This window comes from Prolixibacter sp. SD074 (genome assembly GCF_009617895.1).
Taxonomy (GTDB): domain Bacteria; phylum Bacteroidota; class Bacteroidia; order Bacteroidales; family Prolixibacteraceae; genus Prolixibacter.
In genome coordinates this window covers 1-57671 of sequence record NZ_BLAW01000001.1, presented here as the reverse complement: position 1 = coordinate 57671, position 57671 = coordinate 1, and the positions used below count along the sequence as shown (strand labels likewise).

58 protein-coding genes and 5 pseudogenes (1 of these 63 running past the window's edge) are annotated in these 57671 nt (G+C 45.7%); 34 read left to right on the top strand and 29 right to left on the bottom strand.

Annotated elements, in window-relative coordinates:
* Window positions 1-618 carry the 3' portion of a type I glyceraldehyde-3-phosphate dehydrogenase gene (gene gap, locus GJU82_RS00270; protein WP_153630321.1) on the top strand. The gene continues 396 nt to the left of window position 1, outside the view, so only the last 618 of its 1014 coding nucleotides appear in the window; the start codon falls outside the window, past its left edge; its stop codon occupies window positions 616-618.
* A gap of 175 nt (window positions 619-793) precedes the next feature.
* Here the strand turns inward: gap and GJU82_RS00265 are convergent, their stop codons facing one another.
* The 5 genes from GJU82_RS00265 to GJU82_RS00245 form a co-directional block, all read right to left on the bottom strand.
* A complete protein-coding gene (locus GJU82_RS00265) occupies window positions 794-1567 on the bottom strand; it encodes a LytTR family DNA-binding domain-containing protein (protein WP_153630320.1) in 774 nt (257 codons plus the stop codon).
* Entirely contained in the window at window positions 1564-2601 is a 1038-nt protein-coding gene (locus GJU82_RS00260; protein ID WP_153630319.1) for a sensor histidine kinase, read from the bottom strand. The genes GJU82_RS00265 and GJU82_RS00260 overlap by 4 nt, the downstream gene beginning before the upstream one ends.
* Window positions 2602-2643: 42 nt before the next feature.
* Entirely contained in the window at window positions 2644-3279 is a 636-nt protein-coding gene (locus tag GJU82_RS00255) for a hypothetical protein (RefSeq protein ID WP_153630318.1), read from the bottom strand.
* An 18-nt stretch (window positions 3280-3297) separates the two neighbouring features.
* The gene (locus tag GJU82_RS00250; RefSeq protein ID WP_153630317.1) at window positions 3298-5427 is read right to left on the bottom strand and encodes a TonB-dependent receptor; all 2130 of its coding nucleotides are present in this window, start codon (window positions 5425-5427) and stop codon (window positions 3298-3300) included.
* Between the two features lie 138 nt (window positions 5428-5565).
* Entirely contained in the window at window positions 5566-6837 is a 1272-nt protein-coding gene (locus GJU82_RS00245; RefSeq protein WP_228488493.1) for an ABC transporter permease, read from the bottom strand.
* A 117-nt stretch (window positions 6838-6954) separates the two neighbouring features.
* Between GJU82_RS00245 and GJU82_RS00240 the strand changes: the two genes are divergently transcribed.
* The 5 genes from GJU82_RS00240 to GJU82_RS00220 all read left to right on the top strand — a co-directional run bounded on the left by GJU82_RS00240 (window position 6955) and on the right by GJU82_RS00220 (window position 11874).
* Window positions 6955-9216, top strand: a complete 2262-nt coding sequence (locus tag GJU82_RS00240) for an aconitate hydratase (protein WP_153630316.1) — start codon at window positions 6955-6957, stop codon at window positions 9214-9216.
* A gap of 143 nt (window positions 9217-9359) precedes the next feature.
* The gene (locus tag GJU82_RS00235) at window positions 9360-9737 is read left to right on the top strand and encodes a hypothetical protein (protein ID WP_153630315.1); all 378 of its coding nucleotides are present in this window, start codon (window positions 9360-9362) and stop codon (window positions 9735-9737) included.
* A 504-nt stretch (window positions 9738-10241) separates the two neighbouring features.
* Window positions 10242-10433 carry a hypothetical protein gene (locus GJU82_RS00230; RefSeq protein ID WP_153630314.1) on the top strand — a complete coding sequence of 64 codons (192 nt, stop codon included), beginning with the start codon at window positions 10242-10244 and terminating at the stop codon, window positions 10431-10433.
* A gap of 74 nt (window positions 10434-10507) precedes the next feature.
* Window positions 10508-11425: a tRNA (adenosine(37)-N6)-dimethylallyltransferase MiaA gene (gene miaA, locus GJU82_RS00225; RefSeq protein WP_153630313.1), complete on the top strand. Its 918-nt coding sequence runs from the start codon at window positions 10508-10510 to the stop codon at window positions 11423-11425.
* Window positions 11422-11874, top strand: a complete 453-nt coding sequence (locus GJU82_RS00220; RefSeq protein ID WP_153630312.1) for an NUDIX hydrolase — start codon at window positions 11422-11424, stop codon at window positions 11872-11874. Before miaA ends, GJU82_RS00220 begins: the two co-directional genes overlap by 4 nt.
* 110 nt (window positions 11875-11984) lie before the next feature.
* Here GJU82_RS00220 and GJU82_RS00215 read toward each other — a convergent pair whose 3' ends face one another.
* Window positions 11985-12350, bottom strand: a complete 366-nt coding sequence (locus tag GJU82_RS00215; RefSeq protein ID WP_153630311.1) for a hypothetical protein — start codon at window positions 12348-12350, stop codon at window positions 11985-11987.
* 330 nt (window positions 12351-12680) lie between these two features.
* On the opposite strand from GJU82_RS00215, the gene pheT reads away from it, so the two are divergent.
* From pheT to GJU82_RS00190, 5 genes are all read left to right on the top strand, one after another.
* Window positions 12681-15137 (top strand): phenylalanine--tRNA ligase subunit beta, encoded by a 2457-nt coding sequence (pheT, locus tag GJU82_RS00210; RefSeq protein ID WP_153630310.1) that lies wholly within the window; start codon window positions 12681-12683, stop codon window positions 15135-15137.
* 70 nt (window positions 15138-15207) lie between these two features.
* Entirely contained in the window at window positions 15208-16128 is a 921-nt protein-coding gene (locus GJU82_RS00205; protein ID WP_153630309.1) for a DMT family transporter, read from the top strand.
* Window positions 16129-16181: 53 nt separating this feature from the next.
* The gene (locus GJU82_RS00200; protein WP_153630308.1) at window positions 16182-17228 is read left to right on the top strand and encodes a phosphotriesterase; all 1047 of its coding nucleotides are present in this window, start codon (window positions 16182-16184) and stop codon (window positions 17226-17228) included.
* Window positions 17229-17294: 66 nt separating this feature from the next.
* Entirely contained in the window at window positions 17295-17798 is a 504-nt protein-coding gene (locus tag GJU82_RS00195) for an O-acetyl-ADP-ribose deacetylase (RefSeq protein WP_153630307.1), read from the top strand.
* Window positions 17734-18342, top strand: a complete 609-nt coding sequence (locus tag GJU82_RS00190) for a GNAT family N-acetyltransferase (protein ID WP_228488492.1) — start codon at window positions 17734-17736, stop codon at window positions 18340-18342. The genes GJU82_RS00195 and GJU82_RS00190 overlap by 65 nt, the downstream gene beginning before the upstream one ends.
* A 15-nt stretch (window positions 18343-18357) precedes the next feature.
* Here the strand turns inward: GJU82_RS00190 and GJU82_RS00185 are convergent, their stop codons facing one another.
* Window positions 18358-18732, bottom strand: a complete 375-nt coding sequence (locus GJU82_RS00185) for an SRPBCC domain-containing protein (RefSeq protein WP_153630305.1) — start codon at window positions 18730-18732, stop codon at window positions 18358-18360.
* Between the two features lie 129 nt (window positions 18733-18861).
* Between GJU82_RS00185 and GJU82_RS00180 the strand changes: the two genes are divergently transcribed.
* Entirely contained in the window at window positions 18862-19722 is an 861-nt protein-coding gene (locus tag GJU82_RS00180; protein ID WP_153630304.1) for a UbiA-like polyprenyltransferase, read from the top strand.
* 94 nt (window positions 19723-19816) lie between these two features.
* On the opposite strand, the gene GJU82_RS00175 is transcribed toward GJU82_RS00180, so the two are convergent.
* The 6 genes and pseudogenes from GJU82_RS00175 to GJU82_RS00150 form a co-directional block, all read right to left on the bottom strand.
* Window positions 19817-21787, bottom strand: coding sequence for a DUF3078 domain-containing protein (locus GJU82_RS00175; protein WP_153630303.1), 1971 nt, complete (start codon window positions 21785-21787; stop codon window positions 19817-19819).
* Between the two features lie 859 nt (window positions 21788-22646).
* Window positions 22647-22967, bottom strand: a pseudogene (locus tag GJU82_RS00170) (ABC transporter permease); the annotation flags it as partial.
* Window positions 22968-22994: 27 nt separating this feature from the next.
* Window positions 22995-23399, bottom strand: coding sequence for a hypothetical protein (locus GJU82_RS00165; protein WP_153630301.1), 405 nt, complete (start codon window positions 23397-23399; stop codon window positions 22995-22997).
* A complete protein-coding gene (locus GJU82_RS00160; protein WP_153630300.1) occupies window positions 23396-24313 on the bottom strand; it encodes a DMT family transporter in 918 nt (305 codons plus the stop codon). Before GJU82_RS00160 ends, GJU82_RS00165 begins: the two co-directional genes overlap by 4 nt.
* 123 nt (window positions 24314-24436) lie before the next feature.
* Window positions 24437-25303 carry a fructosamine kinase family protein gene (locus tag GJU82_RS00155; protein ID WP_153630299.1) on the bottom strand — a complete coding sequence of 289 codons (867 nt, stop codon included), beginning with the start codon at window positions 25301-25303 and terminating at the stop codon, window positions 24437-24439.
* Window positions 25293-25769 (bottom strand): low molecular weight protein-tyrosine-phosphatase, encoded by a 477-nt coding sequence (locus tag GJU82_RS00150; RefSeq protein ID WP_153630298.1) that lies wholly within the window; start codon window positions 25767-25769, stop codon window positions 25293-25295. The genes GJU82_RS00155 and GJU82_RS00150 overlap by 11 nt, the downstream gene beginning before the upstream one ends.
* A 121-nt stretch (window positions 25770-25890) precedes the next feature.
* On the opposite strand from GJU82_RS00150, the gene GJU82_RS00145 reads away from it, so the two are divergent.
* From GJU82_RS00145 to GJU82_RS00075, 15 genes and pseudogenes are all read left to right on the top strand, one after another.
* Window positions 25891-26379, top strand: a complete 489-nt coding sequence (locus GJU82_RS00145; RefSeq protein ID WP_153630297.1) for an outer membrane protein — start codon at window positions 25891-25893, stop codon at window positions 26377-26379.
* A gap of 510 nt (window positions 26380-26889) precedes the next feature.
* The gene (locus tag GJU82_RS00140) at window positions 26890-29169 is read left to right on the top strand and encodes a sodium-translocating pyrophosphatase (protein ID WP_153630296.1); all 2280 of its coding nucleotides are present in this window, start codon (window positions 26890-26892) and stop codon (window positions 29167-29169) included.
* 209 nt (window positions 29170-29378) lie between these two features.
* On the top strand, window positions 29379-30392 hold the full coding sequence (locus GJU82_RS00135) for a dihydroorotate dehydrogenase-like protein (RefSeq protein WP_153630295.1): 1014 nt from the start codon (window positions 29379-29381) through the stop codon (window positions 30390-30392).
* A gap of 203 nt (window positions 30393-30595) precedes the next feature.
* Window positions 30596-30940 carry a hypothetical protein gene (locus GJU82_RS00130; RefSeq protein ID WP_153630294.1) on the top strand — a complete coding sequence of 115 codons (345 nt, stop codon included), beginning with the start codon at window positions 30596-30598 and terminating at the stop codon, window positions 30938-30940.
* Window positions 30940-31344 carry an ATP-binding protein gene (locus GJU82_RS00125; protein WP_153630293.1) on the top strand — a complete coding sequence of 135 codons (405 nt, stop codon included), beginning with the start codon at window positions 30940-30942 and terminating at the stop codon, window positions 31342-31344. The genes GJU82_RS00130 and GJU82_RS00125 overlap by 1 nt, the downstream gene beginning before the upstream one ends.
* Before the next feature lie 142 nt (window positions 31345-31486).
* Window positions 31487-32755: a transposase gene (locus GJU82_RS00120; protein ID WP_194830920.1), complete on the top strand. Its 1269-nt coding sequence runs from the start codon at window positions 31487-31489 to the stop codon at window positions 32753-32755.
* Between the two features lie 19 nt (window positions 32756-32774).
* A pseudogene (locus GJU82_RS00115) lies at window positions 32775-33575 on the top strand (NADH-ubiquinone oxidoreductase-F iron-sulfur binding region domain-containing protein); the annotation flags it as partial.
* 27 nt (window positions 33576-33602) lie between these two features.
* Window positions 33603-35402 carry an NADH-dependent [FeFe] hydrogenase, group A6 gene (locus GJU82_RS00110; RefSeq protein WP_153630290.1) on the top strand — a complete coding sequence of 600 codons (1800 nt, stop codon included), beginning with the start codon at window positions 33603-33605 and terminating at the stop codon, window positions 35400-35402.
* Between the two features lie 6 nt (window positions 35403-35408).
* Window positions 35409-35939 carry an NADH-quinone oxidoreductase subunit NuoE gene (gene nuoE, locus GJU82_RS00105; protein WP_153630289.1) on the top strand — a complete coding sequence of 177 codons (531 nt, stop codon included), beginning with the start codon at window positions 35409-35411 and terminating at the stop codon, window positions 35937-35939.
* Window positions 35940-36211: 272 nt separating this feature from the next.
* A complete protein-coding gene (gene nuoE / locus GJU82_RS00100; protein ID WP_153630288.1) occupies window positions 36212-36676 on the top strand; it encodes an NADH-quinone oxidoreductase subunit NuoE in 465 nt (154 codons plus the stop codon).
* Window positions 36677-36710: 34 nt separating this feature from the next.
* Window positions 36711-37898, top strand: coding sequence for an NADH-ubiquinone oxidoreductase-F iron-sulfur binding region domain-containing protein (locus GJU82_RS00095; RefSeq protein ID WP_153630287.1), 1188 nt, complete (start codon window positions 36711-36713; stop codon window positions 37896-37898).
* Window positions 37899-37923: 25 nt separating this feature from the next.
* Window positions 37924-39714 (top strand): NADH-dependent [FeFe] hydrogenase, group A6, encoded by a 1791-nt coding sequence (locus GJU82_RS00090; protein WP_153630286.1) that lies wholly within the window; start codon window positions 37924-37926, stop codon window positions 39712-39714.
* A gap of 190 nt (window positions 39715-39904) precedes the next feature.
* Window positions 39905-41413, top strand: a complete 1509-nt coding sequence (gene hydG, locus GJU82_RS00085) for a [FeFe] hydrogenase H-cluster radical SAM maturase HydG (protein ID WP_153630285.1) — start codon at window positions 39905-39907, stop codon at window positions 41411-41413.
* A 244-nt stretch (window positions 41414-41657) separates the two neighbouring features.
* Entirely contained in the window at window positions 41658-41849 is a 192-nt protein-coding gene (locus GJU82_RS00080) for a cold-shock protein (RefSeq protein ID WP_106540221.1), read from the top strand.
* Window positions 41850-42029: 180 nt separating this feature from the next.
* Window positions 42030-43667 (top strand): amidase, encoded by a 1638-nt coding sequence (locus tag GJU82_RS00075; protein ID WP_153630284.1) that lies wholly within the window; start codon window positions 42030-42032, stop codon window positions 43665-43667.
* Between the two features lie 8 nt (window positions 43668-43675).
* On the opposite strand, the gene GJU82_RS17630 is transcribed toward GJU82_RS00075, so the two are convergent.
* The 3 genes and pseudogenes from GJU82_RS17630 to GJU82_RS17800 all read right to left on the bottom strand — a co-directional run bounded on the left by GJU82_RS17630 (window position 43676) and on the right by GJU82_RS17800 (window position 47742).
* Window positions 43676-45241: a glycoside hydrolase family 2 TIM barrel-domain containing protein gene (locus GJU82_RS17630; protein WP_153630283.1), complete on the bottom strand. Its 1566-nt coding sequence runs from the start codon at window positions 45239-45241 to the stop codon at window positions 43676-43678.
* The gene (locus tag GJU82_RS00065; protein ID WP_153630282.1) at window positions 45175-46785 is read right to left on the bottom strand and encodes a glycoside hydrolase family 2 TIM barrel-domain containing protein; all 1611 of its coding nucleotides are present in this window, start codon (window positions 46783-46785) and stop codon (window positions 45175-45177) included. The genes GJU82_RS17630 and GJU82_RS00065 overlap by 67 nt, the downstream gene beginning before the upstream one ends.
* Before the next feature lie 382 nt (window positions 46786-47167).
* Window positions 47168-47742, bottom strand: a pseudogene (locus GJU82_RS17800) (RluA family pseudouridine synthase).
* Window positions 47743-48643: 901 nt separating this feature from the next.
* Here GJU82_RS17800 and GJU82_RS17275 point away from each other — a divergent pair.
* Window positions 48644-48910, top strand: a complete 267-nt coding sequence (locus GJU82_RS17275) for a hypothetical protein (protein ID WP_255473903.1) — start codon at window positions 48644-48646, stop codon at window positions 48908-48910.
* Window positions 48911-48966: 56 nt separating this feature from the next.
* On the top strand, window positions 48967-49293 hold the full coding sequence (locus tag GJU82_RS17270) for a 3-oxoacyl-[acyl-carrier-protein] synthase III C-terminal domain-containing protein (protein WP_228488487.1): 327 nt from the start codon (window positions 48967-48969) through the stop codon (window positions 49291-49293).
* A gap of 188 nt (window positions 49294-49481) precedes the next feature.
* Here the strand turns inward: GJU82_RS17270 and GJU82_RS17625 are convergent, their stop codons facing one another.
* The 6 genes from GJU82_RS17625 to GJU82_RS17255 all read right to left on the bottom strand — a co-directional run bounded on the left by GJU82_RS17625 (window position 49482) and on the right by GJU82_RS17255 (window position 51759).
* A complete protein-coding gene (locus GJU82_RS17625; RefSeq protein WP_255473902.1) occupies window positions 49482-49610 on the bottom strand; it encodes a hypothetical protein in 129 nt (42 codons plus the stop codon).
* Window positions 49604-49834, bottom strand: coding sequence for a hypothetical protein (locus tag GJU82_RS00050; RefSeq protein ID WP_153630281.1), 231 nt, complete (start codon window positions 49832-49834; stop codon window positions 49604-49606). Before GJU82_RS00050 ends, GJU82_RS17625 begins: the two co-directional genes overlap by 7 nt.
* A gap of 31 nt (window positions 49835-49865) precedes the next feature.
* On the bottom strand, window positions 49866-50351 hold the full coding sequence (locus tag GJU82_RS00045) for a hypothetical protein (protein ID WP_153630280.1): 486 nt from the start codon (window positions 50349-50351) through the stop codon (window positions 49866-49868).
* Between the two features lie 221 nt (window positions 50352-50572).
* Complete coding sequence (locus GJU82_RS17265; RefSeq protein ID WP_228488486.1) at window positions 50573-51031, bottom strand: hypothetical protein; 459 nt, start codon at window positions 51029-51031, stop codon at window positions 50573-50575.
* A gap of 62 nt (window positions 51032-51093) precedes the next feature.
* On the bottom strand, window positions 51094-51375 hold the full coding sequence (locus GJU82_RS17260) for a hypothetical protein (RefSeq protein ID WP_228488485.1): 282 nt from the start codon (window positions 51373-51375) through the stop codon (window positions 51094-51096).
* Window positions 51376-51435: 60 nt separating this feature from the next.
* On the bottom strand, window positions 51436-51759 hold the full coding sequence (locus tag GJU82_RS17255; RefSeq protein WP_228488484.1) for a hypothetical protein: 324 nt from the start codon (window positions 51757-51759) through the stop codon (window positions 51436-51438).
* Between the two features lie 169 nt (window positions 51760-51928).
* Between GJU82_RS17255 and GJU82_RS17250 the strand changes: the two genes are divergently transcribed.
* From GJU82_RS17250 to GJU82_RS17230, 5 genes are all read left to right on the top strand, one after another.
* Complete coding sequence (locus GJU82_RS17250; RefSeq protein WP_153630279.1) at window positions 51929-52282, top strand: hypothetical protein; 354 nt, start codon at window positions 51929-51931, stop codon at window positions 52280-52282.
* Entirely contained in the window at window positions 52264-52599 is a 336-nt protein-coding gene (locus GJU82_RS17245) for a radical SAM protein (protein ID WP_153630278.1), read from the top strand. Before GJU82_RS17250 ends, GJU82_RS17245 begins: the two co-directional genes overlap by 19 nt.
* A complete protein-coding gene (locus tag GJU82_RS17240) occupies window positions 52596-52934 on the top strand; it encodes a hypothetical protein (RefSeq protein WP_153630277.1) in 339 nt (112 codons plus the stop codon). The genes GJU82_RS17245 and GJU82_RS17240 overlap by 4 nt, the downstream gene beginning before the upstream one ends.
* Window positions 52935-53013: 79 nt before the next feature.
* The gene (gene mnmA / locus GJU82_RS17235) at window positions 53014-53679 is read left to right on the top strand and encodes a tRNA 2-thiouridine(34) synthase MnmA (RefSeq protein WP_228488483.1); all 666 of its coding nucleotides are present in this window, start codon (window positions 53014-53016) and stop codon (window positions 53677-53679) included.
* Complete coding sequence (locus GJU82_RS17230) at window positions 53676-54191, top strand: tRNA methyl transferase PRC-barrel domain-containing protein (protein ID WP_255473901.1); 516 nt, start codon at window positions 53676-53678, stop codon at window positions 54189-54191. Before mnmA ends, GJU82_RS17230 begins: the two co-directional genes overlap by 4 nt.
* A 21-nt stretch (window positions 54192-54212) precedes the next feature.
* Here the strand turns inward: GJU82_RS17230 and GJU82_RS17620 are convergent, their stop codons facing one another.
* The 7 genes and pseudogenes from GJU82_RS17620 to GJU82_RS17225 form a co-directional block, all read right to left on the bottom strand.
* A complete protein-coding gene (locus GJU82_RS17620; protein ID WP_255473900.1) occupies window positions 54213-54338 on the bottom strand; it encodes a hypothetical protein in 126 nt (41 codons plus the stop codon).
* A 161-nt stretch (window positions 54339-54499) separates the two neighbouring features.
* Window positions 54500-54604: pseudogene (locus GJU82_RS17795) on the bottom strand (hypothetical protein); the annotation flags it as partial.
* A pseudogene (locus GJU82_RS17615) lies at window positions 54585-55035 on the bottom strand (hypothetical protein). The pseudogenes GJU82_RS17795 and GJU82_RS17615, both read right to left, overlap by 20 nt.
* A 76-nt stretch (window positions 55036-55111) precedes the next feature.
* On the bottom strand, window positions 55112-56131 hold the full coding sequence (locus tag GJU82_RS00010; protein ID WP_255473898.1) for a UbiD family decarboxylase: 1020 nt from the start codon (window positions 56129-56131) through the stop codon (window positions 55112-55114).
* A gap of 71 nt (window positions 56132-56202) precedes the next feature.
* Window positions 56203-56601: a citrate/2-methylcitrate synthase gene (locus tag GJU82_RS17610; protein WP_255473897.1), complete on the bottom strand. Its 399-nt coding sequence runs from the start codon at window positions 56599-56601 to the stop codon at window positions 56203-56205.
* Entirely contained in the window at window positions 56598-57230 is a 633-nt protein-coding gene (locus tag GJU82_RS17605; RefSeq protein ID WP_255473896.1) for a citrate/2-methylcitrate synthase, read from the bottom strand. Before GJU82_RS17605 ends, GJU82_RS17610 begins: the two co-directional genes overlap by 4 nt.
* Window positions 57208-57411, bottom strand: coding sequence for a hypothetical protein (locus GJU82_RS17225; RefSeq protein WP_228488482.1), 204 nt, complete (start codon window positions 57409-57411; stop codon window positions 57208-57210). Before GJU82_RS17225 ends, GJU82_RS17605 begins: the two co-directional genes overlap by 23 nt.
* Between the last annotated feature and the right edge of the window lie 260 nt (window positions 57412-57671).

Below are 57671 nucleotides of genomic sequence, written 5' to 3'. Positions count from 1 at the left end.
ATGGGTGTTAACCACAAAAAATACACCTCTGACATGACTTTCGTTTCTAACGCTTCTTGTACGACCAACTGTTTGGCTCCTGTAACCAAAGTATTGAACGACAAATTCGGCGTTGTCGAAGGTTTGATGACTACCGTTCACGCAACTACCGCTACCCAGAAAACGGTTGATGGCCCTTCCCTGAAAGACTGGCGTGGTGGCCGCGGCGCCGGTCAGAACATTATTCCGTCTTCAACCGGCGCGGCTAAAGCTGTAGGTAAAGTAATTCCCGAGCTGAACGGTAAACTGACGGGTATGTCCCTGCGTGTTCCTACTCCTGACGTATCGGTAGTTGACCTGACTTGCCGTTTGGAAAAAGCTGCTTCTTACGAAGCCATTTGCGCTGCCATGAAAGAAGCTTCTGAAGGCGAACTGAAAGGTGTCCTGGGTTACACGGAAGATTCAGTCGTTTCGACTGACTTTGTTGGCGAAACATGTACTTCCATATTCGACGCTGGCGCTGGTATCGGCCTCAATGACCACTTCGTAAAAGTTGTTAGCTGGTACGATAACGAAATGGGTTATTCAACCAAAGTTGTTGAACTCATCAAGCACATGTCTACGGTTGATCATAAGTAATCAAGCAACGGTCATCGACCAAATCACAATATTAAATCCCGGGTTTTCGCCCGGGTTTTTTATTGCCCTTTTCAGAGAAAATTATCTTTTGCTACCTGCTCTTCAATCATTTTCCTTCCCGGGGAAACCCGGAATAAAAATAGTTTTGGTCCGCTGATATCACCAGGAACGAGGTTTAAGAATTTCCTCCCTCCAGCCATTGTTTAAACGACGATACTTTCTCGCGGCTCACCAGCACCGGTTCATCGGGTTCTTTCACCAGTTTCAGTCTGAGGCGGTTTCCTGAATAAATCAGCACATCGCCAATCGCATCCAACCGGACCAGGGCGCTGCGGTTTACCCGGAAAAACTGTTTCGGATCCAGTTCCTGTTCCAACTGATCGAGAGTAAAATCCAAATCGTAGCTTTTCCCCTCACGTGTTAACACGAAGGTAGACCGCTGTTGCGAATAAAAATAAACCACATCGGCAATGTCCAGCGGACGAAGATGCTCCCCCACCCGAATCAAAAACCGACTACGGTAATTTCGCGTCATCATACGGTAAATCTGGTCGATTGCTTCGGTCGAAACGCTTCCCTGCTTGTCCTGCTGCTTAAATAGACGTCCGTACTTTCCTAATGCTGAAAAAAGCTCCTTCTTATCGACAGGTTTCAATAAATAATCAACACTGTTTACCTTAAAGGCCTTCAGCGCATATTCGTCAAAGGCGGTGGTAAAAATCACCGGGCAGGTTACTTCGGCCTGCTCAAAGATTTCAAAACTCAATCCGTCAGCCAACTGAATGTCGAAGAAGCCCAATTCCGGAGCACCATTCTTTTTCAGCCAGGCGGCCGTCTGCCGGATACTGTCGAACGGACCAGCCACATCCACTTCGGGAAGGTATTCCCGAATCATCGTTTCCAGTCTTTCGGCGGCAAGCGGCTCATCTTCCACAATCAGTATCTTCATGATAATTGCTTTTCTTCATTCCTGAATAAAGGGATACGAGCTACATAAAATTCTCCCTCCTGGCAAAACTCCGGGATTCGTTCCCCCATCAAACGATAACGCTCCTGTAAATTCTTCTGTCCCATCCGGGCCGACATCGGCAAAGTTGACTTCAATTGCAAATTATTCTTCACCACAACAAAATCACCTTCCCTTTTTACTTCGATATGCAATGGCTTTTCATTGGATATTTCGTTGTGTTTAATGGCATTTTCGAGCATCAGCTGAAGCCCCACCCGAAGAATCTTCTCCGATTCGCTTCCGCTGAGATGAAAATCCACCTTCAGCTTTTCACCAAACCGAAACTGCTCCAGCACGAGGTACGACTGACAGAAGGCAACTTCTTCCGCCAGGGTGACCACATCATCCTGCTCCAGTACATAGCGATACACTTTCGACAAATCGCCAATAAACCGGCTGGCTTTTCCGGCATCGACATACACCAACGAATTGAGTGTATTCAGGCAATTAAAAAGAAAATGTGGATTGACCTGGTTTTGTAGAGCAGCCAGTTTCGATTCGATATTGGCCTTTTCCATTTCGGCATGCTCCTGCAACAGATTTTTCCAGTTTTTGAAAAAAACGGAGGTGTAAATAATCCCCGCGATTCCAATGGAAATCAAGAACTCAATCAAAATGGTAAACTTGTAATATTTCATGAATTCGTAAACCGGAATGTGGTTCATGAAAACGGCCCACAGGAAATTAAACAGGAATACAAAGAAAAGAGAATATACAACAATCCCGGTCCACATCAATAAGTAGGTTCGCGAACGGTTGATTCTCCATGGATACCAATACTGCACGAGCACAGTAACCGCTTCATTTCCTTTCCACAGGCCCATTCCAATAATTGTATTGTAAAGCAATATGTTCCAGAATGAATGGATTACGGATTCCAAATCACTCATGGTAAGGGTTATCCCAAAACCGACACACAATACAATCACCAAGTCGCGCAAATGTATTTTCCAGCTTTTCTTTAAATTTTTCATTAGTCTAAAATTAGGAAAAACTGCGGATACATAATATTTACCCTACTTTTTACATTCCTGTAGAAAATGCTGGTTCATTTCTTCTCCCCATGAAGGTGTAAACGATGAAGATTTTGGTTGTTCAGCAAACAGTTTTTCCGCTTTCTCAAACAATGGCAGCGCATTCTCTTTGCCGCCTCCATAAAATGAGGGAGTGTAAAATATATTCATCGCCATCAGACTGGTCGCCCGGGGATTATTTGCATCCCATGCCATTGCCTGTTTTAACGCGCCGGCTGCTTTTGGAGAGAATTCCTGCCCACGGGAGCCGTCAACGCCAATGCGCGCCTGGTACAAATACCCTTGCAATGTCATGGCTTCGCTGTTTTCCGGCGAACGCTTCAAGCAAGTATCGATAAACTTCTGCGCCTGATCCAGCATCTGATCACGCTTTTCCTTTTCTTGCCCGGTATAACTCCCGTTGATGAGCGACAAGGCGGCGTAATAAGCCGGCTCCCATTTGGCTGTTTCAACCTGAGTAATGCGCTCAAAGATTTGTGACGCGGCCACAAAATCGGTTGTAGATTTGGCAGCGCCCATTTTTGCAAGAGCATTCTGCATGGCACCGGCATAATTCTGCGCCCAAAGACTGGCGGTTGACACAACCACAACGACGATGATTAAAGCTACTTTTTTCATGATGTACATTTTTAGGTATTATTTTATTTGAATGAAAACGCCAAGAATAATGCTGCGCAATGTTTCGGCCTGCACGGGAATACGTTCGTTGGTCCCGGCGCTGTTGGGGGTTTCCGAATAACGGTAAGTGTATGGTTTGTCGCGTCCCAAAACATTTCCAACAGAACAGTAGAAAATGGTGTAATTGCCAAACAGATAGGCCAGATGTGAAGCATTCAGGCTGAGATTGGAGTAGACCGGGGCTTTTTTATCCATGAATGCCGGTGTATTCGGATCGTCATAAGGTCTTCCGCTGGCAGCCGTAAAGCTGAACCCGAACTGTGTATTCCAGCCGGCAATCCAATACTTCCCAACCACCGACAACGTATTCTTCGCAACGAAACCAGGAGTTACCTTTGTCGGGAAATCACGATAATAGCGTTTGGTATCAAGGTACGAATAAGCAATCCAGTAATCCAGCAACGGAATGCTTTTCCGGTCACGGAAGAAAAGATCCACACCTTTGGAATATCCCGAACCCGATGAAGTATAATAAGCCGGAGTATACTCACTCTGGCCCATGTTGAATTTCACCAGGCTCTGGTAATCCTTGTAATAGGTCTCAATCCGGAAATCCCGTTTATTGCGGGAATACTGGTAATTCAGGATAAAATGCCCTGCACCTTCGGCATTTAGTTGGTGGTTGAAAGCCAGGTACTCATCAGGCGCATTTTGGTAAAAAGCTCCGTAGGCCAGCGAAAGCTGACTGTGTTCGCCCGTTTTCCGCGCCAGTGAAAGCCTCGGGGCCACTTCAATCTTTTGCAGGAGATCGAAATATTCAGGCCGTACGCCCAAACGAACGGCCCAGTTTTCGCCCAACTGAAATTCCACCTCCACATAAGTGGCCAGCGTTCGTTGTGTAAATCCGGCTTCCCGGTTAGCCACAGCTTCATTCGAACGTTCATTGTCCTGCCAGTTGGCATCCACGCCCATGTTGATTTTCACCTTTTCCGACGGCAGATATTTCAATCCTGCCCGCCCCTGAGAATAACGATCCATAATATGGTAGTTCCCCTCCTCCATTTTGATGCGATCGTCATAATAATCACCTGAAACACCGCCATAAATCATCCAGGTATCTGACAACATATTCCGGTAAGTCGTATTAACGTAGTGGTTCGTTGAATTGAGCGCCACATTTTCCCGGTCCGTTGCTGAAGTAGCATAAGGCGCAATTAGTTTATGATGATTAAACGAGTACAATGCTTTCCACATCCCCTGCTTCCCCGATTTAACCTGGGCATGAACCAAGCCGTTCATCTGGACCGGGTCTTCCGCGAACGCGTTACGGGGCGGGTTGATTCTATTGTTGAGCCCGAGATTGTAATACTCGCCGGATGCACTGACCGATGCCTTATCGAAACGCTTGGTGTACCCTCCCTGAACGCCCACATTCAGCAATCCAATGGAAGTAAATGATTCCTTCGGAAGATCGATGGTGTGCAGGATGAGCGCCGACGAGAGAGCTTGTCCGTACTCGGCCGAATAACCACCGGTACCGAACAGGGTACCTTTAAACAGTTCGGGTGAAAAGCGTCCGCGCGAAGGCAAATCAGGCGTGGAACTGCTGTACGGTTGCTGCATCTCCATCCCGTCGATGAAGGTTTTGGTTTCGTACGCCTCGCCTCCCCGGACGAAAAGCCTTCCGTCTTCGGCGACCTGCTGTGTCCCCGGCAAGGTTCGCAAAGCGCCGTAGATGTCGCCTTCCGAAGTGGGTGTTGTCAGAATATCGATAGCGTTGAGCGTGACCGTTTGTTCATCATCGTCCGTACCGAACGTACCCGCCGTAATGACCACTTCGTCAACTTTGTTGTGCTCGGGTTGCAGTGTAATCACCAGCGCTGTATCGGCTTTCGCCGGAATGGCTACGGTGTAAGGGACATATCCCAGGAAGGTAACTTTCAGCCGTTGTGCCCCTTCGAGCTGAGAAGTCAATTGAAAAATGCCGTCACTGTCGGAAGTGGCGCCTTCGTACGTATTTTCAAAATAAATATTGGCACCGGGCAATGGTTGATTTTGTGTATCGACCACTTTTCCATGAATTGAAATCTGACCGAAAACAGTGACAGAAAGAAAGGTTAACAGGAATATAAGCTGAATCTTTTTCATCGCATTTTCAGGTATCGTGTACCTCAAAATTGCGGTAAGTGAGGAAAAATAGAAAAAAGAACCGGATGAACTGCACGAGAACCCGGATGAACTGAAATTTGAGTGGATGAGTCGTGGAGGATTATCCTGAGCGGTCCGTTATTCGTATCGCAGCGCTTCGATGGGATCGAGCCTGGCTGCCTGCATGGCCGGCAGGAATCCGGAAGCCAGGCTGACAAGCAAGCAGAGCGCTACTCCGGAAAAAATCCAGAGCCACGGAACAATGAAAGAGCTTCCGATTAGCGCAGAAACACCATTTCCGGCCAATATGCCCAACACGATACCAACCAAACCTCCAAGTTGGCCAATGACGATGGATTCAATCAGGAATTGCTGACGAATGGTTCGGGAATTGGCCCCCATCGCTTTCCGGATACCAATTTCGCGGGTCCGTTCCGAAACGGTGACCAGCATGATATTCATTAATCCAACAGCCGCTCCAAGCAACGTGATGAATCCAATAATGGTGGCTGCCAAAGTGATGTATTTGATATTTTCCAACAAAATATTGACAAGGTTGTCGCTTTTCACAATGTTGAAATCCGATTCATCTTGAACATTCAGGCCCCGAATAACGCGAAACAAACCTTCTGCCTCTCCGGTCGCGATATCAAGCAATTGCGGTGACTTAGGCATTACCTGAATTTGAAAATTCATCTGCGGACGCGAAAAAACCTGCCGAACATTGGAATATGGCAACAAAACCAACCGGTCGCCGGATGAACCAAAGGCACTACCCTTCTCGGCCAGAATTCCAACAACGCGATAACGCGCCGTCCCGATAGAAATGGCCCGCCCAGTTGGGTTCACTATTCCCGGGAAGAGTTTCCGGGCCAACCCATTTCCCAACAAAGCCACATTCGTTCCGGAATAAATCTCCTGTGAAGCAAAATTTCGCCCCATACTGATGTCGTATCCGGCCGTTTGTAGATAATTGCCATCAACGCCTATTACCCTGACATTTGGATTACTTTTTTGCGACTTATAACGGACCGTTGCTGTACCCGTCGCATTAACCGTAATGGAAACCTCGGCCGGAAAATCGAATTCGTTCTTAAACTTCCGCGCTTCGAAATAGCTGATGTAACTGTAATTCTTACTTCGATAGCGGTTTCCGCCCACCTGCACCCGCATACCACGGCTCTGAACGGTAAACGTGTTAGCGCCAAGCCTGGTAAATTCTGCTGTAATGGAATTTTTGATAGAATCAATAGCTGTTAGAATGCCAACCAATGCCGTAATTCCAACAGCAATGATTAGGATGGTCAACACCGAACGGACCCAGTTTCCCCTGATTGACTGGATCGACATTAAAATGTTCTCGCGTGTGAGCGGATTGAACAACATAATTGATTTGGTTTGCTTCTCCAAGGTAGAAATATTTCAAAGATTTTGAAACAATTCAGCTCCTACAAACCTTTAGGATTTGTATTCATTTATGATTAATAAATGTTATTTTGCGACATATCTAAATAAATCGATTAAAAAATGGCATATGACGTTGAAATGATTCGTCAGGTATATGAACGCTACCCTGAAAGAATCAAGCAAGCCCGCAAACTTCTTGGGCGCCCCATTACCTTAAGTGAAAAAATTCTTTACGCTCACCTTTCCGGAGATCTTCCTGTCGAACCGTTTAAACGGGGTGAATCTTACGCCAATTTCGCACCTGATCGCGTTGCCATGCAGGATGCCACTGCACAGATGGCTGTTCTCCAGTTTATGCAGGCCGGAAAAGATCGGGTTTCCGTCCCTTCGACGGTTCACTGCGACCACTTAATCCTGGCCAGGGTAGGAGCAAAAGAAGACCTTACAACTGCTGAGAAAACCAACAAAGAAGTATACGATTTCCTGGCGTCAGCCTCAAAAAAATATGGAATCGGTTTTTGGAAACCGGGAGCAGGGATTATTCACCAGGTAGTACTTGAGAATTACGCCTTCCCGGGTGGAATGATGATTGGGACCGACTCGCATACTCCTAATGCAGGCGGTATGGGAATGGTTGCCATTGGTGTAGGTGGCGCCGATGCCGTAGACGTGATGGCCGGACTTCCATGGGAGCTTAAATTCCCGAAACTGATTGGTGTGAAACTAACCGGAAAACTCAGTGGATGGACTTCTCCCAAAGATGTTATCCTGAAAGTGGCCGGCATTCTTACTGTAAAAGGCGGAACCGGAAGCATTGTTGAGTATTTTGGCCCGGGAGCTGAATCCATCTCCGGAACAGGAAAAGGTACCATTTGTAACATGGGCGCCGAAATTGGAGCCACTACTTCAACCTTCCCGTTTGACGAATCGATGGCAAAATACCTGAAAGCTACCGGTCGTACTGATGTAGCTGAAATGGCTGCCAAAATCGGAGAACACCTTCGTCCCGATCCGGAAGTCGCAGAAAATCCGGAAGCCTATTATGACCAGATCATCGAAATTAACCTTTCGGACCTGGAACCACATATCAATGGCCCATTCACTCCTGATTTGGCAACACCTGTGTCACAATTTGGTAAAGTAGCCAAAGAAAACGGTTGGCCGCTGAAAATGGAAGTCGGTTTGATTGGTTCGTGTACCAACTCATCTTATGAAGATATTAGCCGGGCTGCATCGGTAGCTAAGCAGGCACTTGACAAAAAACTTAAAGTAAAAGCCGAATTTACCGTTACTCCGGGTTCGGAACAGGTTCGTTATACCGTCGACCGCGATGGTTACCTCGACACCTTCGAAAAAATTGGTGGAGTAGTGCTGGCCAATGCCTGTGGGCCGTGTATCGGCCAGTGGGCACGTCACAATGCCGAGAACCTGGATGAGAACTCCATTATGACGTCATTCAACAGGAACTTCTCCAAACGAAATGATGGCAACCCCAAAACGCATGGTTTTGTAGCTTCACCTGAAATTGTAACGGCCTTTTCGATCGCCGGTACGCTCGATTTCAACCCCGTAACTGACTATCTGGAAAACGAAAAAGGTGAGAAAGTAAAACTGGACGAGCCAAAAGGTGATGACTTGCCAACCAATGGTTTCGATGTGAAAGACAGGGGTTTTATTCCGCCGTCTTCGGAAAACAAAAATCTGGAAGTAGTTGTCAAGCCAGATTCTGAGCGTCTTCAGTTGCTCACTCCCTTTAAAGCATGGGATGGTAACAACCTGACGGGAATGAAATTGCTTATCAAAGCAAAAGGAAAATGTACAACCGACCATATTTCAATGGCTGGTCCCTGGCTTCGTTACCGCGGACACCTTGACAATATTTCCAACAACATGCTGATTGGTGGTGTTAATTACTTCAACGAACGCACAAATGCCGTGAAAAACCAATTGACCGGCGAACTGGGTGAAGTACCGGCAACAGCACGTGATTACAAAGCCAAAGGAATCGGTTCTGTTATTGTTGGAGACGAAAACTACGGCGAAGGCTCATCACGCGAGCACGCAGCTATGGAACCGCGTCATCTGGGCGTACGAGTTGTTCTCGTTCGTTCATTTGCCCGTATCCACGAAACAAACCTGAAAAAACAGGGTATGCTGGCACTGACCTTCGATAATCCGTCCGATTACGACAAAGTACAGGAAGACGATACCATCGATGTATTAAAACTGACCGAGTTTGCTCCCGGAAGTTCATTGGTGGTTGTTCTTCATCATGCCGATGGCTCAACCGATGAAATCATTGCCAATCACACCTACAATGAGGCACAAATTGAATGGTTCAAAGCCGGTTCATGCCTGAACTTCATTAAAGAGAATCAATAATTTCTTTCCATATGATAAAAAAAGCCGGTATCAACCGGCTTTTTTTATATAATTTAAACTTTCTGTCCTATTTTTCTAAAATTTGGATATTATACCTTCCATTTCTTATATTTACACCCACTAACAATCAGAAAAACAAAGATATGGAAACAGAAAACACCCAAACAGAGAATACTAACCAAACCGGGGCCCCAACCTCCTTTCAACACGAAATTCCTAACGCATCGGTCATCTTAATTCTTGGAATTATTGCCCTGATTATCGCGTTTTTTAATAGCCTGGTAGGTATCGTTGCCGGCGTGGCCGCCCTGGTTATAGCCCGCAACGCAGAACATCTATATCACCAAACACCAAGGCTTTACACACTGTCATCCTATTCAAATATCCGTAGTGGAAGAACCTGTGCCATCATTGGAATTGTAATTGCCATTTTGAAAATTATTTTGATCGGAACCATACTCGGTTTACTTGGAGCGTTTATTCCATGGGATCAAATAACACATGGAAATATTCAATTATAAAAATAGCTCGATTCTACATTTTTTAACATTTTTTAATACAATTTCTAACCGATTTTAGAATTTCATCTTTTACTTTGAATACTGTTTAGGAAAAATGTTATGGATCGAAAAGTAATTACAATGAAATATTCCTTTAATTTTCGTTTTCCGAAAAACAGCACTCATGTTTGACTTTCAGGCAAGTTAGCCACTCAGTCAAATTAATAAACAAAAAAAACCGGTTGCCTTGGCGGTGGCGACATCAGAATCAGAAAGCAATCTGATGATAGCATAAGATGGAATGAGCTTTTAAAATGAAACGAACATGAACTTTTTTAATCAAAAGTTCGCCAAAGGCAATGATTAAAAAAAGTTCATGTGAGAGCGAAGCGGTTCCATACGTTCTCAAATTTAGAATTAAATTATGAACCATAATTATAAATTTTAAACGTATGAAAACCAAATAATATTCTGTTTTAACATTTTTCGAATTGATTTTTATTTATTGAACTAAATACGGTTATCATGGAAAAGAACTTTAATGCACCGGAGGTTACCTTGAAGAAAAGGGTGACCCCGTCTCGGTTACTTGACGTCAAATCCAAAGAAAACGATTTACTTGTGGAAACGGAATGGGATAACTTGGACGAGTACTCTGATTTCGGTGAATTGGAGGATCTGAATCAAATTTACGGAGACATCGACGAAATCTTATAACAAAGGGGCTTTTGCCCCCTTTTTATTTCCAGCCACAGCTTGCTACCTTTGCACAAAACCCGTGCAACCCATTCATGAAAAATACCCTTATTGTTTTGCTTGGCCCTACTGGTGTAGGAAAGACAGATCTCAGCATTGATATAGCTAACCATCTCCATACCGAAATCATCTCGTGTGATTCCCGCCAACTTTTCAAAGAAATCAGCATCGGGACAGCCGTTCCGGACGAAAAATACTTACAGCAGGTTCCCCATCACATGATTCAAAACCTCTCGGTGGAAGATGACTACAATGCCGGTAAATTCGAATATGATGTATTGAATTTGCTGGAAGAGTTGTTTCAAAAGCACCATACCGTGCTTATGACAGGTGGTTCCATGTTATATATCGATGCTGTTTGCAAAGGAATCGATGATCTTCCAACGGTAGACAAGAAATTGAGGAAGCAATTACTCGACCGGTTTCATGAAAATGGACTGGAACCTTTACGCCTCGAATTAAAAAACGTTGATCCCGAGTATTATGAACAGGCCGATTTGAAAAATCCCAAACGAATCCTGCATGCCCTCGAGATCTATTACATGACCGGCAAAGCTTATTCTTCCTTACGGAGAGAAGGAACGAAAAAACGCCATTTCGACATTATTAAAATCGGATTGAATCGCGGCCGCACCGAGCTTTACGACCGGATCAACCGCCGGGTGGAACTGATGATGGAAGAAGGGTTGGCGGATGAAGCCCACAGTGTTTATGGAAAACGCCATTTAAATCCGCTGAATACGGTTGGCTACAAAGAACTTTTTGCGCATTTCGACGGCGAATTAACACTGGAGCAAGCCACCAAAAGGATTCAGGCCAATTCCAGAAAATACGCACGCAAACAACTCACCTGGTTTCGCCGCGATGAAAGTATCCGTTGGTTTCACCCCGACGAGAAGCAACAGGTGTTGCAATATATTGATGAACAACTAATGCAAAACCAGGAAGCATGAACGGGAATTTTACCATCAGGGTTTACGGGCTGTTATTACAAGACAGGAATGTTTTGCTGATTGATGAGTTTCAATTGGGCCGCCCAATGACCAAATTTCCAGGCGGTGGCCTCGAATATGGAGAAGGCACCATTGATTGCCTGCGTCGTGAATTCCGGGAAGAGTTACAACAGGAAATCAGAGATATCGAACATTTTTACACCACCGACTTTTACCAGCAAGCACAGTTTTTCGAAAACACACAGCTCCTCAGTATTTATTATAAGGCCGAATTTGCCAATCAACTTAAGCCCGGTTTCGCTGTTGAAAGCAAACCCAATTATTCCGATCTGCATAAAAACGGCGACATGCATTTCCGCTGGTGTCCCATCGAAAATATAAAACAACAGCTCAGCTTTCCGATTGACAAAAGGATTGGTGAAATGTTACAACACAGGCGACCATTATGAATGAACATAAAAAAGCGAAAGCATCTGATGCATGCTTCCGCGTACGACATTCCTTCCCTAAATCCGGTTATGAAAAAATCGCTGCAGTTTAACTGAAATACCGGACCCTCTCAATAGCCATCGTCATCCTCATCATCTTCGTCCTCGTCCGGCACATCTTCCACGTCTTCAATTTCGTCGTCATCTCCACCTGTTTCCAGGCCTTCCATCTCGAAATCATCACGTAAAGTTCCGTCATCATCATAATCATCATCATTTTCGATGATTTCGGACGCCTCTTCACGCGTCATCCGGACCAGGTAGTAATAGTCTTCGGCTTCAAAGGGCAAAGCAGACACAATCTCTTTTTTTGAATTGGTGTAGGTTACCAAATGGTCAGCAAATCCGAAAGGATACTGGAGCTTAATCTGGTTTTGAGTATCTGTCGGAAGTTTATCGTAATCCTTCACAACCCGGGGTTTAGTTATTCTATCCATCTGCAAATCAATTTAGGTCTGAAATAATTCCGTTCGTATTTCCCAAGCTATGCTGCCAATCTGTTTCCTGCAACATGAACTTCGTTTATATGGTCGAAAAATAGTAATTCAGTCCATCTAAAAAACAACTTTGAGAAATTTATGAAAAAAAATTCCTAAAACCTGTTTTCTGTTTCAATCAGCTGTTCTTCAACATATATCTTTCATGCTTTATAACTGTTTTTTTTCTGAAAAACTGTCAAATCTCTTCGCGAACAAAGGGTTTGGGCTTTGGGGTGAAATTCTCTACATTTGTTGGTTCTGAAAATAAGCTGAATTAAACATCGGAAAATGAAGCTATCATACACCTGGTTGAAGGATTATATTGACCTGGATTTAACTCCCGGGGAAGTGGCCGAAACCCTTACCCAACTTGGCCTTGAAGTAGGCAGCGTAGAAGAGGTGGAAACGGTAAAAGGCGGTCTGAAAGGGATTGTCATTGGCGAAGTAAAAACCTGCATCCCCCATCCCAATTCCGATCACCTGAGCTTGACAACAGTCGATTTGGGCAACGGAATAGAGAGTCCCATTGTTTGTGGTGCACCCAATGTGGCCCAGGGACAAAAAGTAGTTGTAGCAACTGTCGGAACGACTCTTTATGACGGGGATAAGGCGTTTCTTATCAAGAAAGCAAAAATTCGGGGCGAAGTTTCTGAAGGAATGATTTGCGCCGAAGATGAAATCGGTCTGGGCACCGACCATAGCGGGATTATGGTGTTGCCTTCTGATGCTAAAGTTGGGGCTGCCGCCAGTGATTATTTCAATGTAAAAAGCGATTATGTCATTGAAATTGATCTGACCCCTAACCGGATAGATGGAGCTTCACACATTGGTGTGGCCCGAGATTTGGCTGCTTATTTGAAGCAATCCCGGAACATTGATTATCACGTACCTTCGGTAGGACATTTTTCGGTGGACAATCATGACCTGAAAATTCCGGTAACCATCGAAAATAAAGAAGCCTGCCCGCGTTATTCCGGTGTAACCGTTTCCGGTATTACCGTAAAGCAATCACCCGAATGGCTTCAGAACAGGTTGCGCCTGATTGGGTTGAATCCCATCAATAATATTGTCGATATTACCAACTATGTATTATTTGAAACCGGCCAGCCTTTGCATGCTTTCGATGCCGCTGAAATTGCCGGCAACAAAGTCATTGTCAAAACACTTACTGCCGGGACCAAATTTGTTACGCTCGACGAAGAGGAACGCGAACTCGATGCCAACGACCTGATGATTTGCAACGAATCGGAAGGCATGTGTATTGGTGGTGTTTTCGGTGGTATCAAATCAGGTGTTAAAGATTCAACCACGGCCATCTTCCTGGAAAGTGCTTACTTCAATCCGGTTTATATTCGGAAAACGGCCCGTCGTCACGGACTGAATACCGATGCTTCGTTCCGTTTCGAGCGGGGTGTCGACCCGAACAATGTTATTTATGCACTGAAACGGGCAGCGTTGTTAATTAAAGAACTGGCCGGCGGAACCATCTCTTCTGACATAGTGGATGTGGTAGCCGACCAATCTGTTATGGAATATTTCCCGGTAACGGTATCGTACCGTCATATCAACCGCCTTATCGGGAAAGAGATTCCGGCTGAAACCGTAAAAAGCATCCTCACTGCGCTGGAGATAAAAATTCTAGCAAACACGCCGGATAATCTCGATTTGCTTGTTCCGCCGTACCGCGTGGACGTGCGCCGGGAAGCCGATATTATCGAAGAAGTTTTGCGGGTGTACGGCTACAACAATGTGGAACCGGACGGAGCCGTGAAATCAACGATTCAGCATGCTGAGTTTCCCGATAAGGTAAAACTTCAGAATTTGCTTTCGGAAATGCTGACGGCAAACGGATTCAATGAGATCATGTCGAATTCGCTGACCAAAGTCGGTTATTATGAAGAACTTGACAGTTTCAAAGCCGACCATACGGTTCAGCTTTACAATCCGCTAAGTTCGGATCTGAACGGCATGCGCCAAACATTGATTTTTGGCGGGATGGAAGCCGTTGCCCGGAATACCAACTACCGGAATCCGGATTTGAAACTGTATGAATTCGGGAATGTATACACTTTTAAAGGGAATAAGTCGCCCAACAAACCGGTGAAGAATTTTGCCGAAGAAGAGCATATTGGCTTGTGGATTACCGGCAAAAATGAATCGGAAAACTGGACTACGCAAAGCCGCCCGACCACTTTCTTCACGTTGAAAGCCTTCGTGGAAAATATTTTAACCCGATTAGGCCTGGATGTATTGCAGTCTCAGGTTGACACCGTTGATTCAGACTTGCTCTCTTCCGGTTTGGAATACAAATTCAACAATCAGTTGGTGGCACAAATCGGCTATGTAAGTTCGAAGGTCAAGAAATTGACTGATGTGGAAGCCGATGTCTTCTATGGTGATTTAAACTGGACGGCCATCCTGAAGCTTTTGGATAAAGATGGTGTTTCTTATACGCCGCTGCCCAAATATCCGGAAGTACGACGCGACCTCGCGCTGTTACTCAACAAGGATGTAAAATTCGGCAGTGTAAAAGAAATTGCATACAAAACAGAACGAAAACTGCTGCGCAATGTTAGCATTTTTGACGTTTACGAAGGGAAAAATATTCCGGAAGGAAAGAAGTCATACGCAGTAAGTTTCTTCCTGCGCGATGAGGAAAAAACGTTAAAAGACAAGCAGATTGACAAAGTGATGAAGAAGTTATTGAGCGCGTTCGAACGCGAACTGAATGCTCAATTACGATAAACATCATGATTAAAATAATTCGGGGCCAATTCGGATGTTCGGGATGGCCCCTTCTTGATTCAAAACGCTGATGACACCCAACACAACCAAAGGTGTTTTACTGGCCATGACAACCGCCTTCTTATGGGGATTTCTGGCCATTGCCCTGAAAGTAGCCTCAACCATGGTTGACTCGTACACCATTGTCTGGTTTCGTTTTACCGTCGCGTTTCTGGCATTGTTCTCCTTCTTTCTGTTCCGGAAACGGGAAATGTTGCGCATTCTTATCAAACCGCCTTTTATTCTGGTGGTCGCAGCTCTTGCCCTTGGATGGAACTATCTTGGGTTTATGCAGGGAGTTAGTTACACCTCGCCGGGAAATGCGCAGGTTATCATTCAGCTGGGCCCCGTTTTGCTTGCAGTCGCCGGTATCATTATCTACAAGGAAAAACTCTCCCGAAGGCAAATCATCGGTTTTGTTGTCGCGTCAGTAGGTTTTTTACTTTTCTACCGTCAGCAACTAATTACCATGCTGGGTAAGGAAGCTGATTTCAATACCGGTGTACTCTGGATTGTTTCGGGTGCGGTTGCCTGGAGCATCTATGCTGTTTTTCAGAAAAAGCTGGTGCAAACTCACCATGCCCAGACAATGAACATGTTTATCTATGGTTTACCGGCGCTTCTTTTCATGCCGGCAGCAAACTTCGATCACCTGGCAACCCTCACGCCCGGTTGGTGGATTCTTTTGTTTTTCCTTGCTGCCAATACACTAATCGCTTATGGAACGCTTGGGGCCGCCTTCAAATATATCGAAGCGAATAAGATCAGCATTATTGTTGCCATGAATCCCGTCATTACCTTTATTACCATGGCTATTTTATCGGAACGACACGTTTCCTGGATTCCTCCCGAAAACATTTCTCCGCAAGGTTATCTGGCTGCCATTCTTGTGCTTACCGGAGCCGTATTGGTTGTCAAGCGAAAGCGTAAAAAGATTGATGGCAATTTGTGAAGTTTAGCTGGCTAATTTTTTATATTTTTTGCCAACCTAAACAAAACGAACTTATGAATCTTAGCTTTGCCAAACGAAACCGGGTCATGCTCGCACTCATGCCCGTATTCCTTTTTTCCTGTCAACATGATGATTCGAAGGTAATGACCGTGACCGGCGAAATCCCTGCTTCTCAAATGGGTGTTACGCTTTCGCATGAACACATATTGGTTGATTTTATCGGGGCCGACCGTATCAGTCCCGATCGGTACAATCGTGAAGAAGTGGTGAAACGGGTCCTTCCCTACCTTGAGGCGCTAAAACAATACAACGTAAATACGTTTGTCGATGGAACTCCTCAGTTTTTAGGCCGTGACCCTGAATTATTAAAAGAGCTATCGGAAAAAACCGGCATGAATCTCATCACCAATACCGGCTGGTATGCTGCGGGGAATTACAAATATTTACCTCAGGAAGCCTTTGATTTGAGTGCCGAAGAAATTGCCGCACAATGGATTGACGAGGCGAAAAACGGTATCGGGAATACCGGCATCAAACCCGGATTTATTAAAATTGGTGTCAACGTGCCCATGACCAAGGTAGACGTTAAATTGGTGAAGGCGGCTTGTATTACGCACCTGGCCACCGGATTGACCATTATGTCGCACACCGGTTTGGCGGGACCGGCATTTTCGCAGTTAAAAATTTTGAATGAATACGGCGTTGCCCCGTCTGCTTTTATCTGGACACACGCCATGATTGAGCCTAAGATGGATAAAATCCTTACAGCTGCCGACATGGGAACCTGGGTCGCTTTTGACAATCTAACTCCCGAGTATAAAATGGTCAGTCGGATGCTGGATCTGCTCAAATACTTTAAAGCGGCAAGACGGCTTGACCGTGTACTGATATCGCAGGATGCTGGCTGGTATTCACCCCGAGAACCTAATGGTGGAGACTTCAGAGATTATTCTACCATTTTCGATACCTTAATGATCTTGCTTTACAAAACAGGTTTTACCAAAGATGAAATCGATCAAATCCTGGTAACCAATGCAGAGAACGCCTTCGCTATTCGGGTACGTAAGCTGCAAAAACAAGCAGACAAGACTTCTAAATAACATTTCCCCCGGTTGACTGTTCCGATTTTTGTAACTTCGTTTTAGAAACAAAAAAGGGAATATCGCATGACAAATATTCGGGTTATCAAAGGAGACATCACACAATTGAAAGTTGATGCGATTGTGAATGCTGCCAATAATTCATTGTTGGGTGGCGGTGGCGTTGACGGAGCCATTCACCGGGCTGCCGGTCCGGAACTGCTTGATGAATGCCGTACATTAAACGGATGTGCCACGGGCGATGCAAAAATCACGAAAGGTTATCGCTTACCGGCTAAGCATGTCATTCATACCGTTGGTCCGGTTTGGTCGGGAGGTAGTTACAAAGAGCGGGAATTACTCGCCTCATGTTACCGGCGCAGCCTGGAAATTGCAGCTGAGCACAAATTGAAATCCATCGCGTTCCCCAACATCAGCACGGGCGTTTATCATTTCCCGAAAGGGGAAGCAGCCCGCATTGCTGTGGCCGAAGTGAAACAGTTTGTAGAAAATTCTCTTTTACCTGATGAAATTATTTTCTGCTGTTTCGACGATGAAAATTTTTCACTTTACCAGGAAGTTTTACATTAATCAATCCAACCATCTTTTATCTCTTTTTGCTATTTTGGCCTCCATGAAAATCACCATGAAACCGGTAGCCAGCCCCGGTGCAATCGAAACGGTTGCCCGGCTGGCAGAAGAAATCTGGAACGAACATTATGTCCCCATCATCGGGCAGGAACAAGTCGATTACATGGTAGCCAAATACCAATCGGTTCCGGCCATTTCCAATCAAATTGAAAACGAAAGTTATATTTATTTTCTGATTTTTGCTGAAGCGAAAGTCGTTGGTTATGTGGGAATGCAAATCAGGGAACAGGAGTTATTTCTGAGCAAATACTACGTACACCGCTCACAGCGTGGAAAAGGCTACGGAAAGCAAGCGCTGGATTTCATCCGTCAATATGCCCGTGAAAGGGGATTGAAGGGTATTTCCCTTACGGTGAATAAGTTTAACTCGAACAGCATTGCCGCCTACGAAAAGATGGGATTCCTCAATCTCGGGCCAACCGTCGCCGACATTGGCAACGGCTTCATCATGGATGACTACAAGATGCGACTTCCACTGAACTAATTCCGGGAAACCGGCTTACATAAACAATTCGGCCAGACTTCCATAATAATCTTCTTCCCAACCGCTTTTCATATTATCGAAGGCTCCCTCAGGAATGTTGGTCTGGTGAACTTCCATACTTGTTCCCCCCTTATCGGGATGCAGTTTAATGGTGACAACCGAATCCTCATCTTCTCCAAAATGCCATTTCTGTACGATGCGCATGTCCTGCTCAAATTCCACATTCTCACCCGAAATGGCTCCATCCCACAAGCTAAAGCGCGAGCCCGGTTCGGTACTCATAACAGCCGGTTCACCCGTCCAAATCTCAAGCATAACCGGATTAACCAATGCATTGTATACATCGGCAGGCGATGCTTTCAGCTTAAAATACTTCTTCAATTCTTTCATCGGGAACTTCTTTTAGCGGTCTTATACCGGCCAAAAATAACGAGAATATCCGGTGTAAGTAATTTATCAGGCTCAATATAGCGCAAACTTTCTATTTTTGTCCATCGATTACTAAGCGATGTTTATATTATGATAACGAAAATACGTAATTACGCCAACCTCGTAAAATTCGAACACACTATTTTTGCCTTGCCTTTTGCGCTTATCGGCTTTACGCTGGCCATTACCCAAACAACATCTGTTTTTCGCTGGGAAGAGTTGATCGCTGTTTTGCTTTGCATGGTTTTTGCCCGGAACACCGCCATGGGCTTCAACCGGTATCTCGATCGTGAAATTGATGCGGAAAATCCACGCACAGCCAAACGTGAAATTCCTGCCGGTATCGTTAGGCCTCGCAATGCTGCTGTATTTGTTACCATCAATGCCATTCTGTTTATTGCCACCACATGGTTTATCAACCAGCTGGTATTTTTCCTGTCGCCAATTGCCCTGATCGTAGTGATGGGGTACAGTTACATGAAGCGCGTCACGCCGCTTTGCCATTTTGTATTGAGCGCCGGACTGGCATTGGCCCCCATTGGCGCCTATCTGGCCGTAACCGGAAAATTCGCATTGGTTCCCATCCTTTTCTCGTTTATTGTTTTTTTCTGGGTCAGCGGTTTCGATATCATTTATGCTTCGCAGGATGTAGTGTTCGACCGTGAAAAAGGGTTGAACAGTGTTCCGGTTTTACTTGGCGTGAAGAAAGCATTAAGGTTCTCAGCATTCATTCATGTACTGGCAGCCATCATGGTAGTATGGGCCGGTATTGATTTGCATGCCAACTGGTTGTATTGGACAGGGGCTGCCATTTTCGTTGGATTGCTTACTTATCAGCAAAGCATTGTGAAACACGACGACCTGAGTAAAGTGGGACTGGCTTTTGGAACCACCAACGGTGTGGCCAGTGTTATCTTCGCCGTTTTTGTGATTACCTCACTTTACATTTAATTATAGTGGCGACACACTTAAAGTACTTCAACAGAATCAAACGAACCGCTCCGAAATTCGCGAAATGCCCGGCCTGCTATCATGAATTGTTTGCTTAAAACTCGTACGTAAACCCGACAGTAAAAAGCTCCTGAAACTGCCATTTGGGCTTTTTGCCGATTTGGTTTCCGGCATTATCATATACCGGGAATTTGGTATTATCATCGTAAATCAGGTGCGTCATAATCCGGGTATTGATGGAACGGGTCACCTTCAGGACCAGTGTTTGCTCCCAATCGAAATTGAACTTGGTAAACGGGTAACGGTAGTTGACAAATATCTGCCCTGCTGTTTCATAGTGAATATTCTCAATAATGTCCTTCTTGAAAGTTGTTTTTACAATGAAACCCGGTTCCCACAACTTCTTTTGTCCGGCTTTTAGTCCATAGTTTGTCGGGTCGATCAGTGCAGTATCATTCATATATGTTGTTTTGGACGTAAGCGGAGAAATAAACAACGAGAAATCGGCGTTGGGTTTGTAATCCAGACCAATTGAGAACGTTACGTATCCCGGAGCCATGAAGGCCGATATAGGTTTCTGGTGATCGGGATCGGAATATCCCCGCGTCATCTGTGTTTTAAAATCGAAATCGCCAGAATAATACCAACGATTGAATGCTGAATATCCCAGACGGGATTGGAATTCAATCTTATCGTCGTTTTTCTGCAAGCCCTTCGTATCGGTCCGGTTCATCCCGTAACGGAGTTCCAGATCATTTTCCCATTTAATCTTCTTCTTTGAATAATTGACATGGTACTTGGCAACGCCCAATGCAGCCAGCGAACTTTCACCTCCCTTGGCCCAGTTTTTCAACGTTGTTTGTGTGAAGCCCAACGTGCCGTCACCGCCCATTTCCCAGGGCGACAACTTCGGTGTAATAGTGTTCATAGCCAGCAAGTTGTCTCCAGGTTCTTCCCGCTTGATTTTTATTTCCCGCCGGTCTGTGGTTGTAAAGCGTTGGATTTGCACTCCATCATCAATGATGATGTTCACCTTCCCCTTTCCGCTATTATTCACGATAACCCCCAACGAATCGTTCTGTACATTCTTCAGGTAAAACCGAATGGGTGGCATAGGCCGGTTTGCTGTCCACATCGACTTCTTCTCGCCGGCAAGGTTTGTAAAACTTAGTTTCACCGAATCGGCTGCTGCATATTTTGTCAGGTACCGAAGCGCCATACGAAGTGAATCATTCGCCGATGCTACTGCTCCATCATTGTAATAAGATAACTTGTCGTAATTACTTTGTTCCACTTTTTCCCGGTAGGCCTGAGCTGCTGAATCAATAAACTGCTGAATATACCCCGAACGGTATTGTGCAATAACCGAATCGCGGTAGCTGGTTAAAACCGAACCGTTATACCGCAACCGGCACGACTCAACGACGCTGATACGAATAGAATCAAAGGCCGCCGGTGAAATTGAATCGGCAGCACCAAGGCTGGCAAAATGTTGCTTGAGGCAACGCCGAAAGGCTGCCGGCATTTGTTCCAATGAGTCACTCAGCAATCGCTGTGGATCCATTGCCGGAATCAGTCGAACTTCCTTCTCTATATTTTCAAGAAGCGACTCGGGGACTTCAATCATACTGTTTTTTAGGCTATCCGCCCATTGTTTCTTCAACGATTTGACCTGATCGTCGACTTGATTGGAAGTAATATAACCGGGAACATTTTCCGGATGACGAATATCCTGAGGCCGCCGATCGTAGATAAAAACTACGCCATAATCGGATAATAGCTTTTGCATTTCGACCACCGATGTATCGATGGGCTGATTTTCGGCATAATTTAATACACCTTTAATGGCCTTCTGATATGTACGATCGGTAAGGTACCACTCATTTCCCGAATACATGATCCGGTTCAGATAATTCACACTCCACGCTAACGTATCCTTCGGATTTTCCAGCTGGTCACGATGTTGATCCTTTTTCACAGAAGCAGAACCTTGTGTATTAGCCCATGCAGGACCGGCCAACATCGCGATACATGCCAGCATCAAGACCGGAAATATTCTTGACATAATTACTTCCCCTGGTTTGGTTCAACACAAAAATAGTTATTCAAAGCAGATTTATAAAAAGATTTAAAATCATTCCTTCGAACTTTATGTACATCCATTTTCGTGCCATTTTATTGCTAAAACCAAATAAAACGTTCATAATAGTTATCATTTTGAATTATTATATACAAAAATGAGGGTGTCCGAAAAGTATCACTGCAAAATTTGAAACTTACAAACGGTAACCGGCCTTCTGTTTTACCCCTCGGATGGACATCGGGACTCCACTAAAGGGGCGGCTTAAAGTCCCCCTTTAGTCCTCGAGAATTCGGGGTCGGGGTGAACAAATTAAACTGTATTTACAATTTGATAGTTTTGAAAATGCTCTTTGGAATTTTCGGACACCCTCTTAAACCACGCCTTGGGAGTCGTCCCACAGCTTGCCGAACCGAAAGGAGGGTTTTCAAGTTGTCGAATGGCTTCGCTGAAGAAAAGTGAAGGCTTAAGCATTTGTTAATTGCTTCGCTGGTTAAAAAGTGAAGGTTTAGGCATTTGTTAATTGCTTCTCTAGCCAAAAAGTGAAGGTTTAAGCATTTACTAATTGCTCCGCTGGCAATAAAGAGGGCGTTTAAGCATTTACTAATTGCTTTGCTGGCAAAAAGTGGAGATTTTAGCACTTGTTAATGGCATCGCCCACAAAAACTTCATCAGTGGCCTTAAGGATGTCATCCCTGGAAGCGCTACAACGGACGTTCTTTGTTGATTGGCGAAATGTGCGCCTACGGTTGGCATGGACAATCTAACCCGGGGTTGGAACCATATCAACCCTTCAGGCTTTATGGCGACGAAGGGAGTCCGAAACATATGAAGGTGTTAACTTTTATGCTGTTTTCCGGTAACGCATCACCGCCAGGGAGAACATGACGACGCCGTATCCTAACATGGAAAGGAATTCATATTTCAGGTCAAAGAACCCGGAGCCTTTCAGTACCACATTACGGATAACTTTCATCATGTAATACAACGGATTCAGGTGATCGAGCCACTGAGCCCATTTCGGCATACTTCCCACCGGCGTGAACAGGCCGCTCATCAGAATAAAGACGAGCAGGAAGAAGTAACTTACAAAAAATACCTGTTGTTGTGTATCAGAAACCACCGATATCAATAATCCCAGTCCCATCACGCCAAGTAAAAAGACGGTGACCGTTAGAGTTTGGCCGGTTGCTTACGCTGGATTCCTGGTTAGCGCCTGTTTGATGAAAGCACTGACCATCTTGCGCCTTTTATTCAGATATTCATCATATTTCTCCCTGTCACCCTGAAAAAAAATTGTCTGAAACAACGGCCGTGCAGCAAAAGGCATGATAATCATCCCAATCAGGTTGGGAATCAAATCTGCGGCTTGAATCGGATTGATATTTCCGGCTTCGACTTCTTTGTCGATTACTCTTTGCAAAAAATTTGGGTCGATTCCACTATTCTGGAGAATTCTTACAAATTTCTCCGGATCGCGATTAATTTCGCCAATTAAGAACTGAGGCAAAAACGGATTGCCGCCAATTACGGTAACATACCGGTCAACAATACGATCAATCTTATCCAGCAGAGGGCCTTCTTCCTTAAAAATCAAATTTTTACCGAATGATTTTTTTTTCGGTTCAGATAATTGAGAAGTAAAAGGGAACTGCCCGTGATAATCATTCCGGCAATGGAAAGAACATCGGGATGCTCATCAGGCAGTAAAATCCAGGCGAAAATGGCTCCAAAAACCGGGATAATGAATTTCCACATGTTTAGATCCGAAACTTTTACACCCGGACGTTTTAAAAGTGTAAACCAGATGGAGAAAGCAGCGGCCGAAAGAAAACTGAGCCATGCCAACGCGGCATAATATTCGAAAGGCTTGGCCGAAAAATGAAGCCCTTCAATGGGAATGGAAAACAGGAAAAGCATTACACCGCCTACAATCATACTGGCCGAACTGAGCACCAGCGGCGGCACTTTGTCTTTATCCTTGGCTACAATAATATTGGTAAAACCGGAATTAATATTGGTCAGTACCAATAACGCAATGCCGACCAGTATCAGCTTCCCTTCTCCGGAAAGGCTGCCCTTTTCCAGGCTAACCAAAACCACACCGGTCAATCCCAGCAGAATAACGCCTGCCTTTTTCAAACTCATTTTGTCATCGGGCATAGTAAAATGAGCCACAACGGCGACAAACACAGGCCCCGAACCTACTACGATAGCGCCAAGTGCTCCCGGAACCATTGAAATTCCGGTGTAAAACAGAGAGTAATGCACAAAGGTCTGCAGCAGCGTTATAATGAATACCACCTTCCAGTTTTTCAGAATAATGCGGAAATAATCCCTCCGTTGGGAGCAAAACGGTAGAATAATCAAGCCGGAGATGAAGAACCGGATTCCGGCAAACTGAAGGGGCGTCGTATAGGGTAAGCCAATTTTGATTCCGACAAAAGCCGATGCCCATAACAGGCAAGCTAAAATGGCCAGGAAAATCGTACTGCTGAGTTTGGTCCGCATGAATCAGGTATCAATTGTTAAAAGAGGTGCAAAACTATGCCTAAAATTCTTATCAGCCAAAGAAACAATTATTACCAGGAAAATGATTCATCATAATTTCATGAACCCAATGAAGCCAAGTTTTTATAAATAACTCCGGAGCAACCGAACTGCTTGACCATAGTAACTGCTTCCAAAAAGGTTTAGATGGTTCATCACGTGATAGAGCAGGTAAATATTCTCGCGGTATTCATAGCCATCAGGCAATGGATTTTCTTCGCGGTAAGCCGAATAAAACTCAGATGAAAAACCGCCAAACAGTTTTGTCATGGCCAAATCAGCTTCACGGTGACCATAATACACCGCCGGATCAATGATAACCGGCTCACCATTTTCATCGCTCATGTAGTTTCCACTCCATAAATCGCCGTGTAACAAGGTTGGAGGTTCTTCACTTCCCTCTAGGATATCTTCAATCTTTTCTTCCAGCTTGCGGAAACCGGAGCGTAGTTTTTCATCAGCATAGCCGTTACGTTCAGCTAACTGAAATTGAAACAGCAAGCGCTTATTCATATAAAATGAAGTCCAATTGGTTGCCTCATCTCCTACCGGGATATTTACTTGGGGCGTAGCTCCAATGAAATTGTCTTCATAAAAACCAAACTGTTCAGCCTGGTAACGGTGCATCCGGGCAAATCGCCGGCCAAAATCCTCGAAGAAATTTCTTTTTCTTCCACCTTGCGGGATAAATTCCAGCAAAAGAAAATCATCTTCTTGTAACAAAACTTTAGGAACACGAATGGCATTTGCTTTAGCCAGCTCTTTTAAACCGTTAGCTTCGTTTCGAAACATGGAATTATGGAAACCAGACTTCATGAAAAATGAACGGCCAGCCCCGGTAGTAATCCGCCGGGCATTGGCAATGCACCCTCCGCCGATGGATTGTGTCCGAATAATTTTTTCGCCGGTACAGGCTTCAATTCGTGTAATTATATCCTGTTCACTTCCCATACTGAATGTGCTTTAGTAAACCATTGCAAGCATCTTCAAGCAGATCCAAAACCAATTCAAATCCTTCTTCCCCGCCGTAATACGGATCGGGGACCGATGTGTAGCCAAACTCCTCAAGGAAGTCGGTCATTTTGTATATTTTCTTTCGATCGGATTCATTTCGCGCCAACGATTGCAGATCGCGGATATTCTGATCATCCATACCGATAATCATATCGAATCGATCAAAATCTACGTCCGGATTCACTGGTCGCGAAATGCTGGCCAGATTGTAGCCACGTCTGATAGCATGCGATTGCATTCGTTGGTCAGCCGGTTCGCCTTCGTGGTAACCCATAATGCCCGCCGAATCGCAAGCGATTTCATTTTCCAGATTTCCCTTTTCAATGTAAGCATTCATCACTGCCTCGGCACTGGGTGACCGGCAAATATTTCCCAAACAAACAAATAGGATCTGCTTCTTCATACAAATTAAATTTCAACCCGAATATCGCAAGTTTTTTCAGGCCTCGCAACCGGGATGAGTTGTCTTCTCTGTTTCTTGTTTCCAAAAATGCCTTAATTTTGCTGCCGAAAAAATCATGGCCATGAAGAAAATTTTCTTATCGATTTTGCTTATCGCCGGCACATTCGGCTTTGCCAATGCACAGATTAATCACCAACATGCATTGGGCTTACGCTTAGGCAATAACGCAAACTTTGGAACCGAAATCAGTTACCAATACACCCTCACCCCAATGACCCGATTGGAAGCGGATCTGGGCGTTCGTTCCGGAAACAGCTGGAATAGCTGGGCTCTTACCGGTGTTCACCAATGGGTTTGGCACATCGATGGCGGTTTCAATTGGTATGCCGGTGCAGGTGCCGGAATTGGTTCATGGAGTTACCGGACTAATTATACCGACTACGGCGACAGCGGGTTATTCCTGACTATTGCCGGAACAGCCGGAATTGAATACAACTTTGAAATTCCGCTGCAGGTGGCCATCGATACCCGTCCTCAACTGGGATTCATCAATCCGCAAGGAGACAACCTCAACCTCGATCTGGCACTTTCGGTTCGTTACTGTTTTTAATCCCATCTTTGCTATTGCAGAGATAATATCATCCACACAAATGTTGAGGGTGTCCGAAAAGTCCAAAGAGCATTTTCAGGACTATCAGATTGTAAGTACAGCTTAAGTTATTTACCCCTATCCGCGACGTACATCGGGAGGAGGGGTAAATCCAAGCGCTGATTCATCTTCAAATTGACAAATCCATATTTAAAAGTTGGGTGCGAATCGGTTTACCTGCCGGGAAGATGGCGGGGAAAGGCCGTTTTCCAACACAAAGATTTTTCGGTTAATCGGTCAATTCCAAAACCTGCTGTAAAACAGTAAAAAGTATCCGTTACCGTAAACGAAATCGATAAATCTGCTCCACAACATAATTATAAAACATCCTTATTTCTTCATAATACCTATTTTTATTCCGAAACTGGAAAGAATTTATTGGCCTAACCTGCCATTTCGTTTCAAATAATCAAAAAATCAATACAGGGAGATTTTGCCCTGATCAAACCAATAATAAATAAAGCGTCTGTTATGATTCATTCCGTTTTCTGGCTGATTCCAGCCGCCTCTCTATTTGCCCTTTTATTTGCCTGGATATTCTTTAAGAACATGATGTCCAACCCGGAAGGGACTCCTAAAATGATTGAAATTGCCCAACATGTGCGTGAAGGGGCCATGGCTTATCTCGCCCGACAATACACGGTGGTAGCTAAGGTTTTCATTGTGCTGGTGATCCTGCTTGGGATACTTGCTTACCTTGGGGTTCAAAACCCGTTCGTCCCGGTAGCTTTCCTGACAGGAGGATTTTTCTCCGGACTGTCCGGTTTTCTGGGAATGCGGACGGCAACTTATGCCTCTGCCCGGACAGCCCACGGAGTTTCTGAGTCGCTGAATAAGGGATTAAAAATCGCCTTCCGTAGCGGAGCTGTGATGGGCCTTGTCGTAGTCGGTTTTGGCCTCCTCGACATTTCTATCTGGTACTTTATCCTCGATAATTTGGTTTACACTACTGCACACATGCAGGAAGGCGTTTCCTGGATAGGCCTGACATTTGTCCAAGCAGGAACCAGTGAACATGAAAAACTAATTGAAATTACTGCTACCATGCTGACCTTTGGCATGGGGGCTTCAACCCAGGCATTGTTTGCCCGTGTGGGGGGAGGTATTTTCACCAAGGCAGCCGACGTGGGCGCTGACCTGGTTGGTAAAGTGGAAGCCGGCATTCCGGAAGACGATCCTCGCAACCCGGCTACCATTGCTGATAACGTGGGTGATAATGTAGGTGATGTTGCCGGTATGGGAGCTGACCTGTACGAATCGTATTGCGGCTCCATTCTGGCAACAGCTGCACTGGGCGCTGCCCTCCCCGGCCTGACCGGAGCTGACCAGACCAAAGCTGTTATTGCCCCGATGATTGTTGCTGCAGTGGGAATTATTCTCTCCGTAGCCGGAATCTTCCTGGTAAGAGCAAAAGAATCAGCGACACAAAAGAACCTTCTAAATGCTTTACTGCTGGGAACAGGAGGTAGCTCTGCTATGATTCTTGTCGTACTGGCGTTAATGGCTCAATTTGACTGGATAAGTTGGGGAGTTTTCGGCTCGGTCGTAGCCGGCCTGTTGGCTGGTGTTATTATTGGCCAGGGAACCGAATACTTCACATCCGACGAGTATAAACCAACCAAAGGTATTGCGAAACAAGGTCTGCAGGGACCAGCAACTACCATCATCGAAGGAATGGCTGTCGGGATGTTTTCCACATGGATTCCAGTGTTAACCATTGTGCTGGGGATTATTGCAGCCTACGGTTTTAGCGGTGGATTCCATGACTTTGCCACCGGTGTTTACGGTATCGGGTTTGCTGCAGTGGGTATGCTCTCAACCCTGGGAATCACCCTTGCCACTGATGCGTTTGGCCCCATTGCCGATAACGCTGGTGGAAACGCCGAAATGGCGAAACTGGCTCCTGAAGTCCGGCAACGGACCGATGCACTGGATATGCTTGGAAATACAACTGCCGCTACCGGTAAAGGCTTCGCCATTGGTTCAGCTGCACTGACAGCATTGGCCCTATTAGTAGCCTATATGGAAGAAATCAAACTATGGCTGGGAAAACTGGCCGGTGATGGTTTCAAAGAAGTTGGTAACGTATTGTTTTATAACGATCACGCTCCCGTTGTTACTGCCGGGAAAAAAGCTGTTGCAATAGCCACAGCCAATATCCAGGATTTTGTGGATGCTTATAGTCTAACGCTGTTCAATCCTCTTCTTTTAGGTGGATTGTTCATTGGAGCCATGATGGCATTTGTTTTCAGCGCTATGACCATGAAGGCCGTTGGTCGTTCTGCCGGAGCTATGGTCGACGAAGTACGTCGTCAATTCCGCGAAATTCCGGGTATTATGGAAGGAACAGGAAAGCCGGATTATGCCCGCTGCGTTGAAATCTCGACAAAAGGAGCACAACGAGAGATGATTCTGCCCTCACTACTGGCTATTTTTGTACCCGTAGCTGTTGGACTCATATTTGGAGTAGCCGGAGTTATCGGTCTTTTAGCCGGTGGACTGACTACCGGTTTTACATTGGCCAGTATGTTGAATAATGCAGGTGGTGCTTGGGATAACGCGAAAAAGTACATCGAAAAAGGTAACTATGGCGGAAAAGGCAGTGATGCCCATAAAGCCGGAGTTGTTGGCGATACGGTTGGTGATCCGTTCAAGGATACTTCCGGTCCGTCATTGAATATTCTGATAAAATTGATGACGATGGCGTCCATTGTCATGGCTGGTGTTACAGTTGCTTATCACATATTCTAATCCAATTTAGAAGATAGTTAAAAGGAGGTGGCCGAAATGGTCACCTCTTTTTTTGTTAAAATGCAATTATTCTATAACTTTCTAAGGAGAAATGAACCCCATCAATCATTTATTAAAAACGACTAAAAAACAACGGTGCCAACCAACCCGCGTTGAACGAATTGAAGATTTAACTTGTTACATATAAATAATACTAAATTAAATAAAACATGGCGGATCTCAAAACAACGTACATGGGGGTGCAACTGAAAAACCCCATCATTCTTGGAGCCAGCAGCATTGTTGATAAGCTCGAAACGGTAAAAAAAATTGAACGGGCCGGAGTCGGCGCCATTGTTTACCGCTCACTCTTCGAAGAACAGATTCATCTCGAAGAAGCCCAGTTGGATGACATGCTCGGGGAATATGATGAAAGGAATGCCGAAATGGTCGATATTTTTCCGAACATCAAACATGCAGGCGCCAAAGAACACCTTTACCAGTTAAAGAAAACAGTAGATGCCATTGATGTCCCTGTTTTTGCCAGCCTAAACGCCATTTACGATTCGACGTGGATAGAATATGCCAAACAACTGGAAGAAACAGGTGTCGCTGGTGTGGAACTAAACTTTTACAGTGTTCCGGTTGAGTTAGAGAAGACCGGTGCAAGCATTGAAGAACACCAGTTGTCCATCCTGAGAAAGGTTAAAAAAGCGGTGAAAATTCCGGTTAGCGTGAAGATTTCCTCGTTCTACAGCAATCCATTAAACTTTGTGCAGCAGTTGGATAAAGCCAAAACCGATGCCGTGGTTCTTTTCAACCGTTTCTTCCAGCCGGAAATTAATATTGAGACCGAAGAGTTCTATTACCCCTTCGATCTGACCCACGAAAAAGATTATCAGGTTACCCTACGTTTCGCCGGCCTGCTCTACGGACAAATTAAAGGCGATATTTGTGCCAGCCGCGGGATTTCCGATGGAAAAGACCTTATTAAAATGTTATTGGCAGGTGCCACAACGGTACAGGTGGTTAGTACCATATTCCGGAACAAAGCCGGATACGTAACCAAAATGCTTGATACCCTCGAACAATGGATGGACGAAAAAGGCTATAAAACCGTAGATGAGTTCCGTGGAAAGCTGGCCATGAAAAACCTGAAGGAACCATACGCTTATAAGCGGGCTCAATATGTCGACATTCTCATGAATTCGACTGAGATAATAAAAAAATATCCAATGATTTAATCCACCAATTTTAACCCGGCACACGCCGGGTTTTTTATTCCCCCTCCTTTACCTTCCTTCGATTCATTTTTCCTGCACCCACCCCCTTGTTTAGAACTGATTAAAATCAGTGTATTAGCATGTAAAAGTTTATCAAAATCATGTATTAACGAATTCCTCTTTCCTATTTTTACCGCAGGAAAACCAAACCTTAAAAGCCAACTATGGAGCTTGCCCATATCGTTGAGATAGTTAACGGCAGAGTCATCTGCGGAGAAGAGAAACTCAGGCGAACCGTCAAGTATGGCTTCAGCTCGGATTTAATGAGTGATGTTTTGACCATTAACATCGAAAAATTGCTGTTGATGACCGGTCTCACAAATCCCCAGACCATCCGCACAGCCGAAATGGCGGATATCGAATTTATCCTGTTTGTCAGGAATAAAAAAATCACCTCGGATATGATAAAACTAGCCAGTCAGAATGATATCGTACTCATTACTACCGGGTACTCACTCTTTCGGACTTCCGGCCTATTATATAATGCAGGTTTAAAACCGGTGTACTGATGAAACTGAATTTTCAGGTGGAAGGAGGCAACTTTGCCAAAGCAGGGGCAGCATCCAGCGAAGTGAAAAAGATGCTAAAACAATTGGGGGTTCCGCCAATGGTTATCCGACGCATTGTGGTTGCTTTGTATGAAGCAGAGGTGAATATTGTGGCCCATGCCCAGCAGGGTGCCATCAGCGTTGACCTGCATCACGACAAAGTGGAAATCAGGCTGCGTGACAAAGGACCGGGTATTCAGGATATCTCCCGGGCCATGCAGGAAGGTTTTTCGACAGCTTCCGAGGAAGTGCGCGCCATGGGATTCGGCGCCGGAATGGGATTACCAAACATCAAAAAAAACGCAGATAAGCTGCATATTGAAAGTCAGGTCGGCGAAGGGACCACGGTGTACATTACGAATTGACCATCTCCCGAAAAATGGATTGATCAAGCCCTACAATCCAGTCATATCAGGGGTTTAAAGATGTTTATATATGAGGAAAGCTGGTTTAAAAAGGTTATTTTTATTGTGCAAACAAAAGCAAATAATCTCTAAAAACCAGCTCATGTCAAAAGTATTAACAAAACAGGTACAGAACAAGATCAGTCGCTATTTTCTTAAGCTTGAGGGTCAATTAACAAAACCGGAAGCCCGATGTATCAGGGAAATGACCACCGGGATACTCAAGACAGGTACAGTATTGGTCAATAAGATAGCCACAGGCATTTGCGATACGATCTCGTTGAGCCAGACGACCAAGCGCTTTAGGAACCATTATAACAAGAAAGATTTTTTCATGAAGTTATTCCGGGGACATATGAACAGTGTAAAAAGCAAAATCTGTCATGGGGACTACATCCTGTTCGATGGCTCTGATATCCAAAAGAAATATGCCAAGATGATGGATGGGCTGGACTATGTGAAAGATGGCGATAAAGGAACCATTGGCCTTGGGTATTGGCTGATGAATGTTGTCCACTTTAGCAAAGACCAGGAAATGACTCCCCTGTACAATAAGCTTTACAGTTTTGACCATGGCGCAAAAAGTGAAAACAAGGAGGTTCTTGAAGCAATGGGCGAAGTAGGGGCAATCATTAACAAAGATGTCACAACAATATTCGACCGGGGAATGGACCGTCCCATTTGCAGGGATTTCATTATTGCCAATGAAGGCAACTTTAACCTGCGCCTGAAGAAAACCACAAAGCTGATGTACAAAGGCGAAGAAATGGCAGTGAACAAAATAAGCCAGAAAGTGCCGTTGTTCATGAAATTAACGGCTACAAGGATACAGAAAAGCAAGAAGCGCCAGTTGGTCTATGAATGCGGGGCGATAAAGGTCCAGTATCAAATCAAGGGCAAGATGCATGATCTTTGGCTTGTTGTAACCAAAAGGGCCAATGGCGGATATTGCTGGCTACTGACACGTTCTCCAAAAGACAGTATTGTTGAAGTAATCAAAGAAGCATTTACAGCCTATGGTTTTAGGTGGAAAATAGAGGAGTACCACCGACATATCAAGGAATGTTACAACCTGGAAGACATACAAATCAAAACATTCGAAGGCTTACAAAGCATGCTGGCAATACTGACAATAGCCATGAGCATCATATACTCATCGCTTTCATCCCTGCACACAAGGCTGTTGCTTGAAAGTGGGGTAAAAACACTAAACAAAGAACGTATGTACGAACTACGCAATTTTATCTATTACAAAATCAGCACGATAATAAAAGTATTGCTGGCCAATATGACACCAAGGGCTTTCCTTCCTCAATCAGATCCATCTCCTAATGACGGACAGTTAAGCCTTTTACTAAATTTTGAAAACTAAAAACGGGAGATGGTCAACTATTATTAATAAAGGAGCCAAATGGTTCAGCAGTATCGGCACCGAAAAATCAAAAGGTACCAAGGTTTTCGCCTTAGCAGGAAAAATCAACAATGTGGGACTGATTGAAGTACCCATGGGAACCACGCTCCGTGAGGTGATTTACGATATCGGTGGTGGTATCAAAAACGGAAAAGAGTTCAAGTCCGTCCAAACCGGAGGTCCTTCGGGTGGCTGTTTGACCAAAAACTTCCTTGATACTCCTATCGACTATGAAAGTCTGACTGAAGCCGGCTCCATGATGGGGTCAGGTGGTATGATTGTGATGGACGAAGACGATTGTATGGTCTCCATCGCCAAATTCTACCTCGAATTTACACTTGATGAATCGTGCGGAAAATGTAATCCATGCCGTATCGGAAACAAACGGTTGTGGGAAATTCTGGATAAGATTTCCAAAGGAAATGGAACAAAGGAAGATCTGAACCGATTGAAACTTCTCAGCAACGTGGTAAAGGACGCTTCTCTGTGTGGACTGGGCCAAACCTCTCCCAACCCGATTTTATCAACCATGGATAACTTCTGGGACGAGTACCTTGCGCACGTCGAAGACAAACGCTGTCCGGCTGGCCAATGTAAGGCCATGATGCAGTACGTTATCGATCCGAACAAATGTACCGGTTGTACACTTTGCTCGCGCATCTGCCCGGTTGCCGCCATCGAAGGAGAACGCAAAAAGCCGCATGAAATCGATCCGGAAAAGTGCATCAAATGTGGTGCCTGTATGGAGAAATGTAAATTCGAAGCCATCTCGGTGGCTTGATTGACCAATCCGTAAATCATCTGAAAAATGAAAATGGTAACATTAACCATCGATAATAAAACTGTTGAAGTTCCTAAAGGAACAACTGTTTTAGAGGCAGCGGCCAAAGTGGGCATCGAAATTCCTACCCTCTGCCACATGAAACTGGACAACCTGGAAATCGAAAATAAACCCGGTGGTTGCCGTGTTTGTCTTGTCGAAATACAGGGCCGGAAAAACCTGGCCCCTTCCTGTGTAACTGAGGTAACCGATGGAATGGTGATCAAATCATCGTCCATCCGCGTTATCAATTCCCGCCGGACCATTGTCGAACTGATTCTGAGCGACCACCCAGCAGAATGTCTCACCTGTGCCAAATCGGGTAACTGCGATCTGCAAAGCCTGGCCATCAAAATGGGCATCCGTGAGCTCCATTTCTCGGGAGAGAAGTCGGTGCACCGCGAAGACAAATCACCGGCTATCATCCGCGACATGGACAAGTGTATCATGTGCCGCCGTTGCGAAACCATGTGTAACGAGGTACAAACCGTTGGTGTTCTTTCGGCTATTAACCGTGGATTCAACTCGGTTGTTTCCCCGGCATTTGAGCAGGACTTGCAGGACTCAGCCTGTACATACTGCGGACAATGTGTGGCCGTTTGTCCCGTTGGGGCGCTTACCGGGCGTGACCAAACCGGCGCCGTCATCCGTGCTTTGTCAAATCCGGATAAGACCGTCGTTGTCCAAACCGCACCCGCTGTTCGTGCTGCTCTCGGCGAAGAATTCGGACTCGAGGCCGGTACGCTGGTGACCGGGAAAATGGCCGCAGCACTGCGTCGCCTTGGTTTCGACTATGTGTTTGACACCGATTTTGCTGCCGACCTGACCATCATGGAAGAGGGGACCGAATTGCTCGACCGGCTCACCCGCCACCTCAACGGAGATTCAACCGTAAAGCTTCCGATCCTGACATCCTGCTGTCCGGCCTGGGTAAAATTCATTGAGCATAACTTCCCGTCATTGCTCGACGTACCCTCATCAGCCAAATCACCGCAACAGATGTTCGGTGCCGTTGCAAAAAACTACTTTGCCGAGAAACTGAATGTCGACCGGAAAAAGCTGGTGGTCGTCTCCATTATGCCGTGTGTGGCCAAGAAATACGAGCGCGGCCGCGAGGAGTTTGCCGTGGATGGCAATTCAGATGTGGATTTTGTGCTCACCACTCGCGAGCTTTCACACCTGATTAAGCTGGCCAATATCGATTTCAATACACTTCCCGATGAAGAATTTGACCAACCGATGGGAATGTCCACCGGGGCATCAGTCATCTTCGGAACAACCGGTGGTGTGATTGAAGCGGCTGTGCGGACGGCTTATGAGCTCTACACCAAGAAACCGCTTCCCAAAGTGGAATTTGAAGAATTGCGCGGAATGGAGGGCCTGCGACATGCCACCATTGATTTTGCCGGATTGCCTTTACACATCGGCATCGCTCATGGCCTGGGAAATGCCCGTAAACTGCTGGAAGAAATTGCTGCCGGAAGAAGCCAGTACCATGCCATTGAAATCATGTCATGCCCCGGCGGTTGTATCGGCGGTGGAGGACAGCCTTTCCATCACGGAAAATCGGAAATTCTCAAAAAACGCCAGCAGGCTATCTATCAGGAAGACCGGAATAAACCCATCCGAAAATCGCATGAGAATCCGTTCATTTTCCAACTGTACGAAGAATACCTCGGTGAGCCGATGAGCGATAAAGCGCATCATTTACTCCACACCAAATATTTCGACCGTTCCACCGTATTTGAACAGGACGGCAATGCATCTGAAACTGACGATAAAAATTAATTTGTCATGGAAACAACCAGAGATTTGAAAACCCACAAAGTGCAGTTGTCAGAAAATGGCATTGCACTGGTCAAAAAGATATGTCGCCGGTTCAATTACCAAGAAGGCGAACTCATTAATATTCTTCATGCCGTGCAAAATCAATTTGGTTATCTGCCAGCTGAAATCCAGGAATTGATTGCCAAAGAACTGGACGTATCCGTTGCGAAGGTTTATGGTGTAGTTACCTTTTATTCTTTCTTTACCATGAAACCGAAAGGCAAGTACCCGATTTCTCTTTGTATGGGGACCGCTTGTTACGTGCGGGGCGCTGAAAATATCCTGGACGAAATCAAACGGCAGCTCAACATCGATGAAGGAGAAACTACTCCGGACGGGCTGTTTTCGCTCTCCAGTTTACGCTGCGTTGGCGCCTGCGGGCTTGCTCCGGTACTAATGATTGGCGAAAAAGTGTATGGGCGTGTAGCCCAGGCAGATGTGCGAAAAATCATATCAGAATACAAGGCGGGCTGCCCGACACACCCCTCAAAAGAGTAAATACACATATGTTAACGTCTGAATATCAATAGAAACGGGCCTTAAAAGGCCCGTTTTTTTTATGATTTTTGCTATGTATTTCTTTAATTTTTTACTATTTTATGATTATTGTAAAGTCTTTCTCCTCTCATTTTACACCTAACTCTAAAATATTGCTTTTCAGCATATAGTATTTAACCCTAATTCTGTATAAATTCGAACGGAACGTCGATGATAAAGGAGAGAGCCCAAAACGCAGCCATCATTTTTTCTTCACTATAAATCATCAAACTATGGAGCCAATCCAATCCAAAATCAAAGAACTGGCGGTAAAACATGGCCGCAAGCGCGAAAGCCTGCTACCTATACTTCAGGGAGTTGTAGAACAGGAACGTTACCTTTCGGAACATTCCATGATTGAAATTGCACGGGAACTTGACCTGCCGGCAGCGGAAGTCTATGGAACAGCCACTTTTTATTCTTTCCTCGAACACCGGAAAATGGGCCGTTTCGTCATCAGGATTTGCAAAACTATTTCCTGCTCGATGAAAGGGAAAAACCAGGTGCTCCTGGCCATTCAGGATATGCTCAAAATATCGACAGGTGAAACAACACCTGACGGCCGATTCTCCCTGGTTGAAACCAACTGCCTCGGACTTTGTCACAAAGCCCCGGCCATGCTTATCAACGAGGAAGTGTATACCAATCTGACACCGGAAAAAGTCCGTGAGATTCTTTCGGAATACATGAAAAAGTAACCCTTTTCATCCCAAACCAAAAAAATCAATCCAAATGGCTGAATCATATCATCTGTTGAAACGAGCCGATTTCATTTTCCGGAATGAAAATGACTGGGAGGCAATTCTCACAAAAACCATTAAGCGCACACCTCAGGATATTATCAATGAGCTGATTAGCTCAGAACTAAAGGGACGTGGCGGCGCTGGTTTCCCAACCGGCTTAAAATGGAAAATTACCGCTGAAGCCAAATCAGCTGAAAAATATGTCATCTGTAACGCCGATGAAGGAGAACCGGGAACCTTCAAGGACCGGGAAATCCTCTCACGGGTACCGTATAAAGTGCTGACAGCAATGGCTGTTTGCGCCCACATTATCGGTAGTAAAAAAGGCATTATATATCTACGCGGTGAATATCACTCCCTTAAAGAGGCACTGGAAAAAACCATTTCTGAATTTGAATACTACTGTAAGAAAATCAAACTCGATTTTTCCGTTGATTTATTTATGGGAAGCGGCGCCTACATTTGCGGAGAGGAAACTGCACTGTTCGAATCACTCGAAGGACATCGCGGCGAACCACGCAACAAGCCTCCCTACCCGACCATTAGGGGGTATATGGACAAACCGACCGTTATTAATAACGTTGAAACGCTGGCGCATACCTTCACCATTTTTAAATATGGCTCCAAAAAATTCTACGACCTGGGTGTCCAGTTCTCCCGCGGGACCAAGTTGTTCTCTGTATCGGGCGATACGCCCAAACCAGGTATTTATGAACTGGAGCTGGGAATGAGCCTTCAGGATTTCGTCAATGAATTCGGTGATGGCGATACCAAAGCTGTTCAGGTGGGCGGAGCGTCCGGATTTTTGGTGCCCCGAAAAAAATTCCAGGAAACCGCCATCGGTTACCAGGGGAAACTGACGGGAATCTCACTCCCTACCGGAGGGTCGATGATGATCTACAATAGTTCACGATCCATGTTTAATGTGTTGGATAATTACCTTGAATTTTTCCGCGAAGAATCGTGCGGACAGTGTACGCCTTGCCGTGTAGGCTGTCAGCAACTCCTTATCGGGATTAAGGCGGTGAAACGCGGAGAGCGTCCGGCGCAATACCTCGACAAATTGCTGAAGCTGACGGAAACAATGCAACTAACCGCCAAATGTGGCCTGGGTCAATCAGTGGCTAACTCGTTTGCTTCCATTGTCGAGAACTTCCGGGAAGAGATGATCTACTAATCGTGAACCAATCAAACCGTACATCATGACTCAAAAAATTCAAATAAATATCAACGGGCTCCCGGTAACAGTAAAACCCGGAACCACCATTTTGGAAGCGGCAAGTAAAGCGAATGTCACCATTCCCACATTGTGCTACCACAAAGACTTATGCGTTGCCGGTAACTGCCGTGTTTGTGTGGTAGAAGTGGCCGGTCAGAAACGTCTGTCAGCAGCCTGCGCCACACCTTGCGAAGATGGGATGGATATCCTGACCAACAGCCTAAAGGTGCGGAATTCGAGAAAACACATCATCGAGCTCCTCCTTTCGGAACACAACGCCGATTGTACCAAGTGTTACAAAAATGGTAAATGCGAGCTGCAATCACTGGCATCGGAATACAAGATCATGACGCAGGACTTTATCGAACTCCTGCCCTGGAAAAACTACACCATCGACATGATCTCACCTAGTATCATCAAAGATGACAGCAAGTGTATCCGTTGTCAACGTTGTGTACGTACCTGTGCAGAACTTCAGGGAGTAAATGCCCTTACGGTTGCTTATAAAGGCGATAAAATGAAAATCTCCACCTTCTTCGAGAAAGCCATGAATGACGTGGTTTGTACCAACTGCGGACAATGTGTGAACCGTTGTCCCACCGGTGCCCTGATCGAAAAGAACTATGTGGAAGAAGTTTGGGATGCTATCTCCGACCCGAAAAAACATGTGGTTGTTCAAACCGCCCCGGCTGTCCGTGTCGGATTGGGTGAAGACCTGGGATTCGAACCGGGTAGTCGTGTTACCGGCAAAATGGTTGCTGCCCTCAAACGCTTAGGTTTTGATTCGGTACTGGATACCGATTTTACTGCCGACCTGACCATCATGGAAGAAGGCACCGAGCTGCTTACCCGACTGAAAAAAGCGCTTGTGGATAACGACAAAGAAGTCAGGCTTCCAATGGCTACTTCCTGCTCACCCGGATGGATCAAGTACATTGAGCACATGTATCCCGAATATTTGCCCAACCTCTCGACCTGTAAGTCGCCTCAACAGATGTTCGGTGCATTGGCAAAAACCTATTATGCCAAAGCACGAAACCTCGAGCCAGATAAGATCGTTTCGGTTTCCATCATGCCGTGTATAGCAAAGAAATTCGAAGCGGCTCGTCCCGAAATGCATGCCAGTGGCTATCGGGATGTCGATTACGTTCTTACGACCCGCGAGCTATCCATTATGATTAAACAAGCTGGCATCGATTTCATGCAGATGGAAGACATGGAGTTTGACCGGCTGATGGGCGAATCAACAGGTGCCGGCGCCATCTTCGGTGTAACTGGTGGAGTTATGGAAGCAGCGCTTCGCACGGCTTATGAACTGGTTACCGGAAGACCGGTGCCATTCGAGAACCTGAACATCACCCCTGTCAGGGGCATGGAAGGCATCAGGGAAGCCACCGTTAAAATTGAAAAACCATTGAAAGAGTGGAAATTCCTGGACGGTGTTGAACTTCACTGTGCTATTGCCCACGGCTTGATTAATGCCAAAACGGTGATGGATGCCGTGAAAGCCGGAAAAGCCAATTTCCACTTCCTGGAAGTGATGGCCTGTCCGGGCGGTTGCCTTGGCGGTGGCGGACAACCCATCCCGACGAATTCAGAGATTAGGGAAAAACGGGCGAAAGCCATTTATGAAGAAGATGCGGGTAAGCCCGTTCGCAAATCGCACGAAAACCCCGAAATTCAAAAAATTTATAAGGATTTTCTGGGCGAACCGCTTAGTGAAGTCTCTCATCATTTACTTCATACTACTTATACGCCGCGACAGCGTTTCTAATGTCGTAAAATTGATTTGACGCTTTGAAACCCCGGTTGTCACCCGACCGGGTTTTTATCTCCATTTTCAGTTATCTCCGGACACCAGGAGAACCTGTCAAAAATCTTGTAATGAGAAGGTTTTTCGTGATTCCGATCATGCTGTTCTCACCGGGGAAATATATACCTTTGTTATATAAAACCAACCAATCATGCAATATCAGACAGCGGCAGCGTGGAAGAAAGACGTTATTGTCAGGGACGAAATTGATAAGTACCTGATTGACGGGAAAGATTTTATTGACGAAGAAAAGATTCATGCACAAATTGCGAATGCCAAAAATCCCGATCCGGAATACATTCGTGAAATTCTGAAGAAATCACGCTCAATAAAAACGCTGGCCCCGGAGGAAACTGCCGCCCTCCTCAATGTCGAACCGCCCGAGCTGTGGGACGAAATCAACGAAGCAGCGCTCCAGGTAAAGAAAAAAGTTTACGATAACCGAATCGTATTTTTTGCACCACTCTATTGTTCCAATCTTTGTGTCAACAATTGCGAGTATTGTGGTTTCCGGGAAGATAACCGCAATGAAACGAGACGTATTCTTACCCAGGATGAAATCCGCAGAGAAACCGAATCAGTTATAGATGAAGGCCACAAACGTCTGATCCTGGTGTTCGGCGAACATCCGCGTTCGGATGTGGATTACATGGTCGACACCATAAATACCGTTTATTCCGTTTACCGCGATGCACCGGTATCGGGCAGGGAAGCCAACATCCGCCGGGTGAATATCAACGCAGCACCGATGAGCTCCGCCAAGCTGACAAGATTGAAAGATGCAGGAATCGGTACATACCAGGTTTTCCAGGAAACATACCATCACGAAACTTATAACAAAGTACATCCCGTCAATACACTGAAAGGTGATTACCGCTGGCGTCTATATGCTTTGCACCGTGCTATGGATGCCGGCCTTGATGATGTAGCTATCGGCGCACTTTTCGGATTGTACGACTGGCGCTTCGAAGTGATGGGACTGTTGTATCATACCATCGATTTGGAAAACCGCTTTGGTGTAGGACCGCATACCATTTCTTTCCCGAGAATTACGCCTGCATCCGGTTCGTCGTTGAGTAATAATCTACCACACCAGGTTTCAGACGAAGACTTCAAAAAACTGGTAGCCGTATTGAGGTTGTCGGTTCCAACGGCTGGCCTGATTGTAACGGCCCGGGAAAAAGCAGAACTGAAAAAAGAAGTCATTAATCTGGGCTGTACCCAAACTGATGCTTCTACCCGGATTGGAATCGGCGCTTATTCCGACCAGAAAACAGAAGCGGATCTGGACAAAAAGCAATTCACCATTGGCGATCCGCGCGATCTGGACGACGTGATCCGCGAAGTAGCTGAATTGGGCTATATTTCATCATTCTGTACGGCAGGCTATCGCTGCGGAAGAACCGGTGAAACCATTATGGGAATGCTGAGCCACTGCGTGGAAGGTAAATTCTGTAAACTCAATGCGGTACTGACTTTCCGGGAATACCTAAACGATTATGCCTCGCCTGAAACCAAAACCATTGGCGAAGAATTGATTCTGAAGGAAATTGCCGAAATTGAAGCAGGACCTTATTTCGCCGAACGGCCTCACCTGATGGAGAAATTCAGGGCTGAGTACAAGGACATTCTTCTAGGCAAAAGAGATTTGTATCTCTGATTGAATTCATGTAAAAATCTCATATCAACCGTCGGATAATTTCCGGCGGTTTCCTTTTTCCCGCAAAAGGTAAAATATCCGGTCGTTTCAGCGTTTTTCTATCTGCTTTTTATTATTTACACAAACTCAAACTACTGGTTCAAAGCTCATATAACAAACAAAATTCTATTTTATTTAACATAAATTCTATATTTTATCACTGATTAATGTAAATTTGTTAGAACTACATTATCAACTCAAAACTATGAACAAGGGAACAGTTAAGTTCTTTAACAGAACCAAAGGCTTTGGTTTTATTAAAGACGCAGAATCAGACAATGAGTATTTTGTCCACGTAACCGGATTGATCGACGAAATACAAGAAAACGATGAAGTTACTTTCGAACTGAAAGAAGGTAAAAAAGGACTGAATGCAGTAAATGTTAAACTACTATAGTTTATTTCATTTCAGAACATCTTTCCAGCCTCGCCATCTTGGCCGAGGCTTTCTTTTTTATAAAAAACAAAACCCTTTCCATGAAACGAGTATGTTACTACTGCTAAAAACGCTTTAAATAGTTAATTTTCGCAACATACGAGTTCCATTCGACCATTTAAAAAAATAAATTTTAATCGAATGAAAAGAAGAAGCTTTTTCAAAACAGCTGCCATTGGCGGGGCAGCATTTTCACTGTCTCCATTGGCCGCCTGCGAGGACAAATCAGGAAAAACAGCTGCACCAACTGCTGATTTCACCCGGTTCGAATTCAACGAGGTGACCATTGAGCAACTTCAGCAAAAGATGAAAAGCGGCGAACTTACCACCGAACAGCTGACCAACAAATACCTGGGACGAATTAAGGCCGTCGATCAAAACGGCCCGTCACTCCACACCGTCATCGAACTGAATCCCGATGCCATTACCATTGCAAGAAAACTGGATGAAGAACGAAAAGCCGGAAAAGTGAGAGGCCCGTTGCATGGAATTCCCATTTTGATAAAAGACAACATCGATACCGGCGATAAGATGCAAACTACGGCCGGATCGCTGGCCCTGGAAGGCAATCACCCCAAGAACGACGCTTTTATTGTCGCAAAACTTCGGGAAGCCGGCGCTGTTTTGCTGGGGAAAACCAACCTCAGCGAATGGGCCAACTTCCGTTCCAATCATTCCTCAAGCGGATGGAGCGGCCGCGGTGGCCAGACCTGTAATCCATATGTGGTCGATCGCTCACCCTGTGGCTCCAGTTCCGGTTCCGGAGCTGCCGTTTCGTCGAACTTTTGCGCCATTGCCATCGGGACCGAAACGGATGGTTCCATTGTTTGTCCTTCCGGGATAAACGGGGTGGTAGGCATCAAACCAACGGTTGGACTGTGGTCACGCCACGGCATCATTCCCATTTCGCACAGCCAGGATACCGCCGGACCGATGGCCCGAAGCGTTACGGATGCAGCCACACTTTTGGGACCGTTGGTTGGCGACGATGCCAACGACAAATCCACCATGCCTGCTTCCAAATGGAAAGGGACCGATTATACGCAGTTCCTGGATAAAAACGGACTAAACGGGGCACGAATTGGTATCATAAAAGATTACTTCGGGTTTAACCCGGATGTGGATACGCTCATGGACCAGGCGATGGATGCCATGAAGCTACAGGGAGCCGAACTGGTGGATCTGGAACCCATGAAAGATCAGAAGGAATGGTCCAAAGCCGAATGGACAGTTATGGTTTACGAGTTCAAAAACGACCTGAATAAATACCTTGCTGAACATCCTGAAGCTCCCAGGAAAAACCTGAAGGAACTCATCGAGTTTAACAAGCAGAACAATGCTAAAGAATTGCAATGGTCCGACCAGGCGATTTTCATTACTGCTGAAGAGAAAACACCTTCGGAGAAAGAGTACCTGAACGCACTCAAGATTACCAAAACCCTTCCGGCAAAATATATCGACAGCGCCATGAAGAAGCACAACCTGAATGCATTGATTGCACCAACGAATGGCCCCTCGTGGACCATCGACCGGTTAAATGGCGATCATTTTGGTGGTGGAAGCTCGGATTTGGCCGCTGTTTCGGGATATCCGAGTATTACCGTGCCGTCCGGATTTGTCCACGAATTACCTATCGGTCTTTCCTTTGTCGGTACAGCGTGGTCGGAACCGGAACTGATCAAACTGGCTTATTCTTTCGAGCAGGCTACCAAATTAAGGCAGGCGCCGAAGTTTATTCCGTCGTTGTTAAACCAGCTGGGGTTTTCCCTGTTTTTATAAACCGTGATCTAATAAAGTTTCTCTGCCTGTGCAATGGATTTTACCGTACGAATGGTAAAGCTGTATTGATAGCTTTTGGCCGATAACCGGTACGGCGGATGGGCAATGGCTTGGGCGCTCCAGGTATCGTCGCCGCCAACACCCAATTGCTTGTAGTCGATGTGAACGGTGAAGAAATCGCGAACCTGCACCTCATCAATGTGTTTTGCCTGCTCCAAATCGGGTGCGGTGTAAGGCCACACGCTGAAATCGACCTTCGCCCCTCCCCGGACCATCAAACCTCCGTTTTTCCCGGCAAGGGCAAACCAGCGAACATCGCTCCGGTTACCGTTTTCCTGCGGACGCACATATTTGTATTGCAAATCGCTGGTCGGTGTTTTATACAAGGCCAGTTTGGCGCCTGATTTCCGGTCCCAGTAATTTTCCCACGGCCCTTTTCCGTAATACGCCGTTTCGGTCAACGTTCCCGGAACTTCCACCGTAAAGCCAAAGCGTGGCAAATCGGGCGCGTTGTCACCTTTCAATACATCGGCCGACACCTGAAGCGTTCCGTTTTCTTCCACCAGATAGTGCACCTTCAGTGTCGATGCATCCACCGGCAGCCTATAGGTACAAACAACACCTGATTGATTCTCGTCAATGGTTGCCGACTGAAGGGTCATATGGGCAACCGCGTCTTTCCAAACACGCATGTCGCGGAAAATATGATTACCACCAGCCAGATCATTATCTGTTGGCACACGCCAGAAGTCAGGCTTCAACGGACTAACGAACTGTTCTTTGCCATTCACTTTATAGGACGAAACGGCTCCCTTCGCCTTATCAACCACTACCGTGAAGTTCTTTCCCGACAAGGTAATATGGTTGCCATTTTCGGTGGCTCTCGCCTTACCGGAAACTACCGCAGCCGGTTTCACTTTGTGTCCCGGAAGGGTAAATTCATTCCAGGCAATTTCGAACCCGGCATCGGCCCACAGCGTTTTCTTCGCCAAATCCCAGCTGATATTCAGAACGTACTCAGCATCCTTCTTCAGTTTGTCTTGATCGACCGGAACATGGAAACGGGCATTCTCTCCCGGAGCACAAGCAGGCGCCGGAATGATACCATGCTGCACCTCAACACCGTTTTCCCGTAACAACCACTTGAGCGTATAGGGTTCCAGGCCCGTAAAGTCCTGCCGGTTCACTACCGTGAAATCGAAATTCTTCAGGTCAACCGGACTGACACTGATGGGCTGGAATACATGTTTGCACTCCCACAAGGCTGGTTTGGCCGTGCGATCGGGAGCAACAATACCATTAATACAGAAGTTTCCGTCGTTGGGCTTGTCGCCGAAATCGCCTCCATAGGCCCAGTAAGGTTTACCGTCTTTATCCTTCTCTAGGATGCCCTGATCAATCCAGTCCCAGATAAAACCACCCATCAGGTTGGGATGCGAACGGATGACCTCCCAGTATTTTTTCAAATCGCCGGTGGAGTTGCCCATGGAGTGGGCGTATTCACACATCACGATGGGGCGGTGAACCCAGGGGCTTTTCGCCAATCCTTCGAGCAAAGCTGGCGACGGATACATCCGGCTGATAACATCGACCCATTGCCTATCGGTTGGATTGGCATCATAGGGCCGTTTCCAATATCCTTGCTGTTAACCGGCACATAATCCGGACTGGCCGGATCGCCCTGCGCTCCTTCGTAGTGAATCAACCGGGCCGGGTCGTAACTGCGAATCCAACCGGCCATTGCCGCATGGTTCGGGCCTACCCCCGATTCGTTTCCAAGCGACCAACCGATAATGGCCGGGTGATTTTTGTCCCGTTCCACCATCCTGACGGCACGATCCACAAATGCGTATGTCCAGGAGGTATTGTTGGTGAAATAGCCAGTCAGGCCATGTGTTTCCAGATCGGTTTCATCCAGAACATAAATACCGTATTTGTCGCACATATCGTAGAAATACGGATCGTTCGGATAATGCGAAGTACGCACCGCATTCAGGTTGAAGCGCTTCATCAGAAGAATATCGTCGAGCATCTCCTTCCGGGTAACCGCCTTTCCATTCACGTCGCTGTGATCGTGCCGGTTCACGCCGTATAGCTTCACCGGACGGCCGTTGACCTTGAATACGCCGTGGTTCCACTCAACTTTCCGGAACCCCACATGCGTACTGGTCGCATCCACAACGTTGCCATCAGCATCCTTCAGGGTTACAACCAATATGTAGAGGTACGGATTCTCGGCCGACCATTTCACCGGATTGGTAATATGCGTTTTCAGCAAAGCAAATGGTACGTTGTCGCGCTGTGGGACACTTTCGTGCAAAATATGATTCACCAAGATACTCATCTCCCCGTTCTTTACTTTGTTTCCCTGCTCGTTATACAATTGTGCACTAAATGTCCATCCCTTTGGATCGGTATCATCCGGTACTTTTACGCGCGGCCGGATTTGCAGCTCGGCATCTTTGTATGCCGCATCCAAATCGGTGCGAACAGCCAGATCATATATATTCACTTTGGGCTGAGCCACCAGGTACACTTCCCGGTGAATACCGCTCATCCGCCAATGGTCCTGATCTTCCAGGTAACTGCCGTCGCTCCAGCGGTACACCTGCACCGCCACCCGGTTCTTTCCGGGTACGATATAATCAGTAATATCAAACTCGTCCGGAAGCCGGCTTCCCTGGCTATACCCCGCTTTTTGTCCGTTCACCCACACATACATGGCCGACGAAACGCCGCCAAAGTGTAAGATTACTTCCCGGTCTTTCCAGTTATCAGGCACATCAAAGTCGCGGATGTATGAACCGACCGGATTGTCCCGAAGGATATACGGTGGTTTTGCCGGGAAAGGATAAGTAATGTTGGTATAAATCGGGGTACCGTATCCTTTCATTTCCCAGCTTGATGGCACCGAAATGTTGTCCCAAGCAGAAGCATCAAACCCCTTTTTCGCGAAATCGGTAGTTGCTCCTTCGGCTTTAGGAACGAAATAAAATTTCCAGGTCCCATTCAACGATTCGTACCATTGCGAATTGTCCCGCTCCATGGTCAGGGCTGTTTTCACATCCTGAAACGGATACAGCGTGGCATGCGCTTCCATTTTGTTCCGTTCAATCATGCGCGGATTTTCCCAATCCTTCGGATATTTTTTGCCCGAAAGAAGCCAGCGACAGAAGCGTCAACAAAAAAGTAATCAGTGATATTCTTTTCATCATTAGGCAGGATTTATGTACTGTTTTGAGTGTGTAAAATAAGAAGTTTGGCGCAAATATCCAACCAGTACCTACCAGTTTGCGTTAGTCAAATTTCTCCACATCGAATGAGATACAACTTCTCCTTTCATTGAAAGATTTAGGAAGAGAACAAGGAATGTTTCAAGTCTCGCTCGGTATTCCCGGTAGCGTCCAGATAAAAGTCCTGAATAGAGTGAAAGTTAACGAGGAAATAGTGAAACGATAGTTTGGGAGAAATACCTTCTACCTCATGAAAGACCTAATGCTTCAATAACACTTTGAAGTAGGCCGGAATATCCGTCTCAAAACCATGGTTTCTTTCGTAAATGGGTGGGTCAGCTTTAAGGAAGCCGAATGGAGCGCCAGTCGTTTGACGCCTCGATCTTTTACTCCGTACATTTTATCGCCGGCCACCGGATGTCCCTCTTCCGAAAACTGGACCCTGATCTGGTTCTTCGTTCCGGTAAAAAGATCGATTTCCAGCAAGCTAAGCTGGTCCGATTCCCTGACGACCCGGTAACCGGTTTTCGAAAACTTTCCCTTTCGGATTATTGATGGAGTACATCCGGTGCAACTGGTTCTCCACCAAATAAAGGTAATGATGCCTTCTTTTTCGGCCAGCTGACCGTGAACAACCGCGTAATACGTTTTATGAAACGTTGCCCAGTTATCCTGTAAATACCGTTTGGCGGGTTCACTCTTCGCAAAACCAATACTCCGGAGGTTTCCCTGTCCAGCCGATGTACAATAAATATCCGGCTCTTAGAGCGGGGATTTCCTTTTTTCACATAGTCGGTCAGCAGAAAATAAGCGGTATTCTCCTTTTCCCTGGCGGTACTCATCGTGAGCAAACCATTCATCTTATTGACTACCAAAATATCCCGATCCTCATAAAGAATGGTTAATCCCTTGGGTTCGTGTTTCTTTGAAGGCCGTTTAACTGAGGTCTGTTTTTCCTGCATCGCTATGATTTATGGAGGCAAAGGTAGTATTAAAGTGGCAACATTTCGCCGCTGGTCTTTCTGTCGAATTTTTACGTTAATTTATCCAACGCCTGCTGAATGTCTTCTTTCATATCCTCAACATCTTCCGGTCCAACCCCAGGCGCACATTTGTATCCGGTATCTTAAACGCTTCCTCCATTTCCTCCGAAAGATCGCAGTATATCGTTGATGACGGGTGAATAATTATCGTGTTGCCCCGGGCTGTCCCCAAGATTCGGATAAATTACAAATATGCTTCCAAGAGCGAATTAATATGAAGATATATTGTAGTTTTACTCCCCACGAATTAATTTTGTTGACGTGGATTATAATACAACGAATGAAAAAGCGATATTCTGTTATAAAGGTTCAGGATATTATATCCCTGAAAAAAGAGTATTAAATGAAGATTTTCTGCATAATGAATTTTATGATTCTGATGGGAATAAATAAATACCCGAATGAAGAAATAATAAAAAATTTGAGAAAATAACTGGGATCAGAGAACGAAGTATGTTACTGCGACCTGCAAGCTTCTGATATAGCATCTTTTGCAGCAAAAGATGCTATCCTAAATTCAGGGGTTAATAAAGAAAGCCTTGATTATATTATTGTCGCACATAATTTCGGGGATGTACAAAATAATAATCGAAAGTCAGACCTGCTTCCCAGCCTGGCAGCCCGGGTTAAAAATAAATTAGGTATCGAAAACCCAAAAACCATCGCATTTGATGTGCCTTTTGGTTGTCCCGGATGGCTCATGGGTATGATACAGGCAGATTATTTCCTTCGATCCGGTGATGCAAAAAGGGCGTTAATAATAGGGGCGGAAACCCTCTCACGCATATCCGACCCATACGACAGAGATAGTATGATTTATTCTGACGGTGCCGGCGCGACCATTCTGGAAGCGATTGAGAGTGATGAGCCTGTTGGAATTCTCTCCCACGCTTCCCGATCAGATATGTTAAATCATTTTCCTGCTTCGGATGGGCAAATCGAACAACCCGGATTATCAAGGGAATGAATTATTTTTAAAAATGCATGGGCGTAAATTATGAATATGCATTAAATACGGTTCCGATGGTTGTAAAAGAAGCCCTTGAAAAAGCAAAAATAGAATTGGAACAGATAGATAAAGTATTGATACATCAGGCGAATGCCAAAATGGACGATGCCATACTGACAGGCTTGTTCAAGCTCTATAATAAAAAAGAAATTCCTAAACATATTATGCCAATGACCATAGCCGAACTCGGAAATAGTTCGGTGGCAACGATTCCTACTTTGCTTAGTTTGCTACTTGATAACCAATTGACTGATCAGAAGGTGACAAATGGAAACATACTGGTGTTTGCTTCTGTTGGGGCTGGAATGAATATTAATTCATTGGTCTATAAAATGCCATAGGCATTCTAAAGCTTTACGATATAAAAATTCCCTTTCCAATCCGCTTGGTTGGTTAATTACACGGCGTGGTAATCTGCCCCTCGGAAATTGACTAGAGCTGGGCAACGTTTTTTTTGTTACCGGCTACAAACTAAAAGAGCATCCCGGGCGGGATGCTCTTTTGAGAAACCAATCTTAAAACCTAATAATTATCTTTCAGCCACGACCAAATACCTGGAAGCTTTCCAGAATTCTTCAGGGTTTGTAATCGTGATGGCTTCAACTTCGTTGTCCTTTTGCTCGATTTTGTACGAGTCAGCCGGGTGTGCTGTTACCATGTTGATTTTCTCCCATTCACCGGAATCGTTGTCGTCTTGGTGATATCGATGGCCGTAAATTTCGACGGATCGATTTGGTCGTTTAACTTGTTTGTCCTTCCAATTCCCAGTAAGCCTCCTGTGGCTGAAATAACATGCTGATCCCTCAGCTCCTTTGTCGTACCGGTTACGTAGTAAGCGGTATGAAGTCTATCTGTCTTTTCGTTCAGTAATTTTCCTTTCAACTGATTTTCTGCAGAGAGCGATTGAACTGTATCATTTCAACTCGGCAACCTGTCCATTCAGGTTATCCACTTTTCCGTTCAGAGCAGCAACCTGAGATGTCAGGTTAGCAACCGACTCCTCTTTTTCCTGAATCTGTCTCTGCAGACTTTCAGTCAATTTCTTCAGTTTTGAATTGCGGTACCAACTATTTTTCAGTTTATTGTTCAAATCGGCCAAATCAGCTTTATTCTTATTCAGCTGGCTTTTCACCAAATTCAAATCATTCAACACCTGCGTTTTTGAATCAGCAGTCTGTTCTCCCGCAGCCTGTACCGAAATCAATTTCTCTTTTACCTTAATTGAATCGAGGTTGGCAGCAATGGCCTGAAACGATTCAACAAAATCGTTGATGGTGGAATCACGCTTCTGCGCTATTTGGGTCAGTTGTGCATTTTCTTCCTTCAACTTTTTTAATTCCTTTTGATTACATGCCGTAAAAAAAGGCAACACGAGCAAAATAATAACTAGCTTCCTCATTTCTTTATTCACTTTCGTTTTCGTCCAATAATTAATATCAAATCACCTGTTAACTAATAAGGGAATATTATGCCAAAACTTTCAGCGATATTTCCCTACCTGAACAACCCGACATAAGCAATTAGAAATCAACCGGGAATAGACTAATAAATATTATTCGGGAAAATACCGGCTCGGCAAGTTCTATAAGGGTTGTGGGACAGATTCCACACTTTGTGGAATTAAATTCCACACATCGATAACCTTTCCACAGTTCGCCACACCACGCGGCATGGACAGGAGAATTGTTGTACGGAAAAAATGTAAAGTACTACCGGGAGGAAACCTTCATCCGCTTTTGAAAATGAAGTGAATCGCCCCACTTGCCATAGCCAATCACTCCTTCGGCCAGCGCAATGCGGGCATCCAGGCACCCTTTGCACTGTTCCGGTTCCTCCCCAACACAGGGCTTGTTCTGGTAAAGTGCGTAATCGTTTGCGATACATGCCGGGGGTAATATTGGGCATAATCACATTGGCACCCACTTTCACAGCTTTTTCACGCCCCAGCGGATCGATGGCCTGCAACGCTGTTGCCGCCGCAATGTTGATGTCGGGCATGAGCAATCGCAAAACGGCAATCATTTTCAGCGAAAGCTCAAAGCGGTGTTGCAATGGCATCAAATGTATCGCGAAATGCATACAGAGGCGTTTCGGCATGCTCGAGATACGGCCCCATGCCTACCATGTCGATATCGAAAGTTTTAAAAAAAGAGCAGGTCATCGGCCAGATTTTCGAGGGTTTGAAAAGGCAGGCCAATCATCACACCGGTGCCGGTCTGGTAACCGGTTTCCTGCAGCGACTGCAGGCAGGCTAAAACGAGTATCAAAATCATGTAATGAATCGTTTGGATGGATTCGTCGGTACAGTTCCGGAGTTGATGACTCGATGCGCAGCAGATAGCGGTGTGCGCCAGCTTCGAACCAGCGGCGGTACACTTCGGGCGATTGTTCGCCCAGCGATATGGTGATGCCAAGCTCGCCATTGCTCAACCGCTTGATTTCGCGCAACAGGTTTTCTACCCGGTTGGCAAACGCAGGTGAGGCTAATTCTCCCGATTGTAACACCAACGAACCGTAGCGATTCTCCCAGGCAAAACGGCCGCTGTCAGAATGTCCTCATCGGAAAGGTTGTAGCGATGCACCCCGTCATTATCCTTCCGGATGCCGCAATAGTAGCAGTTTTTTATCGCATACGTTTGAAACTCCACCAAGCCGCGAAAGTAAACTTCATGCCCGGTGTGTTCAGCTTTCACTTCGGCAGCTTTCCTGAAAAGGTTCATCTTCGCCTCTCCTTCCAGCGAAAGCAGGCGGATGATTTCCTCACGGGAAAAACCGGACTGTGCTAATATGTTATCGATATCATTCATGGTTACGGTGCGGTAAAAATACCATAATCTTTCATAGTAAGATATGATTTTCTTCCGGCAACTTCGCCCAAATTTTGATAGTCTGCCTGTTTCTTTACAGGAAGACCGATTGAACTACCAGCCAATCTGAATTGTTGATGATAAGTGACGAACACAATATTCATCCCCCATGAAGAATGCGTTGTATTACGAAAGGGCGGGCCAGAACATTGTCCGGTGTAAGTTATGCCCACACTACTGCATCATAAATGAAGGGAAACGCGGGGCCTGCCGGGTTCGGAAAAATGTGGGCGGAGACTTGTATACCGAAATTTTTGAGAAGGTAGCCGCATACGGTTCCGACCCTATCGAGAAGAAGCCGCTCTATCACTTCTATCCCGGAAGTAAAATCCTCTCCATTGGCACCATTGGCTGTAACCTGAAGTGTTCGTTTTGCCAGAACTACCGTATCTCGCAGGTATCGCCCGACGAATTTGACAACTTTAAATTATTTCAACCGAAGAGTTGGTACAGATTGCGCTAAGCGATGAGGACAACCTCGGAATTGCTTTTACCTACAGCGAACCCGGTATTGCTTATGAATACATGTACGAAATTTCCAAACGGGCGCTGAATACGCGTTTGAAAACCGTGATGGTGACCAATGGCTACATCAACAAGGCTCCTCTGTTAAGGCTTCTGCCCTATATCGACGCTTTCAATGTCGATCTGAAAGCCTTTTCGGAGAACTTTTATCACAAAATGACGCGTGCCAGACTGGAACCCGTGAAGAACAGCATCCGCATCATTGCGCAATCTGAGAGCCATCTGGAGCTGACCAACTGGTCATTCCCGGGATGAACGATGACTTTGATGAATTTGAAGAGATGGTTCGCTGGATAGCCGGGGAAACCGGAAAAGATACGCCACTGCATCTATCCCGCTATTTCCCTGCTTTCAAACAGAACATTGCAGCCACACCGGTGAATACGCTACTCGATTTATTTGAAATCGCTGTGCGGCATTTGAATTACGTTTACTTGGGAAATGTAGGGGATGACCGCCGCAGCTCTACTTTCTGCAGTAAATGCCACCAGCGGGTCATCGACCGATCAGGTTACTACACCGAGATTTCCGGACTCGATAAAAAAGGGAACTGCACCAATTGCCATCACCACATCATCGATTATATCTAGGTTAAGCGCTCAACGCCTCCCCATTCATTCGTTGTCAATTCTTTTAAAAAGAATACCTTTGCGCTGATTTTTATTACGCATGAAGGAAAAAGTTGTAGTCGGATTATCGGGCGGCGTCGATTCGAGCGTTGCCGCATACCTGCTCAAGCAGCAAGGTTATGAAGTGATTGGTGTGTTCATGATTAACTGGAAAGAACGCACCGGACGGGCGAGTTGTACCTGGGAGGATGATATCACCTTTGCAGAGATGATTGCCAAAAAGCTGGATATCCCCTTCCACGTAGTCGATTTGTCGGATTTCTACCGGAAAAGGGTAGTCGATTATATGTTCGAGGAGTACGGGAAAGGGCATACGCCCAACCCGGACGTGCTCTGCAATCGCGAAATCAAGTTCGACATGTTCATGGAAAAGGCTATGGAACTGGGTGCCGACTACGTGGCCACCGGACATTATTGCCGGAAAGCCGAGGTAGTGAAGGATGGAAAAACATACTATCGCTTGCTGCTGGCCGGTTCCGACCCAAACAAGGACCAGAGTTATTTCCTGTGTCAGCTCAACCAGGAACAACTGGCTAAGTCCATATTCCCGATAGGCCATTTGCTGAAGCCTGATGTGCGTGAAATTGCCCGTGAACAGGGATTGATAACTGCCGAACGAAAGGATTCACAGGGAATCTGCTTTGTGGGAAAAGTGGACTTGCCCGTTTTCTTCAGCAAAAGCTGGAACCGAAAAAGGGCAACGTGATTGAAATTCCGGCCAACTTTATGGCCCGGAAAAAGGGAGTGGAAAAAACACCGGACAATTTCAAAAAACTATGCTATGCCTTCCCTTACAAACCGTGGAACGGGAAAGTAATCGGCGAGCACAACGGTGCCCAGTTTTATACCATCGGGCAACGGAAAGGATTGAATATAGGCGGTTATGCTGAACCTCTCTTCGTGTTGGCCACCGACATTAACCGGAACATTATTTATGTGGGCGAAGGAAAATCACATCCCGGGCTGTACCGTCCCGGGCTGTTTGTTCCCAAAGAAGATACTCACTGGATTAGACCCGACCTGGAAATTCCGGTGGGAGAAGAAAAGGATTTTCTCTTCCGGATACGGTATCGTCAGCCTCTCGAAAAAGGACGGATGTACATGCGCGAAGAAGGCCTCTACGTTATTTTCGAAGAAGAACAGCGCGGCATTACAGCCGGGCAGTTTGTAGCCTGGTACACCGACGATGAGCAAATTGGTTCGGGTGTGATTGAATGATTTTGGACCCGGATTATCGGCTCATTCTTCCCCGGCAATAGCTCCGTCACCTTTCTGAATGGGAATATATCGTAACGATGGCGATTCGATGAATTCACCCAATCCAAGGTTGGGCCACATTTCATCCACTTTCCGGATGGTTTCCATGGACGAGACCACCGGATTGGGCCAGTCGCGTTTGAAATTATCGAGCGAACCGGATTTGCGTGTTCCGTCCAGTACCAGGTGAGAAACATCTCTTCGCTTCCCCCTTCAAAGATTTGGGAATCGCGTTTGGGATCGATGTTGCCCGAAACATACCAACCCACCGCATTCATGTCACGGATATCAAGCTCTTCATCAACAATGGCAATGAATTTAACTCCCTTGAATGCTTTGTTTTCGGTCAACTTTTCACCCAGCGCTTTCACCATTCCCGGTTTGATTTTTCTTAACCGACACGACCACGAACGAAATGCCCATATCGAGCAATCCGGCATTGATATCGTGTACTTCCGGAATTTCCTTTTTTATGTCTTTTACAGAAACAACGGAACTCGCCGGAACGGAGTAGTTATCAAGTTCGTTATATAGTTCCTCTTCGTACTTGTGGGTGGCATCGATACCCATTTTGGAACCGTACGCAAATTTAGAAGCAGAATGGTCGAGCACATCCATCGGTCCTTGCGTGAAATAAATGTCGTGTGCCGGATCGACGACCCGGGACACCATCCGGGCAATTTCAGGATAATTGTGAATGTCGGTTTGGCCATCAGCCACAATCATCACTTTGTTGAACATCATGGCCGGCGCCCCACATGGCATTCATTACCTTCGCTGCCTGTCCGGCAAATGTCTTATCAATTTTCGAAATGGCCAGGTTGTGTGCAACTCCCGCCGGTGTAATTCCATGTCTTCCATTTCCGGGATCATGGTCAGCTTCATCGGGCTAAGGAAAATGCGCTCCGTAGCGCGACCGATGTACGCATCTTCCTGCGGAGGGATACCAACAATGGTAGCCGGATAAACGGCATCCTTCCGGTGGTTATACAGGTAACATGAAACTTGGGGTACCAGTCGGCCAGCGAATAAAATCCAGTGTGATCGCCAAACGGTCCTTCCCAGATAAAATCCTCTTCCGGGTCTACATATCCTTCGATAACAAAATCGGCATTTGAGGGAATTTCCAGATCGTTGGTGATACATTTTACCAGCTCCACTCTTTTCTTTCGTAAAAAGCCCGCTAGAAGGTACTCGTCGATGTTATCGGGTAGCGGGGCAGTGGCTGCATACGTGTATGCCGGGTCGCCGCCCAAGACGACGGAAATGGGCATGCGCTCGCCCCTTTTCTTATACTCGTTGAAATGGCGTGCCCCGGTTTTGTGTTTGTGCCAGTGCATTCCGGTTAAATTCGGACCAAAAACCTGCATGCGGTACATTCCAACATTGCGAACGCCTGTTTCCGGATCACGGGTCACCACACAACAAGGCAACGTAACAAACGGACCGCCATCGGCCGGCCAGCAGGTCAGTACCGGTAACTTCCCCATATCCGGCTCTTTCATTACAACTTCCTGGCATTTCCCTTTTCCGGATACGGATTTCGGCATCCACGAAGAAATCTGCCCCAGCATGGGGAGCATCCGGAGTTTTTCCATTAAACCGGCTTTGGGGCTCACCAGTTTCTTAAACAACGACTCAATTTCGTCGCCAATGGCATTCAGGTTATCGGCACCCAACGCCAGCGCCATCCGGTTATTTGAACCAAAAGCGTTAATCAGAACCGGAAAATCAGTCCCGGTATTTTCAAATAACAGCGCTTTCCCCCCTTCGGGTGATTTGGATACCCTGTCAACAATTTCGGGTATTTCCAACACCGGGTTAACGTACCCACTAATTCTGATTAACTCTCCTTTTCGCTCTAAAAGGTCGATATATTCATGAATTCCCTGAAATGCCATTTTCAAAAATTTTGATATAAAAATAGGGGATTTTAGCAATCCCCCATCTTTTCATAAAAACAATCGTATTATCATATGCCCGCCTGCTCTTTGAACCAATGCAGGGTTTGTGATTTCGGACGCTCGATAGGCAACGCATAAATTCGGTCCCAAACCAACTGAGCCAATACGCCCAAAGCCCGGCTGACACCAAACATCACGGTATAGAAGAAATACTCGTCGATACCATAATGAGTCAAAAGCGATCCGGAATAAGCATCCACATTCGGCCAGGGATTTTTCACCTTACCCAGCGATTGCAATACAGGAGGAACGACTTCATACATGCAGTTCACCACATCAATCAGGTGATCATCTTTAATGTACTTCTCTGCGAATTTTTTCTGAGCGGTATAACGTGGATCAGTTACACGCAAAACAGCATGTCCGAATCCGGGAATTACTTTTCCTTCTGAAATGTAGTTCTTCACATAATTCGCAATTTCTTTTTTTCGTCATCTGCACATCCACATGGCCCAATTTCTTCGAGCATACCTTTTATCCAGCGAATCACTTCCTGATTGGCATAACCATGAAGCGGTCCTGCTAATCCTGTCATACCAGCGGCATACGCATAAAACGGATTACTCAATGCTGAAGACACCAGGTGGGTTGTGTGAGCCGATACGTTTCCTCCTTCATGGTCAGCGTGTAGGAATAGGTACAAACGGAACAAACGATAGACTTCTTCACTATCGTATCCCATCATGTGCGCAAAATTGGCTGCCCAATCGAGTTTCGGATTTGGCGGAATGATGTCACCGCCCTGATAGTTGCGCCGATAAATATAAGCGGCAATTGTCGGCAACTGGGCAATCAAATTCATGACATCTTCATAAGTTGTATCCCAGTATTCATCTTTCGGGACACCTTCACGATAGGCTTTCTGAAACAGTGATTCTGTGGCCATAGCCATAATACCAGTACTGAATTGTGTCATCGGCTTACTGGTAGGAGGTAAAGCATTGATCACATCGAAAACGTGCCCCGGAACTTTATTCCGCTTGGTCCATTCGTTTGTCAAATACTGAACATCTTCAACCGTCGGCAGCTCGTCCAATAACATTAAAATAAAATAAGCCCTCCGGCAAAGGTTCTCCTTCCGGATTTAGCTTGGGAAGCTTCTCCTGCAATTCGGGGATCGAATAGCCCCGGAAACGAATACCGCTTTCCGGATCCAGCTTCGAAGTAACAGTGAGCAAACTTGTAACGCCTTTCATGCCCGTCAGCACCTGGCCCATCGAAACGGTATCCAGCTGCAGATCACCGTGCTCCTTCGCCAGTTTTTTTTACAATTTGTCTCTCCTGATTCCCTTTTTTAGGAGTTTTTCCTTGATATAGTCCATAGTAATAGGTGTGAGTTGTTCTCAAATCTAATTAATTTATTTAAATATTCTCAATATTTCAAACCCTGTCAATTCTGTATCATAACAAAAAAACGTTAAAAGGTTTGATGATTTGAGCGCCAATTCCTATAGAAACCTATCCTGTAAAGCAAAAA

Excerpts from the sequence above, each read along its gene's own strand:
- miaA (WP_153630313.1), top strand. The coding sequence starts at position 10,508 with ATGAAAAATACCCTTATTGTTTTGCTTGGCCCTACTGGTGTAGGAAAG.
- GJU82_RS00135 (WP_153630295.1), top strand. The coding sequence starts at position 29,379 with ATGGCGGATCTCAAAACAACGTACATGGGGGTGCAACTGAAAAACCCC.
- GJU82_RS00230 (WP_153630314.1), top strand. The coding sequence starts at position 10,242 with ATGGAAAAGAACTTTAATGCACCGGAGGTTACCTTGAAGAAAAGGGTG.
- hydG (WP_153630285.1), top strand. The coding sequence starts at position 39,905 with ATGCAATATCAGACAGCGGCAGCGTGGAAGAAAGACGTTATTGTCAGG.
- GJU82_RS17620 (WP_255473900.1), bottom strand. The coding sequence starts at position 54,338 with ATGGAAACCATCCGGAAAGTGGATGAAATGTGGCCCAACCTTGGATTG.
- GJU82_RS17275 (WP_255473903.1), top strand. The coding sequence starts at position 48,644 with ATGGGTATGATACAGGCAGATTATTTCCTTCGATCCGGTGATGCAAAA.
- GJU82_RS00205 (WP_153630309.1), top strand. The coding sequence starts at position 15,208 with ATGACACCCAACACAACCAAAGGTGTTTTACTGGCCATGACAACCGCC.
- GJU82_RS00010 (WP_255473898.1), bottom strand. The coding sequence starts at position 56,131 with ATGGCATTTCAGGGAATTCATGAATATATCGACCTTTTAGAGCGAAAA.
- GJU82_RS00175 (WP_153630303.1), bottom strand. The coding sequence starts at position 21,787 with ATGTCAAGAATATTTCCGGTCTTGATGCTGGCATGTATCGCGATGTTG.
- GJU82_RS00255 (WP_153630318.1), bottom strand. The coding sequence starts at position 3,279 with ATGAAAAAAGTAGCTTTAATCATCGTCGTTGTGGTTGTGTCAACCGCC.
- GJU82_RS00235 (WP_153630315.1), top strand. The coding sequence starts at position 9,360 with ATGGAAACAGAAAACACCCAAACAGAGAATACTAACCAAACCGGGGCC.
- GJU82_RS00065 (WP_153630282.1), bottom strand. The coding sequence starts at position 46,785 with ATGATTGAACGGAACAAAATGGAAGCGCATGCCACGCTGTATCCGTTT.
- GJU82_RS00045 (WP_153630280.1), bottom strand. The coding sequence starts at position 50,351 with ATGAGGAAGCTAGTTATTATTTTGCTCGTGTTGCCTTTTTTTACGGCA.
- GJU82_RS17255 (WP_228488484.1), bottom strand. The coding sequence starts at position 51,759 with ATGAATGATATCGATAACATATTAGCACAGTCCGGTTTTTCCCGTGAG.
- GJU82_RS00075 (WP_153630284.1), top strand. The coding sequence starts at position 42,030 with ATGAAAAGAAGAAGCTTTTTCAAAACAGCTGCCATTGGCGGGGCAGCA.
- GJU82_RS00215 (WP_153630311.1), bottom strand. The coding sequence starts at position 12,350 with ATGGATAGAATAACTAAACCCCGGGTTGTGAAGGATTACGATAAACTT.
- GJU82_RS00090 (WP_153630286.1), top strand. The coding sequence starts at position 37,924 with ATGACTCAAAAAATTCAAATAAATATCAACGGGCTCCCGGTAACAGTA.
- GJU82_RS17225 (WP_228488482.1), bottom strand. The coding sequence starts at position 57,411 with ATGGGCCAGGTGCTGACGGGCATGAAAGGCGTTACAAGTTTGCTCACT.
- GJU82_RS17250 (WP_153630279.1), top strand. The coding sequence starts at position 51,929 with ATGAAGAATGCGTTGTATTACGAAAGGGCGGGCCAGAACATTGTCCGG.
- GJU82_RS00125 (WP_153630293.1), top strand. The coding sequence starts at position 30,940 with ATGAAACTGAATTTTCAGGTGGAAGGAGGCAACTTTGCCAAAGCAGGG.
- pheT (WP_153630310.1), top strand. The coding sequence starts at position 12,681 with ATGAAGCTATCATACACCTGGTTGAAGGATTATATTGACCTGGATTTA.
- GJU82_RS00265 (WP_153630320.1), bottom strand. The coding sequence starts at position 1,567 with ATGAAGATACTGATTGTGGAAGATGAGCCGCTTGCCGCCGAAAGACTG.
- GJU82_RS17625 (WP_255473902.1), bottom strand. The coding sequence starts at position 49,610 with ATGGTAACAGCACACCCGGCTGACTCGTACAAAATCGAGCAAAAGGAC.
- GJU82_RS17240 (WP_153630277.1), top strand. The coding sequence starts at position 52,596 with ATGAACGATGACTTTGATGAATTTGAAGAGATGGTTCGCTGGATAGCC.
- GJU82_RS00180 (WP_153630304.1), top strand. The coding sequence starts at position 18,862 with ATGATAACGAAAATACGTAATTACGCCAACCTCGTAAAATTCGAACAC.
- GJU82_RS00140 (WP_153630296.1), top strand. The coding sequence starts at position 26,890 with ATGATTCATTCCGTTTTCTGGCTGATTCCAGCCGCCTCTCTATTTGCC.
- GJU82_RS00080 (WP_106540221.1), top strand. The coding sequence starts at position 41,658 with ATGAACAAGGGAACAGTTAAGTTCTTTAACAGAACCAAAGGCTTTGGT.
- mnmA (WP_228488483.1), top strand. The coding sequence starts at position 53,014 with ATGAAGGAAAAAGTTGTAGTCGGATTATCGGGCGGCGTCGATTCGAGC.
- GJU82_RS00110 (WP_153630290.1), top strand. The coding sequence starts at position 33,603 with ATGAAAATGGTAACATTAACCATCGATAATAAAACTGTTGAAGTTCCT.
- GJU82_RS17265 (WP_228488486.1), bottom strand. The coding sequence starts at position 51,031 with ATGCATTTCGCGATACATTTGATGCCATTGCAACACCGCTTTGAGCTT.
- GJU82_RS00130 (WP_153630294.1), top strand. The coding sequence starts at position 30,596 with ATGGAGCTTGCCCATATCGTTGAGATAGTTAACGGCAGAGTCATCTGC.
- GJU82_RS00260 (WP_153630319.1), bottom strand. The coding sequence starts at position 2,601 with ATGAAAAATTTAAAGAAAAGCTGGAAAATACATTTGCGCGACTTGGTG.
- GJU82_RS00220 (WP_153630312.1), top strand. The coding sequence starts at position 11,422 with ATGAACGGGAATTTTACCATCAGGGTTTACGGGCTGTTATTACAAGAC.
- GJU82_RS00120 (WP_194830920.1), top strand. The coding sequence starts at position 31,487 with ATGTCAAAAGTATTAACAAAACAGGTACAGAACAAGATCAGTCGCTAT.
- GJU82_RS00250 (WP_153630317.1), bottom strand. The coding sequence starts at position 5,427 with ATGAAAAAGATTCAGCTTATATTCCTGTTAACCTTTCTTTCTGTCACT.
- GJU82_RS00185 (WP_153630305.1), bottom strand. The coding sequence starts at position 18,732 with ATGAAAGAATTGAAGAAGTATTTTAAGCTGAAAGCATCGCCTGCCGAT.
- GJU82_RS00155 (WP_153630299.1), bottom strand. The coding sequence starts at position 25,303 with ATGGGAAGTGAACAGGATATAATTACACGAATTGAAGCCTGTACCGGC.
- GJU82_RS17270 (WP_228488487.1), top strand. The coding sequence starts at position 48,967 with ATGGTTGTAAAAGAAGCCCTTGAAAAAGCAAAAATAGAATTGGAACAG.
- GJU82_RS00095 (WP_153630287.1), top strand. The coding sequence starts at position 36,711 with ATGGCTGAATCATATCATCTGTTGAAACGAGCCGATTTCATTTTCCGG.
- nuoE (WP_153630288.1), top strand. The coding sequence starts at position 36,212 with ATGGAGCCAATCCAATCCAAAATCAAAGAACTGGCGGTAAAACATGGC.
- GJU82_RS17260 (WP_228488485.1), bottom strand. The coding sequence starts at position 51,375 with ATGGCGAGCTTGGCATCACCATATCGCTGGGCGAACAATCGCCCGAAG.
- nuoE (WP_153630289.1), top strand. The coding sequence starts at position 35,409 with ATGGAAACAACCAGAGATTTGAAAACCCACAAAGTGCAGTTGTCAGAA.
- GJU82_RS00240 (WP_153630316.1), top strand. The coding sequence starts at position 6,955 with ATGGCATATGACGTTGAAATGATTCGTCAGGTATATGAACGCTACCCT.
- GJU82_RS00195 (WP_153630307.1), top strand. The coding sequence starts at position 17,295 with ATGACAAATATTCGGGTTATCAAAGGAGACATCACACAATTGAAAGTT.
- GJU82_RS00150 (WP_153630298.1), bottom strand. The coding sequence starts at position 25,769 with ATGAAGAAGCAGATCCTATTTGTTTGTTTGGGAAATATTTGCCGGTCA.
- GJU82_RS17630 (WP_153630283.1), bottom strand. The coding sequence starts at position 45,241 with ATGTATCCGTCGCCAGCTTTGCTCGAAGGATTGGCGAAAAGCCCCTGG.
- GJU82_RS00160 (WP_153630300.1), bottom strand. The coding sequence starts at position 24,313 with ATGCGGACCAAACTCAGCAGTACGATTTTCCTGGCCATTTTAGCTTGC.
- GJU82_RS00145 (WP_153630297.1), top strand. The coding sequence starts at position 25,891 with ATGAAGAAAATTTTCTTATCGATTTTGCTTATCGCCGGCACATTCGGC.
- GJU82_RS00200 (WP_153630308.1), top strand. The coding sequence starts at position 16,182 with ATGAATCTTAGCTTTGCCAAACGAAACCGGGTCATGCTCGCACTCATG.
- GJU82_RS00190 (WP_228488492.1), top strand. The coding sequence starts at position 17,734 with ATGAAATTATTTTCTGCTGTTTCGACGATGAAAATTTTTCACTTTACC.